The sequence below is a fragment of the Spirosoma sp. 209 genome (assembly GCF_002006735.1).
In the GTDB taxonomy this organism is placed as follows: Bacteria; Bacteroidota; Bacteroidia; order Cytophagales; family Spirosomataceae; genus Spirosoma; species Spirosoma sordidisoli.
Map to the genome: position 1 here is coordinate 1 of NZ_MVEC01000006.1, position 57,671 is coordinate 57,671.

The 57,671-nt window shown below is 56.5% G+C and carries 51 protein-coding genes (1 of these 51 running past the window's edge); 30 read left to right on the plus strand and 21 right to left on the minus strand.

All coding sequences use genetic code 11. From position 1 onward, the window contains the following. Positions 1-123: 123 nt before the first annotated feature. Positions 124-360: a hypothetical protein gene (locus B1C80_RS11115; protein ID WP_077921173.1), complete on the minus strand. Its 237-nt coding sequence runs from the start codon at positions 358-360 to the stop codon at positions 124-126. A 300-nt stretch (positions 361-660) separates the two neighbouring features. On the opposite strand from B1C80_RS11115, the gene B1C80_RS11120 reads away from it, so the two are divergent. From B1C80_RS11120 to B1C80_RS11140, 5 genes are all read left to right on the plus strand, one after another. Beyond that, positions 661-867: a hypothetical protein gene (locus B1C80_RS11120; protein WP_129603674.1), complete on the plus strand. Its 207-nt coding sequence runs from the start codon at positions 661-663 to the stop codon at positions 865-867. 326 nt (positions 868-1,193) lie between these two features. Continuing rightward, a complete protein-coding gene (locus B1C80_RS11125) occupies positions 1,194-1,541 on the plus strand; it encodes a hypothetical protein (protein WP_139361640.1) in 348 nt (115 codons plus the stop codon). A 283-nt stretch (positions 1,542-1,824) separates the two neighbouring features. Beyond that, complete coding sequence (locus B1C80_RS11130; protein ID WP_236648722.1) at positions 1,825-3,447, plus strand: capsule assembly Wzi family protein; 1,623 nt, start codon at positions 1,825-1,827, stop codon at positions 3,445-3,447. After that, positions 3,429-3,686: a hypothetical protein gene (locus B1C80_RS11135; RefSeq protein ID WP_139361641.1), complete on the plus strand. Its 258-nt coding sequence runs from the start codon at positions 3,429-3,431 to the stop codon at positions 3,684-3,686. Before B1C80_RS11130 ends, B1C80_RS11135 begins: the two co-directional genes overlap by 19 nt. Before the next feature lie 68 nt (positions 3,687-3,754). Then, entirely contained in the window at positions 3,755-4,105 is a 351-nt protein-coding gene (locus B1C80_RS11140; protein ID WP_077921178.1) for a LytTR family DNA-binding domain-containing protein, read from the plus strand. Between the two features lie 128 nt (positions 4,106-4,233). Here the strand turns inward: B1C80_RS11140 and B1C80_RS11145 are convergent, their stop codons facing one another. The 4 genes from B1C80_RS11145 to B1C80_RS11160 all read right to left on the minus strand — a co-directional run bounded on the left by B1C80_RS11145 (position 4,234) and on the right by B1C80_RS11160 (position 7,994). After that, complete coding sequence (locus tag B1C80_RS11145) at positions 4,234-4,845, minus strand: YceI family protein (protein ID WP_077921179.1); 612 nt, start codon at positions 4,843-4,845, stop codon at positions 4,234-4,236. 52 nt (positions 4,846-4,897) lie between these two features. Continuing rightward, positions 4,898-5,353 carry a MarR family winged helix-turn-helix transcriptional regulator gene (locus B1C80_RS11150; protein WP_077921180.1) on the minus strand — a complete coding sequence of 152 codons (456 nt, stop codon included), beginning with the start codon at positions 5,351-5,353 and terminating at the stop codon, positions 4,898-4,900. Between the two features lie 57 nt (positions 5,354-5,410). Continuing rightward, a complete protein-coding gene (locus B1C80_RS11155; RefSeq protein ID WP_236648770.1) occupies positions 5,411-7,219 on the minus strand; it encodes a hypothetical protein in 1,809 nt (602 codons plus the stop codon). 241 nt (positions 7,220-7,460) lie between these two features. After that, the gene (locus tag B1C80_RS11160; RefSeq protein WP_077921181.1) at positions 7,461-7,994 is read right to left on the minus strand and encodes a GNAT family N-acetyltransferase; all 534 of its coding nucleotides are present in this window, start codon (positions 7,992-7,994) and stop codon (positions 7,461-7,463) included. Positions 7,995-8,059: 65 nt separating this feature from the next. Between B1C80_RS11160 and B1C80_RS11165 the strand changes: the two genes are divergently transcribed. Further along, on the plus strand, positions 8,060-8,632 hold the full coding sequence (locus tag B1C80_RS11165; RefSeq protein ID WP_077921182.1) for a nucleoside triphosphate pyrophosphatase: 573 nt from the start codon (positions 8,060-8,062) through the stop codon (positions 8,630-8,632). A 3-nt stretch (positions 8,633-8,635) separates the two neighbouring features. Here the strand turns inward: B1C80_RS11165 and B1C80_RS11170 are convergent, their stop codons facing one another. After that, positions 8,636-9,982, minus strand: a complete 1,347-nt coding sequence (locus tag B1C80_RS11170; RefSeq protein WP_077921183.1) for a hypothetical protein — start codon at positions 9,980-9,982, stop codon at positions 8,636-8,638. A gap of 159 nt (positions 9,983-10,141) precedes the next feature. Between B1C80_RS11170 and B1C80_RS11175 the strand changes: the two genes are divergently transcribed. The 12 genes from B1C80_RS11175 (at position 10,142) to B1C80_RS11230 (ending at position 29,737) form a co-directional block, all read left to right on the plus strand. Then, positions 10,142-12,988 (plus strand): alpha-amylase family glycosyl hydrolase, encoded by a 2,847-nt coding sequence (locus B1C80_RS11175; protein ID WP_077921184.1) that lies wholly within the window; start codon positions 10,142-10,144, stop codon positions 12,986-12,988. 69 nt (positions 12,989-13,057) lie between these two features. Then, positions 13,058-15,016, plus strand: a complete 1,959-nt coding sequence (locus B1C80_RS11180; protein ID WP_077921727.1) for a helix-turn-helix domain-containing protein — start codon at positions 13,058-13,060, stop codon at positions 15,014-15,016. Between the two features lie 259 nt (positions 15,017-15,275). Further along, on the plus strand, positions 15,276-18,305 hold the full coding sequence (locus tag B1C80_RS11185) for a TonB-dependent receptor (RefSeq protein WP_077921185.1): 3,030 nt from the start codon (positions 15,276-15,278) through the stop codon (positions 18,303-18,305). A gap of 48 nt (positions 18,306-18,353) precedes the next feature. After that, entirely contained in the window at positions 18,354-19,955 is a 1,602-nt protein-coding gene (locus tag B1C80_RS11190) for a RagB/SusD family nutrient uptake outer membrane protein (RefSeq protein ID WP_077921186.1), read from the plus strand. A 79-nt stretch (positions 19,956-20,034) separates the two neighbouring features. Then, positions 20,035-21,339 carry a SusE domain-containing protein gene (locus tag B1C80_RS11195; RefSeq protein WP_077921187.1) on the plus strand — a complete coding sequence of 435 codons (1,305 nt, stop codon included), beginning with the start codon at positions 20,035-20,037 and terminating at the stop codon, positions 21,337-21,339. Positions 21,340-21,430: 91 nt separating this feature from the next. Beyond that, positions 21,431-22,963 (plus strand): alpha-amylase family glycosyl hydrolase, encoded by a 1,533-nt coding sequence (locus B1C80_RS11200; RefSeq protein WP_077921188.1) that lies wholly within the window; start codon positions 21,431-21,433, stop codon positions 22,961-22,963. Between the two features lie 52 nt (positions 22,964-23,015). Then, a complete protein-coding gene (locus B1C80_RS11205; RefSeq protein ID WP_077921189.1) occupies positions 23,016-23,624 on the plus strand; it encodes a Uma2 family endonuclease in 609 nt (202 codons plus the stop codon). Between the two features lie 119 nt (positions 23,625-23,743). Then, the gene (locus tag B1C80_RS11210) at positions 23,744-24,667 is read left to right on the plus strand and encodes an aspartate carbamoyltransferase catalytic subunit (protein ID WP_077921190.1); all 924 of its coding nucleotides are present in this window, start codon (positions 23,744-23,746) and stop codon (positions 24,665-24,667) included. A gap of 160 nt (positions 24,668-24,827) precedes the next feature. Next, positions 24,828-26,672, plus strand: coding sequence for a CocE/NonD family hydrolase (locus B1C80_RS11215; protein ID WP_236648723.1), 1,845 nt, complete (start codon positions 24,828-24,830; stop codon positions 26,670-26,672). Positions 26,673-26,955: 283 nt separating this feature from the next. Next, complete coding sequence (locus tag B1C80_RS11220; protein WP_077921192.1) at positions 26,956-28,059, plus strand: VWA domain-containing protein; 1,104 nt, start codon at positions 26,956-26,958, stop codon at positions 28,057-28,059. Between the two features lie 122 nt (positions 28,060-28,181). Next, positions 28,182-29,042, plus strand: a complete 861-nt coding sequence (locus tag B1C80_RS11225; protein WP_077921193.1) for a serine hydrolase — start codon at positions 28,182-28,184, stop codon at positions 29,040-29,042. Further along, complete coding sequence (locus B1C80_RS11230) at positions 29,039-29,737, plus strand: uracil-DNA glycosylase family protein (protein WP_077921194.1); 699 nt, start codon at positions 29,039-29,041, stop codon at positions 29,735-29,737. The genes B1C80_RS11225 and B1C80_RS11230 overlap by 4 nt, the downstream gene beginning before the upstream one ends. Positions 29,738-29,742: 5 nt before the next feature. On the opposite strand, the gene B1C80_RS11235 is transcribed toward B1C80_RS11230, so the two are convergent. Continuing rightward, complete coding sequence (locus B1C80_RS11235) at positions 29,743-30,264, minus strand: lipocalin family protein (protein WP_077921195.1); 522 nt, start codon at positions 30,262-30,264, stop codon at positions 29,743-29,745. Between the two features lie 179 nt (positions 30,265-30,443). On the opposite strand from B1C80_RS11235, the gene B1C80_RS11240 reads away from it, so the two are divergent. The 3 genes from B1C80_RS11240 to B1C80_RS28105 all read left to right on the plus strand — a co-directional run bounded on the left by B1C80_RS11240 (position 30,444) and on the right by B1C80_RS28105 (position 33,924). Continuing rightward, complete coding sequence (locus tag B1C80_RS11240) at positions 30,444-31,814, plus strand: alpha-L-fucosidase (RefSeq protein ID WP_236648725.1); 1,371 nt, start codon at positions 30,444-30,446, stop codon at positions 31,812-31,814. Positions 31,815-31,904: 90 nt separating this feature from the next. After that, entirely contained in the window at positions 31,905-32,219 is a 315-nt protein-coding gene (locus B1C80_RS11245; protein WP_077921196.1) for a YbjQ family protein, read from the plus strand. A gap of 100 nt (positions 32,220-32,319) precedes the next feature. Continuing rightward, positions 32,320-33,924, plus strand: a complete 1,605-nt coding sequence (locus B1C80_RS28105) for a choice-of-anchor Q domain-containing protein (RefSeq protein ID WP_139361642.1) — start codon at positions 32,320-32,322, stop codon at positions 33,922-33,924. A gap of 80 nt (positions 33,925-34,004) precedes the next feature. On the opposite strand, the gene B1C80_RS11255 is transcribed toward B1C80_RS28105, so the two are convergent. After that, positions 34,005-35,543 (minus strand): magnesium chelatase, encoded by a 1,539-nt coding sequence (locus tag B1C80_RS11255; protein WP_077921198.1) that lies wholly within the window; start codon positions 35,541-35,543, stop codon positions 34,005-34,007. A gap of 176 nt (positions 35,544-35,719) precedes the next feature. On the opposite strand from B1C80_RS11255, the gene B1C80_RS11260 reads away from it, so the two are divergent. Next, entirely contained in the window at positions 35,720-37,522 is a 1,803-nt protein-coding gene (locus tag B1C80_RS11260; protein WP_077921199.1) for an IPT/TIG domain-containing protein, read from the plus strand. A 13-nt stretch (positions 37,523-37,535) separates the two neighbouring features. Here B1C80_RS11260 and B1C80_RS11265 read toward each other — a convergent pair whose 3' ends face one another. Further along, complete coding sequence (locus tag B1C80_RS11265) at positions 37,536-38,480, minus strand: 2-hydroxyacid dehydrogenase (protein WP_077921200.1); 945 nt, start codon at positions 38,478-38,480, stop codon at positions 37,536-37,538. Positions 38,481-38,626: 146 nt separating this feature from the next. Here B1C80_RS11265 and pdxA point away from each other — a divergent pair, with 146 nt between their 5' ends. Continuing rightward, a complete protein-coding gene (pdxA, locus tag B1C80_RS11270; protein WP_077921201.1) occupies positions 38,627-40,153 on the plus strand; it encodes a 4-hydroxythreonine-4-phosphate dehydrogenase PdxA in 1,527 nt (508 codons plus the stop codon). 110 nt (positions 40,154-40,263) lie between these two features. Beyond that, positions 40,264-41,151, plus strand: coding sequence for a YicC/YloC family endoribonuclease (locus B1C80_RS11275; RefSeq protein WP_077921202.1), 888 nt, complete (start codon positions 40,264-40,266; stop codon positions 41,149-41,151). Here the strand turns inward: B1C80_RS11275 and B1C80_RS11280 are convergent. Continuing rightward, positions 41,148-41,600 carry a hypothetical protein gene (locus tag B1C80_RS11280; RefSeq protein WP_077921203.1) on the minus strand — a complete coding sequence of 151 codons (453 nt, stop codon included), beginning with the start codon at positions 41,598-41,600 and terminating at the stop codon, positions 41,148-41,150. The two genes, B1C80_RS11275 and B1C80_RS11280, sit on opposite strands and share 4 nt — an antisense overlap. Before the next feature lie 137 nt (positions 41,601-41,737). On the opposite strand from B1C80_RS11280, the gene B1C80_RS11285 reads away from it, so the two are divergent. Then, positions 41,738-42,373 carry a DNA-3-methyladenine glycosylase gene (locus B1C80_RS11285; protein WP_077921204.1) on the plus strand — a complete coding sequence of 212 codons (636 nt, stop codon included), beginning with the start codon at positions 41,738-41,740 and terminating at the stop codon, positions 42,371-42,373. A gap of 94 nt (positions 42,374-42,467) precedes the next feature. Further along, the gene (locus tag B1C80_RS11290; protein WP_077921205.1) at positions 42,468-43,901 is read left to right on the plus strand and encodes a S41 family peptidase; all 1,434 of its coding nucleotides are present in this window, start codon (positions 42,468-42,470) and stop codon (positions 43,899-43,901) included. A 242-nt stretch (positions 43,902-44,143) separates the two neighbouring features. On the opposite strand, the gene B1C80_RS11295 is transcribed toward B1C80_RS11290, so the two are convergent. After that, the gene (locus B1C80_RS11295) at positions 44,144-44,545 is read right to left on the minus strand and encodes a hypothetical protein (protein WP_077921206.1); all 402 of its coding nucleotides are present in this window, start codon (positions 44,543-44,545) and stop codon (positions 44,144-44,146) included. A gap of 46 nt (positions 44,546-44,591) precedes the next feature. Between B1C80_RS11295 and B1C80_RS11300 the strand changes: the two genes are divergently transcribed. Together B1C80_RS11300 and B1C80_RS11305 are read left to right on the plus strand one after the other, a co-directional pair. Further along, positions 44,592-45,506, plus strand: coding sequence for an alpha/beta hydrolase family protein (locus tag B1C80_RS11300; protein WP_077921207.1), 915 nt, complete (start codon positions 44,592-44,594; stop codon positions 45,504-45,506). Positions 45,507-45,514: 8 nt separating this feature from the next. Further along, positions 45,515-47,065 carry a carboxylesterase/lipase family protein gene (locus B1C80_RS11305; protein WP_077921208.1) on the plus strand — a complete coding sequence of 517 codons (1,551 nt, stop codon included), beginning with the start codon at positions 45,515-45,517 and terminating at the stop codon, positions 47,063-47,065. A gap of 18 nt (positions 47,066-47,083) precedes the next feature. Here B1C80_RS11305 and B1C80_RS11310 read toward each other — a convergent pair whose 3' ends face one another. The 4 genes from B1C80_RS11310 to B1C80_RS11325 form a co-directional block, all read right to left on the minus strand. Beyond that, positions 47,084-48,010 carry a hypothetical protein gene (locus tag B1C80_RS11310; protein ID WP_077921209.1) on the minus strand — a complete coding sequence of 309 codons (927 nt, stop codon included), beginning with the start codon at positions 48,008-48,010 and terminating at the stop codon, positions 47,084-47,086. A 266-nt stretch (positions 48,011-48,276) separates the two neighbouring features. After that, positions 48,277-49,827 (minus strand): ABC transporter permease/substrate-binding protein, encoded by a 1,551-nt coding sequence (locus tag B1C80_RS11315; RefSeq protein ID WP_077921210.1) that lies wholly within the window; start codon positions 49,825-49,827, stop codon positions 48,277-48,279. A 3-nt stretch (positions 49,828-49,830) separates the two neighbouring features. Beyond that, positions 49,831-50,544, minus strand: a complete 714-nt coding sequence (locus tag B1C80_RS11320) for an ABC transporter ATP-binding protein (protein WP_077921211.1) — start codon at positions 50,542-50,544, stop codon at positions 49,831-49,833. A gap of 231 nt (positions 50,545-50,775) precedes the next feature. Next, the gene (locus B1C80_RS11325) at positions 50,776-52,716 is read right to left on the minus strand and encodes a CocE/NonD family hydrolase (protein ID WP_077921729.1); all 1,941 of its coding nucleotides are present in this window, start codon (positions 52,714-52,716) and stop codon (positions 50,776-50,778) included. Between the two features lie 229 nt (positions 52,717-52,945). Here B1C80_RS11325 and B1C80_RS11330 point away from each other — a divergent pair, with 229 nt between their 5' ends. Both B1C80_RS11330 and B1C80_RS11335 read left to right on the plus strand, forming a co-directional pair. Continuing rightward, positions 52,946-53,374: a TerB family tellurite resistance protein gene (locus tag B1C80_RS11330; protein WP_236648727.1), complete on the plus strand. Its 429-nt coding sequence runs from the start codon at positions 52,946-52,948 to the stop codon at positions 53,372-53,374. 32 nt (positions 53,375-53,406) lie between these two features. Further along, positions 53,407-53,790, plus strand: a complete 384-nt coding sequence (locus tag B1C80_RS11335) for a hypothetical protein (protein ID WP_077921212.1) — start codon at positions 53,407-53,409, stop codon at positions 53,788-53,790. A 67-nt stretch (positions 53,791-53,857) separates the two neighbouring features. Here B1C80_RS11335 and B1C80_RS11340 read toward each other — a convergent pair whose 3' ends face one another. The 6 genes from B1C80_RS11340 to fucP form a co-directional block, all read right to left on the minus strand. Further along, a complete protein-coding gene (locus tag B1C80_RS11340; protein ID WP_077921213.1) occupies positions 53,858-55,222 on the minus strand; it encodes a lactate utilization protein B in 1,365 nt (454 codons plus the stop codon). A 179-nt stretch (positions 55,223-55,401) separates the two neighbouring features. Continuing rightward, positions 55,402-55,602, minus strand: coding sequence for a helix-turn-helix transcriptional regulator (locus tag B1C80_RS11345; RefSeq protein WP_077921214.1), 201 nt, complete (start codon positions 55,600-55,602; stop codon positions 55,402-55,404). Continuing rightward, on the minus strand, positions 55,599-56,030 hold the full coding sequence (locus B1C80_RS11350) for a hypothetical protein (RefSeq protein WP_077921215.1): 432 nt from the start codon (positions 56,028-56,030) through the stop codon (positions 55,599-55,601). Before B1C80_RS11350 ends, B1C80_RS11345 begins: the two co-directional genes overlap by 4 nt. Positions 56,031-56,442: 412 nt before the next feature. Then, positions 56,443-57,180, minus strand: coding sequence for a (Fe-S)-binding protein (locus tag B1C80_RS11355; RefSeq protein ID WP_077921216.1), 738 nt, complete (start codon positions 57,178-57,180; stop codon positions 56,443-56,445). A 66-nt stretch (positions 57,181-57,246) separates the two neighbouring features. Then, positions 57,247-57,573: an L-rhamnose mutarotase gene (locus B1C80_RS11360; RefSeq protein ID WP_077921217.1), complete on the minus strand. Its 327-nt coding sequence runs from the start codon at positions 57,571-57,573 to the stop codon at positions 57,247-57,249. 5 nt (positions 57,574-57,578) lie between these two features. Beyond that, positions 57,579-57,671: the 3' portion of an L-fucose:H+ symporter permease gene (fucP, locus tag B1C80_RS11365; protein WP_077921218.1), read on the minus strand. The gene runs 1,290 nt beyond the window's last position; the window shows 93 of its 1,383 coding nt (coding positions 1,291-1,383); its start codon lies off the right edge, out of view; the stop codon is at positions 57,579-57,581.

Below are 57,671 nucleotides of genomic sequence, written 5' to 3' on the forward strand. Positions count from 1 at the left end.
ACCCCCCAGCCCCCTAAAGGGGGAGAAAAAACGGCTGGGTTAACTCCCCCTTTAGGGGGCTGGGGGGCAAAGTCCGGTCTCTTTATGGCTTTACCTGCTTATCAACCCTTCCCCAAACAACCTCTATAGTGTCGTTGCCGGTTTGAGCAATTGCTTCCTGATTTTATCAGCCGCCGACAGGTCCGTCAGGGTAATATTCATCCGGTGGCGCATGGTGGGCGAAGCCGTTAAAATTTCCGTTGCCATCTGAATCAGCAGGGCTGCCGTTGCCGATCCGTTGGCTTTTCGGCGTGCGGGCCGTGCTGAGGTCGTAGCTGCACCGTGATGCAGTGGTTTGCTGGCCGTGTAAGTCGATTCCATAGGTATGTTCTCTAGCAGTTGTTGTCTACTTAAGAACAAAATCCAGCCGAAATTCGTCCCATTTTTACTCAGCTTTACCATCAGGTCATCTAACTGATTAACAGCAGCTTAAGTGTATACTTTCGAGTTTCAGCAACAGCAGGCGTAGCTGGTAAAACAATCAATTTCAAGGTGCAGGTAACCCACATAGCTACGAGGAAAAGTGTACATAATTATGGACTCGCCAAACCATTTTGTCCGTCGGCTGTTTGACTTTACCAAACGGATTGGTTTGAGGAAATACACTCAATACAGATAGACATGCGTCACACAGTGTGGATGTTTTTGCTGATTGCCACCGCGCTTCTGGGCTTTTGTGGCTACTGTACAGCCCTGCTGGATTGGGTGCAGGACGTTCGGACCGGCGCATACGGACTGAATTATCAGGAAGCGGTTCTGGAAACTTCGGCCCTGATTATGTATACGTATCTGTCGATTCGATTTTTTAGAAGCAAGCTATTCCCCTGATCGGTATAATAGATCCAAATTTTAGTGTCAGTTGCCGATAACCGGTTCAGGGCCAGTCAGTCAGTTTTCACCGGATAAGTAAATGAATTTGCTCATATTGCAGCCATCTTCTATCAAGCAACTTGACTAGATCGGCCACACTCAACGTCACCATCACTATGCGCAACACTACCAATTAGCTGAAACCCGATTCACCGGTTTCAACCAGGCAATTTTTCAGGTGGGGTACCGTGCTATCCGGCGCGACTCAGTGCGCCTTCCGGGTTAGCTTATCGACACAAAAAATCCGGCGGCCGGTTTCGGGCCATGGGCGTTTGGGTTCTTCTGTGCGCCTGTTTATTCATGATGTCTTTGCCTTTTATAGCCAGTTGTCCCGCTCATCGGCCTGGGTGCTCCTGATCGGTTTGTTCTATGCCATGGCGGTGCTGGAAGTAGATCCCGGCGACCTGGGCGATGACTTTGGCGACACCTACGACACACATCTGTCGGTCACCTCCGAAAAGTCCCTTGAGGTCTTACCGGCTTTTTTTCCTGCCCCGTCAGCGTCAGATCAGTCCTTTGGCTTTGTACGTCGACTGCCCCTCCGGCTAGTTCGGGTTGTCCATAATCCGTACCAGCAGCGTCTGGCGCCCGCCCGGCGCATTTATCTCCGTCATGCGGTCTGGCGTATATAACCAGCCTTCGACAATGACCCGGCCTCAGAACAGGTTCCTGTAACCAGTCCTCGATTACGATGATCGGCTGCGCGCCCTGCTGACCTGTACGATAACCTCTACAGTAGTAGGGACAATTTCGTTCGACTATACGCGAAACAACGTATATACCTACTCGTTCGTCTTTGAAACGTAAGTAACGACAGGTTACAAGTTTACGACATCAGCCGCTTAACGATACACTTACTCAACCATTCGTTAACTTAAATTTTCAGTATCAGCACTTCCTGGCACTGTCACTAGTATGATTACTCAACGACATAACCAGTACCCGCGCAGGCTCTGGACTACGCGCTTTATTGCATATGGCCTTTTCGGACTACTTATGCCTGCCGGTATGGCATCGGCTCACGGCCCCGATTCGTTACGACTTCCCCGGACGTTACCAACCTGGGTGCCCGTAATTCCCGTCGATTCGGCGGGGAAGCGGTCTACCCGGGCCAGCGTCGAAGCGGGCGGTTTTGCCTCATCGTCCGGCGTTACCCCTTTCTGGCTACAAACCAATCAGTTTGGCGTTGTTCCAGCCACGGCTCCGTCGGGCCTGCTGCGGGTCGGCATGCAGCAGACGTACCGGCAGGGAACCAGCCCGCGCAAAACCGACTGGGGTTACGGACTGGACATAGTGGGGCAGGCAGGATCGAGCCAGGGCGTTATTCTGGCCGAAGCTTACCTAAAAGCCCGACTTGGTGTGTTCGAACTGTTTGGCGGCCGGCGCAGGCAAATAGTGGGTCTGGTCGAAAGTCCGCTCTCTTCGGGGTCTTTTATCTGGTCGGGTAACGCCCTGCCCCTGCCCCGGGTGCAGATCGGTCTTCCTGATTACGCCCCTTTGGGCTTTACCCGAAACTGGCTGGCTGTAAAGGGCTTCTTTGCTCACGGCTGGTTTGGCGATGGGCGCTACGTACAGCGTTCATACCTGCATCAGAAGGCCATCTTCCTGCGGCTGGGCACCGACAGATCGCGGGTTCGGCTATACGGCGCCTTCAACCACCAGTCGCAGTGGGCCGGCTACGCCCCCTTCCTGGAGATGGATCCTGCCACCTCGTTCGGGGGTCAAATTGCCAATAGCCTCGACGCGTACCTCAACGTGGTTGTGCCGATGAAGACCGACGCCCTCAAAAACCTGTCGAAGTTTACCACCTACGATCAGAACCGGGTAGGCGACCATCGGGGCGCGGCCGAGCTGGCTCTGGACGTAAAGGCCGGCACGTGGTCCATACTGGTTTATCAGCAGCATTTCTACGAGCGGGGTCGTAAACTGCTCAACTTCCGCAACATTGAAGATGGCCTGTATGGGCTGCGGCTCCTGAATACCCGCAGGAAAGCTGCGGTTCAGGAGTTCATCGTTGAGTTATTCAACTCAGGAAATCAGGGCTACATGCAGTTCGGTCAGCATCTGGGCGGAGAACACGAAGAATATTTTCTCAACGGGCAATACCCCGACAGCTGGTCATACCGGGGCCGGACGCTGGGTACGGCCTTCATCAGCCAGGCCCGCGATACCAACCCTACCCTACCTCGCCCCACATTTGAGGGGATGACGGCCGATAACCAGCTTATTCAGGGTATTCACGGCATCAACAACAACCGCGTGTGGGCGCTGTATACGGGTATAGCCGGGAATCTGGGCGCGCGCTGGGGCTATGTCGCCAAAGCGTCGTTCAGCCGAAACTACGGCACGCTTCACCTACCCTTCCCGGCCGAAACGAACCAGCTCTCAACCATGGCTTCGCTTACCAAATCCCTGCGCTGGCTGAACGGGGCGACCATGCTGCTGTCGGTTGGCTACGATCAGGGCAAGCTTTTAGCGAATCCGATGCAGTACGGAGGTTACCTCGGCTTACGAAAAGAATGGAAAGTTCGCTCATGACCCCTACCAGCCGCACCCGCATCTACGCCTGGCTACTGCTCGGAATGGGCAGTTTACTGAGTCACTGGCTCTATTACGACCTGCTCACCAGCTGGCTCCAGACCCTCGCCAGGCTGGATAGCCGGTCGGTTGACGGGCGGCAATTCGGCTGGCTATCAGTTGGGCTAGCCCTGTGGCTATGGGGCGCGCTGTTCTTCTATAAGAAAAACGCCAGGCTCCTCAAGTCCGAATTTCGCTAATTAATTGTTTTTTCAACTAATTGACTTACAAGCAGTTAACTTTTTTTCACTCAACACCAGCTATTCACATGACATCTGCCTCAGCACCCAACGCCATCAAATTACCCAGTATCTCTGATCCGGTTGCTATCGACTTTATCACCTACCTGGAAGGGTACGGCAACTACACCCGGGTTTACCAGCAGGCCAAGTCGACGCCCCTCGTTATCAGCCAGACCCTCAAATGGTTCGAAGATCAGCTACCGGCCTTCATTCGTACGCATAAGTCAGTGATGGTTAACCCGAGTTACGTGGCCACCATCAGCCAGGGCGATGATGCCCGTACCATACGCCTGAAGCTGGTCGACGGCTCCTGGATATCGGTGTCGCGTCGGCGGGCCGATCTCGTACGCGGCAAACTGACAACCCTCCGGCGCTAACGGCAGCCGATTGAAACAAGGCGGCTGGTTCAGTAACCCGTCGGGTCTTCGTTTCGGTTATGCTCGAAACAAATATCCCCGGCACGGGTGGGTGCCGGGGATACTGGTATGCTACGAAACAGGGTTGCTTACTTGCTGGCTACCAGCTTCATTTCAACCGTAAAATCGTCGTATATGGCTTTGTCGCCAATGTTCTCGAAGAACGATTTCGATCCGTAACGGATGTCGTATTTCGTACGATCGAGGGTGGCTTTGCCGTTAGCTTCGATGGTGTTGCCGTTCATTTTAACCGTAGCCGGGAACGTTACCGCATTCGTGATGCCTTTGATGGTCATGTTACCGGTGATGTCGTAGACGTTGGCCCCCTTCGGCGTCACTTTCGTGATTTTAAAGGTAGAGGTCGGGAATTTCGCCGTGTTGAAGAAATCTTCCGACTTCATGTGGCCGATAAATTTGGCGTTGTAGCCGGGGTCGGTCAGGTCGGTACAGGTAATGCTGTTCATGTCGAAATTGAACGAACCGCCCGTGATTTTGCCGCCGTCGACGGTGAACGCACCGTTTTCCAGCTTAACCGCACCCGAGTGCTCACCGGTTACTTTCTTGCCATTCCAGTTCAAAACGCTTTTCTGGGTATCTACCTTAAACGTAGCAGGGGCTTTTTTAACAGGACCAACAAAGGCCGAGGTGGCAGCAATTACCGCAACGGCAACCATGCCTGTCAGAAATTGACGAGTTTTCATAGAGATTACTTGTGTTAACTTGGTTGTATACTTGAATTAAAGGAAATACGTGTCAGGACCGCATTCGGTCCAGGAGATCGCTCAGCAGAACCGCTTCGTCTTCGGTTAGCTTACACCGCTGGCTCTCGTCCCATTCGGTCAGATGCGCATCAATCCGTTTCAGCAGCGCCAGCCCCTGTTCGGTAATGACCACATCGACAGCCCGGCGGTCGCTCGGACATTCCGTCCGGAGAACGAGCCGCTTCAACACCAGTTTATCGACCAGGCGCGATGCATTCGACATTTTGTCGAGCATACGCTCCGTAATGTCGCTCACCTTGACCGGGTTGGGGTGCTGACCGCGCAGGATACGCAGCACGTTATATTGCTGCAACGTCAGACCAAACGGTTTTAATATACGGGTCTGGTTGTCAGCAATCCAGTTGCTGGTATAGATCAGGTTCACCATCACCCGGTGATAGGGTGTTTTGAACGGTGTCGTTTGTTTGATGTCGGTTTCAATTGACATGATGCAAATATAGTGCAATTACATTTAATGTAACAACATTAAATACAAAAAGTTTTTTTATCGATAAGGAACAAGCTGAGGAGCCGACAGGTCGAAGTCGCGGAACCGGAGGGCCGGCACCCCTTCAAAAGCCTGACGGAAAGGCTGCCGGTTGTTCGGAATGTTGGGATAGTACGACAGCCGGATCTGAAAACTAGTAAACGTCAGGTTCTCGTTTCGCAGTCGGAACCCCAGACCGTAGCCCTGGTACAAAGGGCCCCGCAGTAGCGAACGACCCGGGAAACTGACCAGACCCAGATTGGCAAACGTGATAAACGCCACCCGAAAGCCAATGACGCTGATGCGTGAGAAGAGAATGTTCTCGTAGTTGATCAGCATCCGTTTGGTACCGCGCAGCGCGTCGCTGTTGATCCCGATTCCGTCGGTGTTGATCCCGCTTCCCGAACTGCTCAGCGATATGTATTCGTTCTGAAACCGCCCGATACCGGTCGTGAACCGGGTGTTGAAAAAATGACGGGCGTTGCCCCAGCGGGTGGCCAGCAACGGACTGAAATAATTCGACTCCAGCGATACCACCCCCTGCTCAATACCCTGGCTCCGCGCGTAGCCGCCCAGGTTGACCAGCCCATAGAGGTAACCGAGTCGTTTGACGTACTGCCCGTGGGAGAAGTTGATGCCCGTATACAGGCGTTTGCCCAGTTCGGCATTATCATACCCGATTATACCGGCCAGGGTTCCCCCTACGGGTACGTCCTCCGTTCGGCCGAAGCCGTAGATCAGCACGTCGCGCACGTACTTCCGGCGCGACACACCCACGCTGAACAGGGTTGTTCGGCTGTTCTGGTAAATCTGGTTGGTATCGGCCGTTACGGTGGGGCGGTTGACGTACTCGTAGTTGGTATTGCGCAGGGCTACAATCAGTCGGGTACGGCCAACCTCGTCGGGGTTCTGCGGACCGTAAAACAGGCGGAACGACCGGCCAATCCAGACATCGGAATAATTATACCGCAGGGGAACCAGCAGGACGCTGTCGTTGCGGTCTACGATCCGGCTGTTGATCTGCGTATGGTTGAGTTCGATCGATCCCGCGTATTTGGTATCGGGCGTCAGAAAGGGTCTGAACAGCCGTACGGCCGCCTGCTTCAGATCACGCAGGTACAGAAATTCGGCCTGGGCGGTCAGAAACGTTTTTCCGATGAACGGTACCGTATAGCGCCCGCGGTACTCCAGTTTCTGGCGGGGGTCCCGGCCGGCATAGGCTACCTGCGCAAAAAACTGATGCCCCAGTCCCCTGAAATTACGCTGCTCAAAACCAACGTTGAAATTGTCGAGCCCCCCTACTCCACCCGTGGGCAGCAGCGACCAGACGTCCTGGGTGATCACATACACATCCACAAACTGACGGCTTCCCTCCCGGGGTAACACCAGAATCCGGGCATCGTGGAAAATACCCGAAGCGGTTGTCCGCAGCAGCCGTTCGTTATCGCGCAGCACGTTGGGATCAACGGCATCGCCTTCTTTAAACAACAGGTACGATCGGCGGATAACGTTCTCGCGGGTATTGGTATGCAGCCGGTTGGCGGTTCGTTCGAGCCAGTTGCCGGGCTGCCGCAGCGTATCGTAGACCGACTGCCCGAATACGCCCAGCCGCCGAATGTAAATGTCGCCAATAATCCGTCCCGCAAAGGGCAGGAACGGGTTTTCTTCGATCTGGTTGACCTCCCCGGTTCTTGACCGGCTGTTATACACATCCCGGAACACCGCATCGTAGAGCTGTCGGGTGAGCCGACGCTTGTACATGCCTGTTTTGAGCCGGGTGTAGAAAACGCTGTCCCGTTGCTGCAGGATACTGTCGGCCATGACCATGGAGCGGGTCGTTGCCAGCGAGTCGGCCGCCAGCACCCGTTTTGATTTCTGGCGGGTACTGTCGATCTGCGCCTGTACGCTCAGGATACATCCGCACCAAAACAGCCCTGCCAGCCAGTATCGGTAGACCCGGAGGTAACTGTTTGCAACGGTGTTTTTCATGATGTTGGGTTACGTACAGTCTTTGGATAAAACAGCTCAGCTCTGGTTTAACGATGCATTGATCAGTATAGTAACGATTTTACGCGTCAATGATCTTAACGAGCCAGTAATCCCGCTGCCGCTCGGGGCCAAACTGGAAGTAGTGAAACCCGAACCGCTCGAATCCCATCCGCTGGTAGAAGCCCAGGGCCCGTTCGTTGCGCTCCCAAACGCCCAGCCACACCGCTTTGTAACCCTGCTGCCGGGCCCAGTCCAGGCAGTAGTTCATCAGCAGGCGCCCCTGCCCCCGCCCCACCTGGCTGTTTAACAAATAGATCCGCTGTATTTCGATGGCCTGACCACGACCCCGGTACGGCAGCGGCATCCGGCGCGGAGGGGCATGCCGGCGGAGTTTGGCGAACCCCACCGCGGAGCCATCCTGATCTGCGATGAAAAAAGACGACCGCTTATCATCCAGTTCGGACGCCAGCCTTTCGGGCGTCAGGGCTGACTGAATATAGGCGTCAACGACCGGCGCCGGATTATGGGGTGGCCCGAAGGCTTCGCGCATGGTAACGGCCGACAGGTCAGCCAATAGAGCCGCATCGGCAGCTGTAGCGGGACGGATAAACACGTCAGATAGGGTTTAGTGCGTATGATTTACGAATTTTGTCGATAAAAATAGCCATAAACACCTTGATGCGTCTACGCTATCCGCTGGTGCTGGCGTCGGGTTCGCCCCGTCGAAAGCAACTTATGACCGATGCCGGTTTTTCCTTTACGATCGAGACCCGCCCTACCGATGAGGTCTTTCCCGACACGATGCCGGCCAACGAGGTCGCCGAATACCTGGCCCGCCAGAAAGCGGAGCAGTTTCTGCCGGACCTCGGCAACCGGCTCGTACTCTGCGCCGACACGGTCGTTATTTTGGACGGCCAGATTTTGAACAAACCCCAGAACGAAGCCGACGCCCGCCGTATGCTACGCGCGCTCTCCGGACAAACCCACCGCGTACGAACGGGCGTGGCCATCCTGAGTCCGGACGGGTTCGATTCATTTACGGACGAAACGACGGTTCAGTTTGCCACCCTCACCGATGCCGAAATCAGCTATTACATCGACGTTTGCCAGCCGTTCGACAAAGCAGGGGCCTACGGGGCGCAGGACTTCATCGGCCTGGTCGGTATCGAGCGGCTCGATGGGTCGTTTTATACGGTGATGGGGTTACCAACGCATCGCGTTTATCAGGCGCTGAAAGCGTTCATGATCTAGGCCCTACTCAACTACGACGTCGCGCTCCAGCGGCAGGGCATCGACCGGACCGGCGCCCTGAAGCTGCTGATAGACCAGCCGATACCGACCGGCGGGCAGGGTTGCCGGTACCGGAAACAGAACCGATGAGTCGGCCTGCGGCATCACCGTGTACTGCTCGGCCGGGTTGGTCAGCGAAATGAGCCGGAGCTGCGGCCTGACCGGGCTGCTGGCGGCTGCTGCCACCTCGGCCACGGAGGTCTGGATAGCGTATGTTTTGCCGCGCCGAACAACCAGCGGTGTCGTAAACGGAGCGCTGGGTGTCAGCAACTGACCGGCCGACGCAGCCGTTCCCGACTCAGCTATCCGCTGGATAAACAGCGTTCGGGCATCGCGGATGACAACGAGCCGGACCTGAGCCGCTGTCGGCTGCTCGTCCTGAAAAAGCTGTGCGTAGTAATAACCGGGTTTCAGCTGGGGTGGGGTTCTGAACGCAGCGGCCGTACGGCGAAAGCCACCTACAACCAGCGGAGCCTGAAAGGTCTCGCCCGCAGCGTTGGTAAGCCTCAGGCTCAGCCGACTGTCTTCGTACAGATTATAACCTGTCAGGACAAACGATGCGCTATCGACCAGCACGGGGCTGGCCTCGGCCGACAGCACCACCCGCCCCTTCCGCACCGTCAGGGTCTGGGGCAGCGTAGCCGTGCGGCCATTTTCTTTGCGCACCGACACCGTATACTCGCCCGGATCGACAACGTTATGCTCAACCAGCAGCGACAGCACCACAGCGCCATCGGTCTGGCGGGTCGACTGACAGGTGCTGCCGGGACACAGGAAGAATTCGCGTCGGCGGGCGGTTGCTACGTTGGTCAGCGTCAGGAAACCACAGGCGACACTATCCCTAAAATTATAGATCGGAAAGCACAGGCTCGACGGCTCGGCTTCCATGCTCACCTCGCGGGGGCCCGTATAGGGAGCAAAGGTCATATCGCCGGCGGCTCTGGTCACAAACTGATAAGTAGCTGCCTTTTTGGTATCACTCACGATCCGGAGCGTCTGCGTATCGAGTAGCCACTGATTTTTGTCGTTGCTGAACAGCGACGAGTTGCCGTAATCGACGGTGGTGTTGGGCGTGAGCTGCAGGATCGGCACCACTCCCGTAGCGCTCAGACTGGCGGGAATCGTGACCACCACCCGGCGCAGGTTCTGATCGATGCGGATATGGTCGGCCGGAATACCAGCCAGGGCCAGCCCGAGGAGCCGGGGCTCACCGTCTGGTCCGGACCCGGGGTTGGGAGCCACGGCATCGGGCCCACAACGGCTGAGCAGCAGCAGCAACAGCCCGGCCAGCAGGCCATGTGGCCAACGCAACGGTCGAGTCGGGTAGCCGGAAAACGTCCGTCCCATGGTATTTTCCTTTTTATGCAATAGGATGATTTTTTCGGATAAAACCAAGTTTTCCTGAACGCATAGTAGCATCAGGCCGCGTGGTATTTCCGTAAGTTTGCTTTACGTATTACCAGCTAACCCATGCGAACACTTCTTCACACGTTTATTTTTTCGATTTGTCTCTTCCTGACGGCACAGGCTCAGGTAGTTACCACCCAGCCCGCTTTTCCAACCGCCGACGCCGAGGTTACCCTGACCATCGATCTGAAATTAGCCACCGATAGCCGCGCCAAAGCCCTGCTTGGCAAAACGGACGACGTTTACCTCTGGTCAGGGGCAGGCACCTCCGAAACAGGCAATGCCTTTGAATTTCAGCCAGCGGGCCAGACCAACTTCAGCGCCCCCTTCGCGCCCGGCAAAATGACCGCCCTCGGCAATGACCGCTGGCAGATCAAACTCGTACCGCGTACGTACTTCGGTGTTCCTTCCGGCCGCCCCATCCGGAAACTGGGCCTGCTGCTCAAGAGTGGCAACGGCCAGGCGCAGACCGAAGACCTGCAGGTCATTATTTATGATGACAGCTTCAACCTGTCGCGGCTCTCGCCCAATCAGAAGAACTTCTACGTCGACGCCAACCTGGACCTGCTCGTTCGGTATAAAACGTCCCGGCAGGCTACCTTCTCCCTGACCCTCGACGGTCAGCCCACGCCCGCGCTCCCTACCGGCGACTCAGTACGGACCACGCTGAACACCGGCACCCAGGCCGGCGTTCGTCGGATGGCTATTCTGCGCGCCACCGCCACGGCTGCTTCGGCCGAGTCGGCGGCCGATACGTTCTATTTTACCGTAAAGCCCCAGCCGACCATTGCCGCACTCCCCTCGGGCCTGCAGGATGGCATCAATTATACAGCCGCCAACCGGGGCGAAACCAAAGTGACGCTGGTGCTGTACGCGCCGAAGAAAAGCTTTGTTTATCTGCTCGGCGAGTTCAACGACTGGACCGTCAGCCCGGCTTACCTGATGAACCGCACCCCCGACGGCAACCGCTACTGGCTCGAGGTGTCGAACCTGCCCACCGGCGAAACCGCCTTCCAGTACCTGGTCGACGGCACCATCCCCGTTGGCGATCCGTATGCCGATAAGGTGCTGGATCGGAACAACGACCGGTTCATCACCCCGGCTACCTACCCCAACCTGAAACTCTTTCCCGAAAAAGCGCAGGGCAACGTGGTATCGGTACTTCAGCCCGCCCAGGCTCCGTTTACCTTCACCACTAATTTTCAGCGGCCCGCCGTCAACACCCTGGTTGTTTACGAACTGCTCGTGCGGGACTTTTCGGCCAGTCAGACCTTCAAAGCCGTACAGGACAGCCTGCCTTACCTGAAGCGGCTGGGGATCAACACCATTGAACTGATGCCGGTCATGGAGTTCTCGGGCAACAACTCCTGGGGCTATAACCCCATTTATTACTTCGCCCCCGACAAAGCGTACGGCACCAAAAATGACCTGAAGCGGCTCATCGACGAAGCCCATAAACAGGGCATTGCGGTGGTACTGGATATGGTGCTGAACCAGGCCGACTACGAGTTTCCGTACGTAAAAATGTACTGGGATGGCAACCGCCCCTCGGCCGACAGCCCTTTTTTCAACCAGCAGGCCACCCACCCCTTCAGCGTTTTCTTCGACTTCAACCACGAAAGCGCCGATACCAAAGCGTTCGTAGACCGGGTGTGCCGGTACTGGCTGCAGGACTACCGGTTCGATGGCTTCCGGTTCGACCTCTCCAAAGGATTCACGCAGAAAAACACGGGCGACAACGTCGGTGCCTGGGGGGCGTATGATGCCAGCCGGGTGGCCATCTGGAAACGGATCTATGATCAGATTCGCGCTGTTGACCCAACGGCCTACGTCATTCTCGAACACTTTGCCGAAAACACCGAAGAGCGCGAACTGGCCGATTATGGCATGCTCTTCTGGGGCAACCACAACGGCGACTACCGGAGTGCGGCCCGCTCGGGGCAGGGCAACCTGTCGGGGATATCGTACCAGCAGCGCAACTTCCGGTCGCCGAACCTGATTGGCTATGCCGAAAGCCACGACGAAGAACGACTCGTGTACGACCTGCGCCAGAACGGCCAGACCCAGGGCAGCTACTCCATCAAAAACCTGCCCACCGCCCTCGACCGCGCCAAGCTGGCGGCAGCCTTCCTGCTAACCGTACCCGGCCCGAAAATGCTGTGGCAGTTTGGCGAGCTGGGCTACGATGCCTCCATCAACACCTGTCCCAACGGCTCCATCAGCGACGGGTGCCGCACCGATCCCAAACCCGTTCGGTGGAACTATTACCAGGAAGCCGACCGGCGGAAACTGTACAATGTCTACGCCGAGCTGATCAAACTCAAAACCACCGTGCCGGCCTTTGCCAGCACCGATTTCTCCACCGATTTTGCCAACCCGGTTAAACGGCTGACCCTGCGCAGCTCGTCGGGAACGGTTTTTCTGCTCGGCAATTTCGATGCGCGCGCGCAGACGGTCAACGCCGGTTTCCCTTCGGCAGGCACCTGGTACCACTACTTTACCGGCCAACCGGTAACGATTACCGACGCGGAGCAATCCGTTACGCTGGAACCCGGCGCGTTTCATCTGTACACGACCAGCCGCCTGCCTACCCCGCCGGCCGGGCTCGTCCCGTTCGCGCTGGTTCCCAGTCCCGTAACGGCCAGCGAACCCGACGCATCGGGACAGATTACGGTCTCGCCGAACCCGGTCGATAACCAGATGGTTATTGACGTGACGAGTTCGTACAGAGGTTTGGTAGAATTTAACCTCCTCAATGCGGGTGGCCGGTCAATCCAGACCGTGCGAAGCCAGAAGTCTGCCAGCCAGCTTCGGCAGCCGCTGGATCTGCACACCCTCCCCACCGGCTCTTACCTGCTCCGTGTACAGCAGGGCGACCGGCAACGAACCGTTACGGTATTGAAACGGTAAAAGATCGTCCTGTCCCGGGATATGCCCGTCATCGGGTGGCCCGGGCAGGACGGTATAACAGTCTATTACATGACCCGATTTGGTCTTTTTCTGGCGTTCTTCTGGATGCTGGCTCTTACGGCGTCGGCTCAGGTTCGGGTAGAGGTGTCGGAGTACCCGGCGCTGTCGCCAACGGCATCGGGCCTGTTTATTGCCGGCGAGTTCAACAACTGGAACCCCGGCGACCCCCGATTTGCGCTCCGTCGGCAGAACAACGGTACCTACGCCATCACCTTACCCGATACGCTGCGCCGGTTCGAGTACAAGTTTACCCAGGGCAACTGGTCGCTGACCGAGGGCGACAGCGACGGCCGGGCCGTGGCCAACCGGGTTTTTGAACGAACGCAGGCGGGCCCGGCTTTTGTCCGGGTACGTATCGAAGGCTGGGAACAGAAACCCATGTACCGCTTTGTGGTGACGGAGGTACCGGCCAACACCCCGGAAGACGCCACGCTCTACATTACCGGCTCGTTTAACCGCTGGAATCCGCATGATGCGCGCTACAAACTCCAGCGGCAGGCCGACGGTACCTTCCGCGTCACGGTCTATAGCGACGCGCCCCTGCTCGAGTACAAGTTTACCCGGGGTAGCTGGGATGCCGTAGAAGGCCGCGAATCGGGTAAATCACGCCCAAACCGGACAGTAACCCGCACCGAAACCGGCAACCAGGACATCGAGGTTACGATTCAGAGCTGGGAAGACCTCACCAGTACCTTCCAGTTTTACTCGGTATACGACCTGCTGATGCTGTTTTCGTGCTTTCAGGGGCTGCTGCTGCTCATTGCCATTCCGAGTATTCAGAACTACAACCGCGTTGCCAACCGCTGGCTGGTGGTCCTGATCGGCAGTTCATCGCTGTTCATTCTGCTGAAGGTTATCAGTGGCTACCGCGATGTGGCGCAGGCCTATACCAAACTCCTGCTGGTGCCGGACTTTATCTGGTTTCTGTACGCTCCGCTGTTCTATTTCTACATCCGTCGGCTCCTGTTCTATGCGGGGTTACCCAACCGGCGCTGGGCCTATCACTTTATTCCGGTGGCCATTCAGTTTCTGGCGTACCTGCCCTACTTCCTGATGGAGAGTAAAACGTTCCAGCTCCGGATTGTCAACCAGGACCCGGTGCTGCGGGGGCTGTTTCTGGTTACGGGTTTTCTCGCGCTGGTTTTCAACGCGGTTTACTGGCTGAGCTGCCGCCGAACCATCCGGGCCTACAAAACCCATTACCAGACCAGCGTATCGTACGAGCAGAACCTCGAATACCTCAACACGGTACTTATCATCCAGGCCGTTTGCCTGACGCTCTGGACCTTCCTGTACGGGTTGGTACTGGTCAGCCGGCTGATGCCGTTCGATGTGCTGGTGCTGGCCGAAGGGAGCGTAGACACCATCTGGCTGGCCTTCTCGACCATCATCTATTTTCTGGGCTACGTGGCCGTTCACCAGCCGGAGATCTTCAAGATGCCCCAACCCCGGCTGGCCGACGCGCCCCCCGTCAGCTTTTTCGAGGATGTGGTACACCCCCTGAACGAGCCCGCTCCCGAGCCAGCCTTCGAGCAGGATAGCCTGCCGATACCGGTAGCCGCCGTCGATGCAGACCAGCGGCCCGGCACCCACAAGCCCACGCTGGCGTTCGACCTCCCGAAATATCGCGACAGCCTGGAAGCCTACATGCGCGACCACAAACCTTACACGAACCCGAACCTGACCATCCATGAGCTGGCCAGCGGCCTGAAAATCCCCCCGCATGTGCTGTCGAAAGTCATCAATGAAGGCTTCGGCAAGAACTTCTTCGACTATGTCAATCAGTACCGGGTAGAGGAGTTCAAGCAACGCATGGACGACCCCCGCAGCCGTCAGCACACCCTGCTCAGCCTGGCGTTCGACGTAGGGTTCAACTCCAAATCGGCTTTCAACCGGGCGTTCAAAAAGCTAACCCATCAAACGCCGAAGGACTATTTCCAGATGGCCAGCGAAGAGCAGCCTTTGTAATACGGATCAGATCGATATTGCCCAATTTTATCGGCTGACTGTTCTATCAACGTGCCATTTTTGTAAAATGGCACGTTCTTTTTTTCATATATAATCTACTGGTTTACAGTTTATTATAAATAATTTTAAAGTTTCTTAACACATTCCGAAAGTGGAACGACAGCGGGGAGAGGCAATGGTACTTTTGTCAGATAAAGTTGACTGAAACAGCTGCTTCGGTCAATAAATCAAGTGTATTAAACCATTGTAAATCAACCCAATGATGAAACTCTTTTCACAAAGGTTTCGACGGGATGCTCGATCGGCTTCGCTCTGGCGGCTGGTCGTCATCGCGCTGTTATCCGTCGGCATTCACGCATCAGTACTCGCGCAGGGGGTAACCCTGACGGGGGTCGTTAAGGAGGCCGACGGCGTCCCGCTCCCCGGGGTTACGGTACAGGTAAAAGGTACCAACCGGGGTACGCAGACCAATGCCGATGGCTCCTATCAACTGACCAACGTACCGGCAGGGTCGGCGCTGATCTTTAGCTTTATCGGAAAAACCCCGCAGGAGGTGCTGGTCGGTAACCGCACCGCCGTCGACGTGGTCCTGGCCGACGATTCCAAATCGTTGCAGGAAGTCGTCGTGGTGGGGTACGGTACCCAGCGCCGGAAAGACCTGACCGGCGCCATTACCTCTATCTCGGCCGAAGAATTTCAGAAAGGGAACATTGTCAACCCTGAACAACTCGTGGCAGGTAAACTGGCCGGGGTCAGCATTACGCCCCCCAGCGGTCAGCCGGGCGGGGGGAGTACCATCCGCATCCGGGGCGGTTCGTCGCTGAACGCAAGCAACGACCCGCTCGTAGTTATTGACGGCGTACCGGTCGATAACACCAACATCAGTGGAGCATCGAACGCCCTGAGCCTGATCAACCCGCAGGATATCGAAACCTTTACGGTTCTGAAAGATGCATCGGCAGCGGCTATCTACGGCGCCCGCGCAGCCAACGGGGTTATTCTGATTACGACCAAAAAAGGACGGCAGGGCGATCAGCTTCGGGTGAGCGTGAGCGCGCTCGGCTCCGTATCGCAGCTGGTCAAGCAGGTGCCGGTGCTGTCGGCCGACCAGTTCCGCGATGTCATCGGGCAGACCGGTAATGCGGCTCAGCAGGCCCTGCTCGGCACCGCCAATACCAACTGGCAGGATCAGATCTACCAGACCGCCCTCAGTGGCGACTATAACGCATCGGTTACCGGCTCGGTGAAGAACATGCCGTTCCGGGCTTCGTTTGGCTACCTGAACCAGAACGGGATTCTGAAAACCTCCAATTTCGAGCGTTTTTCGGGATCGCTGGGTCTCTCGCCCCGCTTCTTCAACAACCACCTGCGCGTAGACGTCAACCTGAAAGGGTCGATCATCAACAACGTATTTGCCGATCAGGGCGCCATTGGTGCGGCCGTGGCGTTCGACCCCACGCAGCCCGTTTATAGCGGTCAGGACACCTACGGCGGTTTCTTCGAGTGGCTCGACCCGGCTACGGGCCGCCCCAACACCCAGGCCACGCGTAACCCGCTGGGCCTGCTGATGCAGAAACAGGACCTGACCACGGTAAAACGGAGCATCGGTAACGTTCAGTTCGACTATAAATTCCACTTCCTGCCCGAGCTGCGCGCCAACCTGAACCTGGGCTACGACCTCTCCTCGTCGACGGGAACGATTTTCGTACCGGCCGATGCAGCCCTGCAGTTTAACCGCGGTGGTCAGAGCAGCCAGTCGGCGCAGACCCGCGATAACAAAACCCTGGAGTTTTACCTGAACTACGTCAAAGACCTGCGCAGCGTGTCGAGCCGGGTCGATGTCACGGCCGGGTACTCGTACCAGGATTTCATCCGGAAGAGCCCGAGCTTTCCGGAGCTGACGGCCAACGGTACGGAGTTTACGCCCGCCGGCGTTCCGTTCGAGACCCAGTATACGCTGCTGGCCTTTTTCGGACGGGCCAACTATACCTTCAAGGATCGCTATACGCTGACGGCCACCCTACGCCGGGATGCAACCTCGCGGTTCAGCCCCGAAACGCGCTGGGGCTGGTTCCCATCGGCGGGTTTTGCCTGGAACATCAAAGAAGAGTCGTTCCTGCAGGGTGCCAAAGCCCTGTCGGCCCTGAAACTGCGCATCGGTTACGGGGTTACGGGTCAGCAAGATCTGCCTTCGGGCCTGAGCGACTACCCGTACCTGCCGCGCTATACCCTCAGCGACCTGACGGCTCAGTATCAGTTCGGCAATTCGTTTTACCGGACGCTGCGGGCCGAAGGGTATGACGCCAACCTGAAGTGGGAAGAAACCCAGGCGCTCAACGCAGCCATCGACTACGCCTTCTTCGACGGCCGGATCTCGGGTAGCATTGACGTGTATCAGAAGAAAACTAAAGACCTGCTGGCTACCATTCCCGTACCGGCCGGATCGAACCTGACCAACCAGATCCTGACCAACGTGGGTAATCTGGAAAACAAGGGGGTAGAATTCACGATCAACACCAACCCCGTTCGGAACGAGCGCCACAACCTCGACGTAGGCTTCAACATCACCTACAACCAGAACAAGATCACCAACCTGAGCAAAGTACCAAGCCCGAATGATCCGGGGGTGCTGGTGGGTGGCATCACGGGCGGAACCGGCAACACGGTACAGATCCAGACCGTAGGCTTCCCGACCAACTCGTTCTTCGTGTATCAGCAGGTGTATGATGCGTCGGGCAAACCGCTGGAAGGAGTTTATGTAGACCGCGGCCGTAACGGCGAAACCACCGGCGACGGCAAGATCACCATCGACGACCGCTACCGCTATCAGTCGGCCAACCCGAAGATATTCCTTGGGTTTACGAGCCAGTACACCTACGGCAAGTTCAGCGCGGGTTTTGTGCTGCGGGGCAACATCGGCAACTACGTGTACAACAACGTCCGCTCGAACTACGGCGCCTACCGCAACTTCACCAACGCGCTAGGCTTCAACGCCAACGGCTCACCGAACGTGCTCGAAACCGGTTTCGTCAACAATCAGTACTTCTCGGACTACTACGTAGAGAACGGCTCGTTCCTGCGGATGGACAACCTCAACTTGGGTTACAACTTCGGGAAGGTGAGCAACCGCCCCGGCAAAGGCATGAACCTGCGGCTGTCGGCTACGGCGCAGAACGTCTTCGTGATCACCAACTACACAGGTCTCGATCCGGAAGTGTCGGGTGGTATCGACAACAACCTGTACCCCCGCCCCCGCATCATCTCGGCCGGTCTAAATCTCGATTTCTAATCCACAGCCGACGGCTTGCAGTCAATCCGTCGGCTGTACTACAGAACTATGAACGTACTTACATCCATCACAAAAACCGGTGTTCTGGCCGCTTTGCTGCTCACGGCAGCCTCCTGCCTACAGGACCTCGACCGGCAACCGGTCTACGACGTCACGTCGGCGTCGGTGTATAAAGACCCGGCCAACTACAAACAGGTACTGGCCAAACTCTACGCCGTTCTGGCCGTGAGCGGACAGCAGGGCCCGGCGGGCAAACCCGATATCGCCGGCATTGACGAAGGCTTCTCCAACTACCTGCGTCAGTACTGGAAAGCCCAGGAGCTGACGACCGACGAAGCCGTTATCGGCTGGAACGACGGGTCGCTCCCCGACTACCACAACATGAACTGGTCGTCGAGCAATGAGTTCATCACGGCCATGTACAACCGGATTTTCTACATGGTCACCGCTACCAATGAGTTCATCCGCGAAACCACCGACGCCAAACTGGCCGAACGCGGTATTACGGGCCAGGCCGCTACCGACGCCAGAACGTTCCGGGCCGAAGCTCGTTTTCTGCGCGCCCTGGCCTATACGCACGCCATCGACCTGTTCGGCAGCGTACCCTTCGTGACCGAAACCGATGCGGTGGGGTCGTTCCAGCCGCGCCAGATCAGCCGGGCCGAGCTGTTCACCTACGTTGAAACCGAGCTGAAAGCCATCGAAGAAGAGATGGCCGCGCCCCGCGCTGCGGAATACGGCCGGGCCGACCGGGCAGCGGCCTGGACCCTGCTGGCCAAACTGTACCTGAACGCGCAGGTCTACACCGGCACCGCCCGCTATACCGACGCCGTGACGTATGCCAACAAGGTGATCCAATCGAACGCCTACGCCCTCGACGCCGACTACAGCAAGCTCTTCCTGGCCGATAATGGCAGCTCGCGCGAGATTATCCTGCCCGTCACCTTCGACGGTACCCGGACCAAAACCTACGGAGGCATGACATTCCTAGTTCACGCGGCTGTGGGCGGCAAGATGAGTCCGACCAGCTTCGGGATTAACAGCGGCTGGGCCGGTCTGCGTACTACCAAAGGACTGGTTGACTCGTTTGCCGACCCCTCGGGCCGGACCGACACGCGGGCACTGTTCTTCACCGATGGCCAGAATCTGGAAATCAACGAGGTGCTGAACAAGTTTGAAGACGGCTATGCCATTACCAAATTCAAGAACGTAACCTCGGCTGGCCAGCCCGGCTCTGACGTTGAAGGGAACTTCCCCGATACGGACTTCCCGCTCTTCCGGCTGGCCGATGTCTATCTGATGTACGCCGAAGCGGTACTGCGGGGCGGTACGGGGGGCGACGCAGCTACGGCGCTGACCTACGTGAACCTGCTTCGTCAGCGGGCCTACAAGGGCACGACGGGCAACATCACAGCCACGGCCCTGACCCTCGACTTCATTCTGTCGGAGCGCGCCCGTGAACTGTATTGGGAAGGCCACCGCCGAACCGACCTCATCCGCTACGGCCGCTTCACCGAAGCTACGTACCTCTGGCCATTCAAAGGGGGCGTAAAAGCCGGACGGGCCGTCGAGTCGTTCCGTACTGTTTTCCCGCTGCCCGCGGCCGACCTTATTGCCAATCCAAATCTGAAACAGAATACAGGCTACTAAACCAGTTTCTGGTCATCGATTCGGTCTATACACACAAAAACCCGAATCGATGACCAGAAACTGATAATCAGTCATTTTTATGAAAACACGGTTTTACAATCTGCTCGTCATGGGCATGGCGTTACTGACGCTGGGAGCGTGCGAGAAAGAAGACGTACGGGCCGTTCTGAACCCCGGTTCAGCTCCCGTAGTGACACTCTCCTCGCCAACGGTCGTGCTGACCAAAGAGAATGCCGACCAGGACGCGCTGACCGTATCGTGGGCGAAACCCGACTACGGCTTCAATGCCCCGGCGGCCTACACTATCCTGATGGATAAAAAAGGGGGCGACTTCACCAACGCCATTACGGTATCGACGGGTAGCGAGCTTCGAAAAACGTTTAAAGCGTCGGAGCTGAATCCTATGTTGCTGAAGCTGGGGCTGGTAGCCGGTACGGCCGCTGATATCGATCTGAAAGTACAGTCGGACCTGGGTCCCGGCGCGGTACTGATGTCGGCCGTGAGCAGCGTAAAAGCAACGCCTTACCTGGACAAGCTGGACCTGAGCAGCACCTGGGGACTGGTCGGCAGCGCTACCGCCAACAGCTGGGATGGCCCCGATCAGCCCTTCTACAAAACCGACCAGAACAACGTGTTCGTGGCCTATGTAACCCTGACCGATGGCGAGATCAAGATACGCCAGGATAACAAATGGGACGTAAACTACGGCGGCACCGGCGGCACGCTGAAAGCCGGGGGCGATAACATCGTGGTGAAAGCAGGTAACTACCGCGTTACCATCAACATGACCGCGCTGACCTATGCCGTTGAGCCATTCTCGTGGGGTATTGTGGGCAGTGCCGCTCCCAACGGCTGGGACGGTCCCGACGCGCCTTTTGTCTACGATCCCTCTACCGACCAGTGGCGGGCGGTGGTAACGCTCAAGGATGGCGACATCAAGTTCCGGCAGAACAACGCCTGGACCGTCAACTACGGGGGTGCGGCCGGTACGCTGAAAGAAGGGGGCGATAACATTGCCGTGAAGGCAGGCACCTACCTCGTCACGGCTGATTTCAAACCGACGGGTCTCAAATACACCATCGAACCCTTTAACGCCTGGGGGCTGGTCGGCAGCGCGGCTCCCAAAGGCTGGGACGGTCCGGATGCTCAGTTTCAGCCCAGCTTTGTGGAAGAAGGTATCTGGACGCTTAGTAAGGTAACGCTGAAAGATGGCGAGATCAAATTCCGTCAGAACAACAAATGGGACGAAAACCTGGGCGACAGTAATGCCGACGGCGTCCTGGAAAAAGGAGGTGGTAACATCACGGTGAAAGCCGGTATCTACGACATCCAGCTCGACCTGACCAATGCCAGCCGACAGACCTACAAGCTGACAAAAAAATAACCCCACGCAGCGGTTTACCGTTATACTATCGCCTTTGTTCGTGATGTTCCCAGTGGTACGGACCGGATAAGGGCGATACTTTTGTTTGCATATGACCGAAGCGTTACTCCACCATCGTTTGCCCCACGCCCGCCCCATCGGACATACCGGCGTCCATTACGAAATCTTTGTCCGTTCCTTTGCCGACTCCAACGGCGACGGCATCGGCGATCTCAACGGCGTTACCAACAATCTCGATTATTTACAGGATCTGGGCGTATCGGCCATCTGGCTCATGCCCATCAGCCCCTCGCCCAGCTACCACAAATACGACGTTACGGACTATTACGGCATCGATCCGGAATACGGCACGATGGATGATTTCCGGCGGCTGATTGCCGAAGCCCACAAACGAAACATTGCCGTACTGATCGATCTGGTCCTGCACCACACCAGCACCCAGCACCACTGGTTTCAGGAAGCCCGCAAAGGACCTGACAATCCCTACTGGCCCTACTACAAATGGCTCACGCCGGCCGAGATCAAAGCCCGCAACCTGGCCACCCGCGACATTACGGCCGACTCGGGCGAACGCAACCCCTGGCATGCGGTACCGGGCGCTGCCTACCCCGAACGGTATTATGGCATGTTCTGGCAGGGTATGCCCGATCTGAATTTTGAGCACCGGCCCCTGCGCGAGGAGGTATTCCGCATTGGCCGCTACTGGCTTACCGAGGTGGGCGTCGACGGGTTCCGGCTCGACGCGGCCCGCCACCTGTACCGCGAGTTCGAAGAGCCGAAAAATCATCAGTTCTGGGAAGAGTTTCGTCAGGAGATGGCCGCGGTGAAGCCAGACATGCACCTGATCGGCGAAGTATGGACCCGCCCCGAACGGGTAGCGCCTTACTACCGCGGTCTGCACGCCACGTTCAACTTCGATTTTGCGCTCTCACTGGCCGAAGTCATCCGGCAGGAAGACGATACCGAAGACCTGATCGAATTTCTGGACCACGTACAGGGTGCTTACGAACACGTCAGCCCCGACTTCATCGACGCGCTGATCCTGTCGAACCATGATCAGGAACGCATCGGCAGCACCCTGCGGACCAATACGAACCATCTGAAAGTGGCCGCTAATCTGCTGCTCACCCTGCCCGGTAATCCGTATCTGTACTACGGCGAAGAAATTGGGATGCTGGGCCGCAAACCCGACGAGTTCATCCGCGAGCCATTCCTGTGGAACACCCGCGACCTCGACAAACAACGCACCTATTGGCAACGGGGCCGCTACAGCACCAGCAAAGCCATAAAGCCCCTGGCCCGTCAGCAAACCGACGCCGACTCGCTGTTCTGCCACTATAAACGGCTGATTCAGTATCGGAACGCCCACGCCGTACTGAACGACAACCTGAGCCGGCTGGAGCAGACCGGAATCCGGCAACGGGGCGTCGTGGCGTTTATCCGCAAGTCGGCTACGGGCGGGCGGGTGTTGCTGGTGCATAACCTGACGGCGAACCCCATCGAAGTGGTTTTCTCGCCCGACGAGGAATGGTGCCGCTGCCTTGTTTTTGCAACCCGCGAGGGTGCCTCCTTCAACGACGACCGGGTGCGGGTGCCGGGGTATAGCTGTGTGGTGGTGGAATAAGTTAAAAAACATATATTTACCTTATTCCTGTTCTACCAGGTACCTTTCTGTTATGCAGATAACCAAACCATCTCGCAGGCCAGGGGCCATTTCTCAACGTCGCCGTAAAGCAACACCAGAGCAGTACTTCGCGTTTGAAGCACGATCTGGGCGCAAACACGAGTACATCGACGGAGAAATTCGCCTTATGCCTTACACGTCCGAAAATCACGGTCTGATTGTGGCCAACCTGATTGCTTTATTGCACAGTGCGCTCAAGGGAAGTGGTTGCCGCGTATATCCCAGCGACCGAATGCTGTACGTACCCCCAACGGGTAATTATTATTATCCCGACGTGATGGTGGTTTGTGGCGAATCCCTCTTCCACCAATTTAAACCCCGCATGGTCGCCACGCTAAATCCAACCGTGCTGATTGAAGTGCTTTCGGAAAGTACCGGCGAATATGACGAGACGATGAAATGGTACAACTACAAGCAGATCGATACGCTACAACAGTACGTTCGCGTATCGCAGGACCAAGTCCGGCTTGACCTCTACACCCGTGTCGGCACTACCCATGACTGGCTCAACACATTTGCGGAACAGCTCGATCAAACAGTGACGATTGGCAGCTGCGAAATCAGGGTGAGCGAGGTGTACGAACACATTATCACAAACTAGTTGTAGCTCCTGGTTACTACGAAGTCAGACTACGGATTGGCTCCCCTAGCGCTGGCTACATATGTTTAGAACGGCTTTGCGCTTATCTTTGCCCAATTTTAGCCGCTTCATTACCCCTCATGGCCCAATCCCTCAGCGTCCGCCATCTGGTGGGCATCAAAGATCTGACCGAGTCCGACATCAACCTGATCCTCGAAACGGCCGGCCAGTTCAAGGAAGTCATTAACCGTCCGATCAAGAAAGTCCCGTCCCTGCGCGACGTGACGATCGCCAACGTTTTTTTCGAAAACTCGACCCGAACCCGGCTGTCGTTCGAACTGGCCGAAAAGCGGCTCTCGGCCGATGTCGTCAACTTTTCGGCCTCGGGTAGTTCGGTCAAGAAAGGCGAAACCCTGCTCGATACGGTCAACAACATTCTGGCCATGAAAGTCGATATGGTCGTGATGCGCCATAGCAGTCCCGGAGCGCCCCATTACCTGACCAAACACATCAAAGCCAACGTGGTCAACGCCGGCGACGGTACCCACGAACACCCCACCCAGGCCCTGCTCGACTCGTTCTCGATCCGCGAGAAACTCGGCGACGTAGCCGGCAAACGCATCGCCATCATCGGCGACATTACCCACTCGCGGGTTGCCCTGTCGAACATCTTCTGTTTGCAGAAGCAGGGCGCCGACGTTATGGTATGCGGCCCTAAAACGCTGATCCCTAAATACATCGAAAGCCTGGGCGTACGCGTTGGGCATGACGTACGGGCCGCCCTGGCCTGGTGCGACGTGGCCAACGTATTGCGGATTCAGCTGGAGCGGCAGCAGATCAAGTATTTCCCATCCCTGCGCGAGTATTCGCTGTACTACGGAATCTCCAGGCAGATGCTCGACGAACTGGACCGACCCATCGTACTGATGCACCCGGGCCCTATAAACCGGGGGGTCGAACTTACGTCCGACGCAGCCGACTCGCCCCATTCCATTATTCTCGATCAGGTCGAAAATGGCGTAGCGGTACGGATGGCGGTGCTGTATTTACTGGCTCAGTTGTAGGTCTGGCGGTATTTCTTCCTACTTTGTAGCAGCAACCGCGCGACCAGTCAGGTTGCGCGGTTGCTGCTACCCCTCTTTCTACCGTTTCATTCGCCCCCTGCCTATGCGCCCCCCACAACTACCCACTGGCCTACCAACCGTATTATACGTCGTCCTGTTGATGCTGACTTCTCTGGCCGCCCGGGCGCAGGAAGACGTCTACAAACAGTTGCAGGCGGTGGCCATCATCGAACCTAAAGTCATGATGCCCATGCGCGACGGGGTTCGGCTGGCTACGGACATTTACCGCCCCAAAACCGATAAGCCCGTCCCGATTATTTTCTCCAAAACCCCTTACAACTTTAACGGCTGGGGCGACGGCGAGCAGCGGCCGAACTCATACCAGGCCGCTCTCGATGCCGTAAAACATGGCTATGCCTATGTAGTACAGAACGAGCGGGGCAAGTTCTTCTCCGAAGGCGACTGGGATATTCTGGGGCCACCCACCACCGACGGCTACGATGCCTTCGCCTGGATGAGTAAGCAACCCTGGTCGAACGGAAAGATCGGCACGCTGGGCTGCTCGTCAACGGCCGAGTGGCAGATGGCCGTTGCGGCACTGGCCCACCCCGCCCACGCGGCTATGGTGCCGATGGGGTTTGGCGCCGGTGTAGGTCGCGTCGGCCCGTTCATGGAACAGGGCAACTGGTACCGGGGCGGGGCGCAGCAGATGCTGTTCACTACCTGGCTCTACGGCACTCAGACCGATGCGGCCCGGCCAACCTTTCCTAAAACAGCCAGCAGCGATGACCTGGCCCGAGTGTCGCGGTTTTACGACATGGCCCCCGAAATGCCGAAAGTAGACTGGGCACAGGGTCTGAAGCACCTGCCGGTACAGAACATCATCAGCAACGCCAATGGTCAGAAAGGCATCTACGAGAAGATGATTGTTCGGAAACCGAACGACCCGGCCTGGTACACGGGTGGCTTGTACCACGACAACATGCCGTTCAACGTACCGAGCTACTGGTTTGCTTCCTGGTACGATGTCTCGACGGGCCCCAACCTGGCGCTGTTCAACCACGTCCGGAAAAACGCCGTAGACCCTAAAGTCCGCGACGCCCAGTACCTTGTCATTGCCCCTACCCTGCACTGCGCCTATAAACGTGCCACCGCCAACACCATCGTGGGCGAACGAAGCGTAGGCGACGCCCGGCTCGATTACGACGCCCTTACCTACGGCTGGTTCGACTACTGGCTCAAAGGCGAAGCGAACGACGTGCTCAAAACCACCCCCCGCGTCCGGTATTATACCATGGGCTCGAATAAATGGCAGACGTCCGACAGCTGGCCACCCGCCAACGCCACCCCAACGACCTATTACCTGACCAGTGGCGGACGGGCCAATAGTCTATACGGTGATGGCAAACTGACCACGACGCCCCCCGGCAAAAGCGACAAGCCCGACCTCTTCGCCTACGATCCGGCTTATCCGGTGCCCTCGTACGGCGGTAACGTCTGCTGTACCGGCAATGCCGTGCAGGGCGGTGCCTTCGACCAGCACCAGATGGAAACGCGACAGGATATTCTGGTCTATACCACCGAGCCCTTCGCCGACGGTGTCGAGTTGAGCGGCTCCATCGAAACAACGCTCTATGTGGCCTCCGACGCGAAAGACACTGACTTTACTGTAAAACTGATCGACGTATACCCCGATGGGAAAGCGTACAACCTGGACGAAACGATCCTGCGCGCCCGGTACCGCGAGGGTTTCGACAAGGAGGTCATGATGGAGAAAGGAAACGTGTATAAACTCACCCTTAGCCCCATGGCCACGAGTAACTTCTTTGCTCCCGGCCACCGGATACGGGTCGAAGTGTCGAGCAGTAATTTCCCGCGTTTCGATCGCAACATGAACACGGGAGGCAACAACTACGATGAGACCAAAGGAGTTGTGGCCCATAATCAGGTATTCCACTCCGCCCAGTACCCATCGCAGATAAAGCTACCTCTGGTAAAGAAGTAGAGACGCAACCCATTGCGTCTCCTGTCCGGATGGTTTTCGCTGACGCGCGAGTGGTCCGACTACGCGTCCCGGACTACGCGTCCCGGACTACGCGTCCCGGACTACGCGTCCCGGTGCGGACGCGGACGCGGTGACGGAACCCTGTCATATTTATATACCGACGGGCTCGCGGATGCCGAACAAATCGCAGAACCACGCTGTTCTTGGAACATACCCTTTACCGGGACAGAACATGAAAACCAGGACGCCGGTATGGCCGCGTCGCTACATAAACAACAGACGAATGAAAGGCTTTCAGTTTTCCGACTACATACCCCCCGAGCAGAAAGAAGGCTCTAAATTCGATCAGCTCCTCAACATATTCCAGCAACTGCTGCTGTTGACCTCCGGCGACGTTGAGCAGGCTATGTCGTGGATGAGCCAGCTCGACCGCCAATACGGCCTGACCGACGATAAATACGGCATCGGCAATTTCTTCGACGACCTCAAGGAAAAGGGATACCTGACCGAAGAGAACCAGGAAGGCCGGATTGTGATGACGCCCAAAAGTGAGCAAACCATCCGGCGATCGGCGCTCGAAGAAATTTTTGGCAAGCTGAAACGGTCCAAGTCGGGAGGCAATCACAAAACCCCGTTTACCGGCACCGGCGACGAGCTGAGTAGCGACCTGCGGACCTACCAGTTTGGCGACACGCTCGAACAGATCTCGATGACCGAGTCGATCAAAAACGCGCAGATCAACAGTGGCGTTGAGGAGTTTACGCTCATGGAACGCGATCTGGAGGTCACCGAGAAAGAGCAGAAGACCCAGACCTCTACCGTGCTGATGATCGACATTAGCCACTCGATGATTCTGTACGGTGAAGACCGCATCACGCCCGCCAAGAAAGTAGCACTGGCCCTGGTCGAACTGATCAAGATGAAGTATCCGAAAGACACCCTCGACATTGTGGTGTTCGGCAACGACGCCTGGCAGATTCAGGCCAAAGACCTGCCCTACCTGGAGGTTGGTCCCTACCACACCAACACCGTGGCCGGTCTCGAACTATCAATGGACCTGCTGCGTCGGCGGAAGAACAAGAACAAGCAGATTTTTATGATTACCGATGGCAAACCGACCTGTTTGAAGGAAGGCATCAAATATTATAAAAACTCGTTTGGGCTGGATCGGAAGGTGGTGAGCAAAACCCTGACCCTGGCCGCGCAATGCCGTCGGCTGGAGATCCCGATCACCACGTTCATGATTGCCAGCGATCCCTACCTGAAGCAGTTCGTGCAGGAGTTTACGAAAGTGAACAACGGCCGGGCCTACTACAGCGGATTACAGGGGCTGGGCAACATGATGTTCGAAGATTTTCAGCGCAACCGCCGGAAAAACATCAAATAACGGGGATTCGGGATGACCCGTCGGGAGCTTCGCTACGTAGCGTCGGTACGATTTACGATAGCTGCGGGTGCTGATCTGACAACCGTTGACCGCGAATCCGAAACCAGCATCCGTTTAATCGCATGACTAGTTCACCTAAAGTCGGGACGTCCATCCCGACTTTGTTTTTGTTCCTGAGCATGACACTGACGGCTTCGGGTCAGCCGTTACCCGACCGGCTGACGGCCTATCTGCAACAACTACCTGCGTCGGCGCGGGTGAGCGTGGCGGTCGAATCGCTGGCCGACAGTTCGGTTTCGTTTGCGCACCGGGCCGACGAGCGGGTTCCGTCGGCGAGCGTGATTAAGCTACCGATCCTGCTCGAAGCGATGGAGCGCGTCAAAGCGGGTACACTCGATCTGGACGAGATTCACATTTTGACTGACACCGAAAAAGTGGGGGGCGATGGTGTGCTTAAAACCTATTCGCATCGCAGTCGCATTGCCTACCGCGACCTGCTCCGGCTCATGATGGTGTATAGCGACAATACAGCCACCAATATTTTCATTAACGAACTGGGTATGGACGCCATCAACGCCCGCATCCGCGCGGTCGGTCTCCCCAGGAGCCAGCTGAACCGGGTCATGATGGATACCCTGGCCGCCCGGCAGGGGCGCGATAACTACGTAACCTGCCTGGAGATGAACAGGCTGTTGAAGAAAATCTACCACCGGCAGGTAGCCACGCCCGAGCTGTGCGAGCAGATGCTAACCCTGCTGAAGCAGAACGAAGATACCCTTACCATACCCCGGCTGCTGCCACCGGATGTCGTAGTTGCCCATAAAACCGGTACTCTGTCCTACATCCGGGCCGATGTTGGCATCGTATACGCCCATCAGCCGTTTTTGTTATCGATCTTTGTAGAAGGGCTGCCAACGGCCGAAGCCGAGCGGACTATTGCCGAAACGGCCCGGATTTGTTTCACTTACTTCGCCAGGCCATGACGACCTTTGCCGATCGAGCTATTCCGTATTACCACACACTGACTGCCCCGACCAACTTACCTCCTGGCCTCGGGGTTATGAATCCATATCAGGAGCCGGCCGTGCAGGCCATCGTAAGCGAGTTCTACGGCAAATTCTACAACGACACGACCCCGCGGGTGTTTGTGCTCGGCATCAACCCCGGTCGGTTTGGCGCGGGCGTAACGGGTATATCCTTCACCACCCCCCAGAACCTGGATCGGTACTGCGGCATTGCCAACAGCCTGCTCGATACCGGTCCGTCGCGCCGGCCGGAACTATCGAGTCGGTTCATCTATCAGGTTGTCGATGCGTTCGGGGGGGCGGGCGACTTCTACGGCCGGTTTTTCCTGACGTCGCTCTTCCCGCTGGCCCTCACCAAAGACGGGAAAAACTACAATTTCTACGACGACCGCCTGACCACCGATGCCTTGTGGCCCGCCATTACCGAAGCGGTACGAACCCAGACAGGCTTCGGCTACGATCGGCGCGTGGCGGTCTGTCTGGGGCGTAAGAACGAAACCTACCTCCACCGACTCAATGACCAGCAGGGCTTTTTCGACCGGATCGTCACCCTCGACCACCCGCGCTATATTCTTCAATACAAGGCCAAAAGCGTGGCAACGTACCTCGATCGATACATTACCACGCTTCACGATTGTCTGGACGCACAATAACCCGTCTACTTCTTCATTTTGATGGTTGTGGTGTATGTTTTCAGCCCATTCCCATAGTCTTCTTCGGCCGACCTCACTAGGGTAAGCGTACTGTCGGTTCGGGCAACATCATATACTCTGGACTGGAGATTACTGGACAGAGTCAGTTTATTTCCTTCCAGTTTCCAGGTGGAATTTTCTGCAATTCCGATCAGGTCGTATGCATACAATGTACAGGTCGGAGCTTCTTTGATAATAACTCTCTTATTACTGTTAAAAGTAACGGTGGTAGAGGTCAGGCAGGTGATTATATCAGTGCCTGACCCGTCAGACAAAGTATCCAGATAAGCGATCAGGTCAGTTATTTCCTCTCCCGTGTACAGCAGATCAGCGCCGGGCTCGCTCCTTAAGCCAGCGATACGCCAGGTTCCTTCAAGCAGGCTGGGGGTTACCGCGCTATCGGCCTCTTTCCTACAGCTGCCAAACCAGAGCGGCATTGCCAGTAAGAGTGCCCAGGGCAATACCCTGGCTCCAGTCATATTCGTCATATGAGTTGTTTGATAAATGTATGATTCTGACTCAAGTTGAACTCAAGTTGACTATCAGATACCGTTCGACGGGTAGTATACAGTAGAAGTAACGGCCCCAAATCGGTAGTAAGCGGTCATCCCTACCCGAAAAGTATAAACCCCTTTATTGTCTCTTTCTGACTAAAAACCTGTTTCTCATGATCCGTATCCTGCTCGTTTTTCTGCTCGTCAGTTTATCCATCGTTGTGGCCCCAGCCCAGTCTGTCTACCAGCCGTCGGCCGAGAACCTGGCCGCCCGAAAAGCCTTTCAGGACGACAAATTCGGCCTTTTCATTCACTGGGGGGTCTACAGCCTCCTGGCCGATGGCGAATGGATCATGAACCAGCGGCAGATTCCGGCTAAAGACTACGAAAAGCTGCCGACCTTCTTCAACCCGGTCGATTTCAACGCGAAAGAATGGGTCAGCATGGCCAAAAATGCGGGTATGAAGTACATCACCATCACCAGCAAACACCACGATGGTTTTGCGATGTACGACTCAAAGGTGTCAGATTATGATATCGTGGATCGGACGCCCTACAAAAAAGACGTGCTGAAAATGCTGGCCGACGAGTGTCAGGCGCAGGGCATCAAACTCTTCTTTTACCACTCGCACCTCGACTGGCACCACCCCGACTACTACCCACGCGGTCGCACCGGCCAAAAAACCGGCCGACCCGAAAGCGGTGATTTTGAGAAGTACCTCACCTACATGGACACCCAGCTGACCGAACTGCTGACGAATTACGGACCCATCGCCGGCATCTGGTTCGACGGCTGGTGGGATCAGTCGGCCGACGATGCGGGCCACGTAGGAAAAACCGCTCCCGCCAACAAAAACGGCATCGACTGGAAACTGGACCGCACGTATTCGCTTATCCATAAACTCCAGCCGGCCGCCCTGATCGGCAACAACCACCACGTAGCGCCTTTCCCCGGCGAAGATTTTCAGATGTTCGAGAAAGATCTGCCGGGTAGCAAATCGACCGGGTTCAACGAAGCGCAGACCATCGGACAACTCCCGCTCGAAACCTGCGAGACCATGAACGGCTCGTGGGGCTTCAACATCAAAGACAATCGGTACAAGAGTACCAAAGACCTGGTTCATTACCTGGTAAAAGCCGCTGGTCATAACGCCAACTTTTTGCTGAACGTAGGGCCGATGCCCAACGGTAAGGTGCAGCCTGAATTTGTCAAATCGCTGGCCGAAATAGGTCAGTGGATGCAGAAAAACGGCGAAACGATCTACGGCACGCGGGGCGGACCGGTTGAGGCCCGTAACTGGGGCGTTACGACGGCGAAAGGCAACAAAGTCTATGTCCACATCCTCGACTGGGCCGACCGGCAACTAACGCTGCCCGCCCTGCCGGGTAAGGTAAGCGCAGCCCGGCTGTTTGCCGACAAAAGCCCCGTCAAAATCACCCAGTCGGCCGAGGGTGTGGTGCTGACCATGGCGGCTCCGCCAGCGGCCGATATGCTGGATACGATCATTGAACTGGATATGGCGCCGGCTACCGCTAAGAAGTAAGATTTTGGCAGATGCCAAAACTCTGCGTTCTTTGCGTAGCGCTGCACTGGTTGCCTCAGGTTGGTGACCCGCTCGGCTTACTCTGCTCCTATGCTCATCACGACTACGTCAAACATCGAAGGTAAGCACATTACCAAGTACATCGGCCTGGTTAATGGGGAAGCCATTATCGGTGCCAACATTGTCAAAGACTTTTTCGCCAGCATCCGCGATGTGGTTGGCGGTCGGTCAGGCGCCTACGAACAGGGCCTGCGTGAAGCCAAAAGTATTGCCATCAAAGAGATGGTCGACCAGGCTACCCGGCTCGGCGCCACCGCCATCATCGGTGTCGACCTGGACTACGAGACCATCGACGGCTCGATGCTTATGGTCAGCGCCAACGGCACGGCGGTCGTAACGGACTGAGCCCCTCGCCTTGTCCGTATGTATTAATTACTGGCATGATTTTGTTGACAAGGTTGTTCACTCATACGCTATATGAGCCTGTCAAACTTGTCTGTCCTCCATGAAGCACATCTGCACCGCACTTTTTTTCTTTCTGTTCCTTTCTGCCCACTGTCAGCCTGTCATTTATGTCACTGTAGGTGGAGCGGGAGACAAATCTGGCTCTTCGTGGTCAAATGCGTTACCAGATAATCAGCTAAGCACATACCTGGCTACAGCTACAGATCGCAGCGTATTCTGGTTATCTGCTGGCTTGTATAAACCTGGTATATTAACAAACAATACGTTCCTGATTCCATCGGGTGTGCGGGTTTATGGTGGCTTTACCGGTACGGAGGTTAACTTATCGGACCGGGTTCTGACGGTTCCATCCAGCACAACCTTATCCGGCGAAGAAGGCGATCCAAATACATCTGGCGATAACAACCAATACGTTGTCACGTTGGTAACTGCCGATACGACAACCCTGCTGAATGGCTTAACTATCACCAGAGGAAGTTCGGCCGGAATTATCAATCGCCTGAATAGAGATATCGTTAAAAATAGCCAGCCGCGCATTAGTCATTGCTCTATCATTGCCAACCGGGTTGGCATGGTCAACGAAGGACTTAGCCGTTCAGAATGTAGCCCAAATCTGACGGATTGCGTTGTTGAGAACAACCAGGAAGGAGGCTTACAAAACTCCGCTGCCAACCTGGGGGTTTGCCATGTCATACTAGCCAATTGCTCATTTAACGCCAACTCATCTGACTATGGTGGAGCAATTAGTAGTGACGGCTATCAATTTGGTTCCGCTAAAATTACGGCAACAAACTGTCGGTTTACGAATAACTGGAGCCGTTACGGTGGCGGGGCTATCTACGTACGTGGCAACTCGTCTTCAAGCTTGGCCCTGTCAGCCTGTTTATTCACCAGCAATCAATCGACGGGCGACGGAGGTGGTGTGTCATATGCCTTAGATGGATTCGGATCAGGTACAGCTACGATGCTCAATTGCCTGTTTGCCAACAATTCGGCTCGTTACGGCGGCTCGCTATATTATACATCAGGGTCTCGTTCTATAACTCCGTTACTTACGAATTGTACAGTTGCATCTAATCTGGCTACTCTCGAAGGTGGAGCTATCTATGCGCAAAACAATAACAATCCTACGTTAACCAGTTGCATCGTGTGGAATAATTCAGCAGCAGCCTTCCCGGCTATTCGGAGTGAGAACGCTTCTGTACTTGTTAATTACTCAAACATCCAAGGCGGTTTTACAGGAACGGGAAACATTAGTACCGACCCACTCTTCGCCGACACCCCCAGCGGTAATTACCACCTGCTCCAAAATAGTCCATCGATCAATACTGGCGATCCGAACAGTACTACGGCCACCGTTTCAGTCACCGATATAGCTGGGAATCCACGCATAGGCGACAGTCTGATCGACATGGGTGCTTATGAGTTTAAAGGACTCGAAGAATTGTATACGCTCGCGGATGGCAACTGGAATGATCCCTCCGTGTGGTCGCGGAATCGTCTACCAGCGATAGGTGAGCGCGTTCAGCTCCGGCACCACATCACCTTACCTACCGCCTATCAGGCGTGGGCCGGGCAACTGATCTACAACGCCAGAGGTCTGTTAGTTTATTCAAACGGGGCCACTATACGATTAATGCCCTGAAGTCTAATCATTGGTTGAAAAACGTAAAAAAGCGAGGCAGCCTCATGAGGCTGCCTCGCTTTTTTACGTTTGACTTTCGGTTAATACCGGTCGTCGTCATCTTCTTCCTCTTCGTCGTCTTCGCCGAACTTGCTACCGGGGCTGAACATCGACCCGAGCAGGTCTTTGAACGATTGGCCCGTATCCATCGCTTTTTTGCCGACGAGCGAATGCTCGGCGAGTCCGTGCAGGGCAAACTCCATCATGAACAGTTTTTCGGGCTTGCTCAGTCGCGACTGAAACTGATCGACTACATCGTCGAGGCCGTCGATGGTGCGGAGCCGGGCTTCGTAATCGCGGTTGGTCAGGTCGTTGAGGATGTCCATCGTATTGCCATCGCCAAACCAGTCGGTGATCTTTTTGTACGGGTTGCCGCGTTTGTCTTTCTTGGCTTTTTCCGGATTGGGGAAGTACTGCAGAAACTGGTTCCGGATGGCTTTCCCGATCAGGTTCTGGGCCACAATGACGGGACCCTCTACTTCGCCTTCGTAAACGAGTTCGACTTTACCGCAGATAGCTGGCACAACGCCGTACAGATCGGCAATGCGCACGTAGGTATCTTTCTCCCCGTTCAGCAACGCCCGGCGTTCGGCCGCCGACAGCAGGTTTTCGTAGGCCGAGATGGTCATCCGGGCCGACACTCCGCTTTTGGCATCGACATATTCGCTTTCCCGGGCTTCGAGCGCAATCTGCTCGATGAGGTCGGCAATGATGTCGTTGGTTTTGACCATGCCTTTCTGCTCGGTCTTGACCACGGCTTCCTGCATCGTAATTTTCTTCCCGATCTCGATCGATTTCGGATAGTGGGTCACGATCTGGCTGTCGATCCGGTCTTTCAGCGGGGTTACGATGCTGCCCCGGTTCGTATAATCCTCAGGGTTAGCCGTGAAGACGAACTGAATATCGAGGGGCAACCGAAGTTTGAAACCCCGAATCTGGATGTCGCCTTCCTGAAGAATGTTGAAGAGCGAAACCTGAATACGGGCCTGCAGATCGGGTAGTTCGTTGATGACGAATATGCACCGGTGCGACCGCGGAATCAGGCCAAAGTGAATAGTTCGCTCGTCGGAATACGGTAGTTTCAGCGTGGCGGCTTTGATCGGGTCGACATCGCCGATCAGGTCGGCTACCGACACATCGGGCGTAGCCAGTTTTTCCGTGTAGCGATCGTTGCGGTGAAGCCAGGCTATGGGCGTGTCATCCCCCTTCTCCGCAATCAGATCAAGCGCGTAGCGCGACAGTGGCTCGAGCGGATCGTCGTTCAGCTCAGAACCGGCCACGAACGGAATATACTCGTCGAGCAGGTTCACCATCAGGCGGGCAATCCGGGTTTTGGCCTGTCCGCGTAACCCGAGCAGGTTGATGTGGTGCATCGACAGAATAGCCCGTTCAACGTCGGGAATGACGGTGTCTTCGTACCCCCATATTCCTGGAAACACCACTTCTTTATCCTTGATGCGTTGAATCAGGTTATCGCGCAGTTCCTGCTTGATGGATCGGGATTCGTAGCCGGCGGCTTTCAGCTCGCCCAGGGTCGTAATTTTGGTTAAATTAGATGATTTCAGGCTGCGATAGTTCATCGGGAGTTAATGATAATGTAGAATGAATAATGGGAATGTACAGGCCAGATGCGGGAGTCACTCTACATCATTCACTATCTACTAATCCTAACAGGCATTCGAATGAAATGGTTTTTAGACGTCAAAAATGGCTAATTTTACAGACCTTGTGCCAGGCAGGAGCCGCTTTATCGTCTATGAAATCAGCTTTATCCTACGTTATCCTTTCCTGTTTTACCCTCGCGATGGTAGCGGGCTGTCGCGTCCAGAGCAATCCACCGGAGCTTACCGGCCTGACGCCACGCCAGGCTTTTGTAGGCGAAGAAGCGGTGTTGAAGGGATACCAGTTCGGTACTGATCCGGCGGTATTGTTCAGCAACAGCGAAACCTCGCTGGCCGCGTCCATACTCAGCCATGACGACAATACCATTCGGGTCCGGATTCCATTGATCGCGCCAGGCCCCGCCCGGGTGCAGGTACGCACCGACGAAGGAACATCGGACCCGTTGCCTTTCATTGTACAGCAACCATCGCCGAGCGTAGCCACGATAACCCCCGGCAATGGCCTGCCCGGCACCGCCGTTGTCATTGCCGGCAATTACCTGAACCAGCTGATTCGGGTGCGTTTCAACGAAGCGGGGGCTGTCATCAAAGACAGCTCGGCCCAGAAACTGACCGTTACGGTTCCCACCAACGCACCCCGAGGGCCCCTGTCGATCATCATCGAAACCGCCGGTGGGCAAACTACCTTTCCGTTTATCGTAGCGGGCACACCCACCATCACGGCCGTCAGCCCAGTCTCGGTGCGGGCCGGGGGCGACCTGCTTATTCAGGGAACGAACCTGACCGACGGCGTCGTACGGGTGAACGGACTGGCTATTTTCCGGGAACAGACGACCGTTAAAGACACGGAAATACGGGCCAGAATCCCTGACAACGCCACGTCCGGCCCCGTTACGGTTACGGTATTTGACAAGCTTGTAGCGACCAGCCCGCAGCCGGTTCAGGTCGTTCGGCAACCGGTGCTGGCTAACCTGAACAGCCGCGAGGGTATTCAGGGCGATAAGGTCTTGCTCAACGGGTTCAACCTGAGTACCGTGTCGGGCGTGCTGTTCAACACGACCGCGGCCCCCTTCCGGGTAATCAGCGATACGCAGCTTGAGGCAACGGTCCCCGGCCTGCCTGCTCCTACATCGGTAACGGTTACGCTCAGCGGTGTGGGGGGCAATTTTGCCGAAAATAACGCTTTCTTTTTCTATACGATTCCGGGGGCTATTACCGTCAACCCGGCCCGCCAGCTCCGCGAACGGGCCATTACGATTACCGGCCCTAATCTGCATCGTATTCAGGAGGTTCGCGTCAGCGGGCAGCCGGTTCCGATTACAGGCCGGGTAGAAGGATCCGAACTAACGGTCAACGTGCCCAGCAATGCGGTTAGCGGCCCGGTTACCGTAACCAACCGCGCCGGTACCGCCACCACAACCCGGCCACTGGTTGTCGTGCAAAAACCGGTTATAACCGACATTATTCCGAAGGTTGCCCGACCCGGCGAGCGCGTTGTACTGCGGGGCGACTTCCTGCTGAATGCGCAGATTGTCTTTACCGGCACCACCGCCCCGGCCGCCGATGGAGGTCGGAACGAGGACACAGAACGCTGGGTGCTGGTACCGACCGATGCGCAGACCGGCCCACTCCGGATCACCAACGTTACCAACGATCCAACCACGACGGAGTTGTTCACCGTGCTTCGGGTCGTTACCAACGTCGATTTTTCGCCCAAGACGGCTAAAGTTGGCGATGAGCTGGTCATCACGGGTACCAATCTGGCCTCTGTACAGGACGTTCGGTTCAACAACGGAGCGCTGGCGGCCACCCGGTTCACGCTGAGCAACAACACGATCCGGGTAACGGTACCCACCGGTGCCATTACCGGCCAGATCTGCCTCATCAACGGAGCCGGCACCACCTGTACCAGCGCCAACGTTACGATCAGCCGGTAGGTTTTGGGGAGGCTTACACCTTCATCTGCCTAATCTGCCGTACCAGCACCTCGTTGATACGCACGTAGCTTTCGTGGGTCCAGCCCGCTACGTGGGGGGTCAGTACGACCCGCTCCGACTGACAGAGATAATCGAAGGCGGTTTGCTGATCGGGCGTAAGCCGGGCCAGCTTTTCATTTTCGAGTACGTCGAGGCAGGCTCCGCGAACTTTACCCTGTTCCAGCCCCCGAACCAGTGCCGACAGGGAGGTAATCTCGCCCCGGGCAATGTTGATCAGGTAGAACGGCCTGCTCATCTGGCTGATGAAGGAGTCGTTGACCAGCTGGCGCGTATCGGGCGTGAGCGGGATGTGCAGACTCAGCACGTCGGCATCGGTCATGATCTGTTCCAGCGAGGCTTCCCGGGCGTAGGCATCGCCGTAGCTGGTGCGGTATTTATCATAGGCCAGCACCCGGCAGCCGAACCCACTCAGCCGCCGGGCCGTGGCGCTGCCGTTGTTCCCATATCCGATAATGCCGACGGTCAGACTTCCCAGTTCGTAACCCCGGTTTCCTTCCCGGTCCCAGATCCCCTGCCGAACTTCGCGGTCGGCCTTCAGAATATTCGCCAGCAAACCAAGCAGCATCCCAACGGCATGTTCGGCCACGGCGTCGCGGTTACCTTCGCCCGCGTGAAACACCTGAATGCCCCGACGATCGGTTTCGTCGAGATCAATCAGGTCCAGGCCAGCGCCGGCCCGGCCAATGAACCGCAGCCGGGGGGACTGGCTCAGCAGATCGGCATCGACCGTGGTTTTACTGCGGATGATTAACCCGTCGAAAGGGGTGAGGGCGCTGATCAGTTCGGCGCGGGTGATGGTGGGCTGGTAGTCGAACGCAAACCCTGCATCGGTAAGCATCGTAAACAGCGACGGGTGCATCTCGTCGGCAATCAGAATGGAAGGCGTGTTCTGGGACATCCGTAGGCTTTTCGTAACTTGCGAATCAATTTCCTCACGACCCCTGTTTCTTCGGAGATGGCAACGGCTGAAACCGGCTACCTATTCTCGCTCCGCAGCGGACTGAAGAAGGTGATGAGGAATTTTGGCGAAACTAACGAAAGTGCATGGAACAACGCCAATCCGACGAACTGAATGACGGTCGCCCCGAGCCAACGCCCGGCACGCAACCTGTACATACGCCCCAGGATCAGACCGAGTCAGCTACCGCAGCCCGGCAGATTACCATCAGCCAGCCGAACAAAGAAGACCGGCGCGAAAACCGGCCACCCAACCGGGGCAACCGACCCGAGCGCGAAGGTAACCCCAACCAACCCGCAGCGCGGCAGCAGTCTCCCAACGGCCCGCGCCAGAACGGCACCGGTCAGCCCGGCAACCGGCCAGCCAACCGACCCGAGCGCGACCCCGCTTCGGCCGAAGCGACACCCGGTCCGAAACAGGGTGGGCAACCCAACAATCGGCAGGGCGGCCGCGACAACCGCAACGAACCGCGTAACGACCGCGACCGGAACAACGGCGGACGCGAGCGGGAGGCCCCCCTCCGCGAAGCCGACGACCAGGCCGACCGCGATACGGGGCTGGGCGAAGGCGCCGGTCGCTCCCGCGAGGAACGGCTCGTGATCGGTATCAGCCTGGGCGATTATAACGGGATAGGCCCCGAGGTCATTCTGAAGGCACTCCAGTACAACCGGCTCCAGAAGCTCTGCACACCCGTTATCTACGGGTCTATGCGGGTGCTGAATCGCTACCGAAACCTGATCGACCTGAAAGACTGGAATCTCAACGGGACCCAGACCATCGGTCAGATCAGCCACAAACTGACCAACGTGATTACCTGCTGGCCCGACCAGAACCAGGACATTCAGCCCGGGCAGGTAACTCCGGAAGCCGGTCAGGCTGCGCTGGCCTGCCTGCAACGCGCCGTCGATGATCTGAAAGCCGGTAAACTCGACGCCCTGGTTACGGCACCGATCAATAAGTACAATATCCAGTCGGAGGAGTTCAAATTTCCGGGTCATACCGAGTACCTCGCCGAGCAGTTCGGCGTGCAGGACAACCTGATGTTCATGGTCAGTCCAACGCTCCGCGTGGGTGTAGTAACAGGCCATGTGCCGCTGGGCCGGGTTCGGCAAAACGTTACCCGCGATCGTATTGCCCAGAAGTTAACCCTGATGATGCGATCGCTGAAACAGGACTTTGGCATCGACAAACCCAAAATTGCGGTGCTGGGCCTCAATCCCCACGCGGGCGAAGAAGGGCTGCTGGGTAACGAAGAGCAGGATATCATCAAACCCCTGCTGGCCGAATGGCGCAACAAAGGCCAGCTGGTATTTGGCCCCTACCCGGCCGATGGCTTCTTCGGCACCCGTAGCTACACCAAATTTGACGCCGTGCTGGCCATGTACCACGATCAGGGGCTGATTCCGTTCAAAGCCATTGCGTTCGAGGAAGGGGTCAACTTTACGGCGGGTATGCCCGTTGTTCGTACCTCACCCGACCACGGCACCGCTTATGATATTGCCGGCAAGAACCTGGCCGACGAAACCTCCATGCTCCAGGCGATCTATACCGCCATTGACGTAGCCCGCCAACGGAAAGAGTTTCTGGAACTGGAAGCCGGGGCACTCAAATAGCGACACTCATCAGGAACGATATTCGGTCTGCGGTTTTCAGTTTTCGGGAGCCAACACCGGGGTTACACCGTACCGACAATAAACTGACAACCGAATAAACGATACATAGTATGCTTAAATCAATGACCGGCTTCGGCAACGCAACCGTAGAAGCCGGTGGCCTGTCGGTAACGGCAGAAGTCAAGACCCTCAACTCCAAGTTTCTGGACATCTACTGCCGCATACCCCGGCAGTTTTCCGACAAGGAGATCGAACTGCGCGCCCTGCTTACCCAGCAGCTGGAGCGCGGCAAAGTAGAGCTGTCGGTCAACCTGGCCCGTACGAGCGCGGTGCGGCCGGGCGTCACCATCAACCGCCCCCTGGTCCTGGCTTATGTGAGCGATATCAAGGAAACGGCCAACAGTATGCTGATGAGCGTATCGGACAGCGATGTGCTGCAACTGGCGCTGCAACAACCGAACGCCTACCTGACCGAGTCGGCCGACCCCGGCGCCGACGCGTCAGAATATGCCACCGTTCGGGCGGCCGTCGAAGAAGCCGTTCGGCGCTGCAACGAATTCCGGCAGCAGGACGGGGCCGTACTCGAAGGCAAATTTCAGGAGTATATCCAGACCATCAGCGACCGGCTGGCCGACATCGAAGAGCAGGACGTTCGCCGGATTCCGGCCGTGCGCGATCGTATGCGTAACAGTGTCAGCGAGCTGCTCAACAGCGACACCTTCGACCAGAACCGGTTTGAGCAGGAACTGGTCTATTACGTGGAGAAGTTCGACATATCGGAAGAGAAAGTCCGGCTCAAGAACCACCTTGGCTATTTTCTGGAAGTGCTGGCTACGGAAGAAGCCAACGGCAAAAAACTAAACTTCATCTCGCAGGAAATCGGCCGCGAAATCAATACCATCGGCTCCAAAGCCAACGATGCATCCATTCAGCGATTCGTTGTTCAGATGAAAGACGAGCTGGAGAAGATCAAGGAGCAGACCATGAACGTCATCTAGGGCGCTACGATCAGCGTATACCCCGGTTTCATAGCCTCGAACGGAATAATAAGCCCATTGTAGCGAAGCTCGCTGGCGCGGGTCCAGCCGTTGCAGGGGGTGTTATCGACGTATGTCTTCAGCTGTATGACCCCCAGACGACTGGCCCCGCTGTCCAGCCAGAAACGGGTGGTGTCGCCCGTTTCCCGGCTGATGGTCAGCGCATCGTAACTGCTTATGGCATTGGTGGCTGGGTTTACCCGGGCATCGGGCAGGCTCACCCATTGCCCGTTGCGGTAATACCCAATCCCTACATCGGCCGCCGTGGCGGCTGTAATCAGGGGTGCTCCGGCCGCATCGGTCAGAAAAACCTGTACCGGCTGGGGTGAACTCTGGCAGTCGACACTATCGGAACAGGCCGCCAGCAGGGTAGCCCCGCCCAGCAACAGTATTCGGACGAAAAAGGTCATACACGAAAAAGAGGGTACAATCGCAAACAAGATACTTGTTCTGTCGATTAAAATCTACCCGGGCGACATCAAAGAGCCTGGTAATACCAATCACGCCAGCCTGTTGTACCAAACCAGCTGGACTACGAATCGACTTTATGGCTGCTTTATCCCTCCCGTTCTACGAAAACCACGATACATTGACCCTGGCTCAGCGCCTGCTTGGCTGCGAACTGGTCCACGATTCTCCAGCGGGCCGAACAGCGGGTATCATCGTCGAAACGGAAGGCTACCTCACCGGCGATCCGGCCTGTCATGCCTACCGGCGCGCGACCAAACGCAACGCGGCTATGTTCGGCCCGGCCGGTACGCTGTATGTTTATCAGATTTATAACCATTACCACTGCATCAACGTCGTAACCGGGCCCGAAGGGGTGGGCGAAGCCGTACTGATCCGTGCGCTGCAACCCACCGATGGTCTGGCGCTGATGGAAGCCCGCCGGAACGAAGCGTTTACGACCGGGTTTGAACGCTACCGCAACAACACCATCGACGCCAGCACCCCCGAGGGGTTCCGCAACCTCTGCAACGGTCCCGGCAAACTGGTCATTGCCATGGGCATCAGTCGGGCCGATCATAATTTCTCGTCGCTGGTTTCGGGGCCGGTGTCCATACAGGAGCCTGTTCTGACCGATTTCGAGATGATTACAACCACCCGGATCGGCATCAAATTCGGAGCCGACCTACCCTACAGGTATTATATAAAAGGTAACCGCTTTGTAAGCAAAAAATAGGCGTTGTTACGTACATTCGGGAATCGATCACACTTGCTATGTACCACCGACCCGACTTGGCCGGGGTGTAGCTTATCCGTAGTCCCTTCCTGTTATGAACCGTTTATCGATCGCTCTTTTTATCCTGCTGGTAATCGGGAGCAGCCGACCTCTGGTTGCCCAAAACCGAAACGCCAACCTCACAGACGCCGACAAGATTGCCGGCCTTTCGCTGTTCTGGTCAGAAGCCCGGTACAACTTTGCGTACTTCGATAAAACGAAGGTCAACTGGGACAGTGCCTACCGGGCTTTTATTCCGCAGGTGCTATCGACACGAACGACTTATGACTACTACCGAACCCTCGAGCGGTTCTGCGCCTTACTGAACGATGGTCATACCAACGTCTACGCGCCCTGGTCGGTACTAGGCTACTCTACCTACGTTCCGCTGCAGCTGCTTGCCATCGATCAGAAAATATACGTATCGCAGGTGCTGAAAGGTCTGTCAGACAGCGTCCCCATCGGTTCCGAGCTGTTGACCGTGAACGATCAGCCCATACGACAATACCTCGACCAGAAGGTGTTTCCGTATGTCTCCGCATCGACCGAACACCATAAGTGGAACAATGCGCTGTTCAGACTATGGAGCGCGACCAGCGATACGACCACCGTATACCCGATGACGTTCCGAACCCCTGACGGCAAGACCATCCGGTTCGACTCGCGGCTTTTTTCACAGCGGGAGCGCAATCAGTCGCAATGGCTTCGCGGCAATGGCACAAGTCCGGCAAAATCCCAGCTTTCGCGGCTCACCATGCAACCGGGCAACATTGCCCATGTTGAGCTGAACAGCTTTGGCGATAAAAAAGTGATTGACCAGTTTAAAGACATGCTCCCGCAGCTCCGAAGCGCCAAAGGAATCATTCTCGACATACGGCAGAACGGCGGGGGCAATTCGGACATAGGGGCCGAAATTCTGAAGTATTTCACGGCCGAGAAGCGGCTGGTTGGCTCGGCCTGGCGTACCCGCGAGCACCGGGCCGCTTATAAAGCCTGGGGAACCTGGCAGGCAAAATCCCCTTATGATTCGACAAAAGCCAAAACCGATCCATGGTACCGCCGGTCGTATCAGACCTTTACCGGGGATTTCTGGTATGCCGGTGATACCATGACCTACGATAACGACCTCAACGAGCCGAGGTTATCCATGCCCGTTGTGGTACTGGCCGGTAATCAGACGGCGTCGGCCGCTGAAGACCTGCTGGTTATTATCCGTCAGCTGAAGACCACCCGTATCCCCATCCTGGGCGAACCGTCTATGGGCACCACCGGCCAGCCGCTACCGTTCGACCTGCCGGGCGGTGGCAGTGCCCGAATCTGCACCAAACGCGATACCTACGTTAACGGAACCGACTTTGTAGGCGTTGGCGTAAAGCCGGACATCCTGGTGAAGCCAACTGTGCAGAGCCTCATCAGCGGCCGTGATGTGGTACTGGAACGGGCGCTGGCCGTACTGACCTCTTCGCCATCGGCTATCGGAAAGAAATGACGTCGGCAGCTGACGTTGCAGGTGGTGACAGGAACCTATTCGCCCAGGGCCGGCATTTGCTCTTTGTCCAGATGCCGGGCAAACGTATAGCCGGTAATCGAACACTCATGGAAAGCAATAGCCTGGGCCGCTGCTATCTTTAGCGGTTCCATACCATGAGGAAGTATAACAAACAAAGCGGGACAGGAAACGAATCTAACCCGTTTTCTGTCCCGCCCGTCTGGTTGGTTTATGGTCGCAACTTACCGTCTGGTTGTCAACACCGTCTGGCCGCCCGGATAAAGCACATCGGCGTTGTCTTCAGCCGTGATAAATACGTTATCAGGCTTTGTCGTTTCGGTGGTGGTCAGCCGGGCTTTGAGGTTCCTGGAGGCTGGTCGTATCTGGCCCAGCTTTTTGGCGGCATCCCGACCCGATTCCATCCAGACGACGTAGGTATCCCGGGGCGGGTCGAGCCGCTTTGGCTCGGCCAGGTTTCGCACGTTTACGTCGACGACGAAGTTCTTGTTTTTATCTTTCTTCACCCTGACCTCTCCGGTAGCCGCCGGCACAATCTGGGATGGTACAAAGTTCATTTTCGGCGTGCACGAACTGATCGCGACAAGCAGGAAAAGTACGGAGGCAATAACGTTGATCGTTTTCATAACGGAATACTGGTTAACTAGAAATCTAACCAATAGTATTGTAGAGATGTTTTCCGTCCTGTCCTATACCCGCCGGCTACGCGGCACCCTGCTGGCTGGCTTTTGTCTGCTGAGTCTGCAGAACACGGGTTTCGGCGCCCGCGTCGACACGATCGATGTGCCCAGCGCCCGCATGAACCGTACGCTACGGGCCGCCGTCGTTTTACCCGACCGCTACGTGAGGGCAAAACGACGCGACAGGCAACCCTTTCCGGTCCTGTATCTGCTCCACGGCGGCACCGGTAGTTTTCGCGACTGGCTCACCAAAACGCCCGACCCAACCCTGCTGCACCGCTTGGCGGATCAGTATAACCTCATCATAGTTACGCCCGACGGCGACCCAACCAGCTATTATTTTGATAGTCCGCTGGTTAAATCCAGCCAGTTCGAGACGTTTATTTCGGCCGAGCTGATCGAAAAAATCGATGCTACCTACCGCACCATCCGTGACCGGAAAGGCCGGGTTATTGCGGGTCTGTCGATGGGAGGGCACGGTGCTATGTTCATCGCCAGCCGTCATCCCGACCTGTATGCCGCTGCGGGCAGCATGAGTGGTGTCATGGATATCAACACCGCCACCTGGAAGGTGGCGCCCGACTTTGCCAAATCCCGCGCGGCTAATTTTGCTACGCTGCTGGGCCCGCCAGCGGCCGGTAACTCGCCGTACCCGGGCTATACGATGGTTACGCTGGCCGACCGGCTTAAGGCCAATAACCTTCCACTGATCTTCGATATTGGCGTCGATGATTTCCTGATCGAAACAAATCGGGAACTTCACCGGCTGCTGCTGGCCAATCAGACGCCCCACGAGTATATCGAGCGCCCGGGGGCCCACACCTGGCCGTACTGGCAGTACGCACTCCCCTATCAGGTTCTGTTTTTCAGCCAGATTCTCAAGGCCAATCAGGCCGCTACTCCTTAACCAAACCTATGAAAATCAGCTCTTTGTTTCTCTGCCTGGCGGCCCTAACCCTATTGACCAAACCCGGAGCAGGCCAGTCGTCTGTCGTCCCCATAACAGGTGGCCGGATTAGCGGAACCACGAACGCCAAAGGCGATGTGCGTATCTACAGAGGCATTCCTTTTGCGGCCCCGCCCGTTGGAAACCTCCGCTGGAAAGCTCCTCAGCCGGTTGTCCCCTGGTCGGGTGTTCGAGCCTGCAACGCCTTCGGACCAAGTCCCATGCAGGGCTCTCCGGCCCCGTTCAGCATGTGGAGCGCTGAATTTCTGATTCCGAAAGAACCCATCAGCGAGGACTGCCTGTATCTGAACATCTGGACAGCGGCCCGATCGGCCACCGAAAAACGGCCGGTCCTGGTCTGGATCTATGGCGGGGGCTTCAACAGCGGAGGGAGTGCCGTACCCATCTACGACGGGGAATCAACGGCTCAGAAAGGGATCGTGTTGGTTAGCATCAACTACCGCGTTGGGGCATTCGGGTTCATGGCTCACCCCGAACTGACCCGCGAGTCGGGAACAAACGCTTCGGGTAACTACGGCCTGCTCGACCAGATTGCGGCTTTGCAGTGGGTCAGACAGAACATTGCCGCGTTTGGCGGAGACCCGGCCAACGTGACCATTGCCGGCCAGTCGGCCGGGTCGATGAGCGTCAGCTGCCTGGTGGCGTCGCCCCTGGCCAAAAACCTCTTCAATAAAGCCATTGCCCAGAGCGGAGCCGGTGTCGGACGGCCCTATGCTTCCCTGAAAACGGCGGAAGAAACGGGGGTGAAAATTATGCAGACGCTGGGCGCTGCGTCGCTGGCGGAGCTGCGGGCTACCCCGGCGGACGAGATTCAGCAAAAGGCGCAGGGGGTACGCGGCCCTATCATCGACGGCTACGTACTGCCCGCATCGGTCACCGAGCTCGTTACAGCCGGCCGTCAGGCCAACATAAGCCTGCTGACGGGCTGGAACGAAGACGAAGGCCTGCTCCCCGGCCCCATCAAACCCGCCGTCGAGTTCCGTAAACAAACCGAACAACGGTACGGCCCCGACGCCACAACGCTCCTCCAGTACTACCCCGCCGGCACCGATGCCGAAGCCGATCAGTCGCAGCGAAACCTGGGGCGTGATCTGACCTTCGGAATTCAGAACTACAGCTGGGCCATGCTGGAGGGCGGGCAGGGCAAAACCGTATACGTATACCGGTTTCGGCGGAAACTGCCGGCTACGGGCCAGTATGCCAGTTACGGTGCGTTTCATACCGGCGAGGTGGCCTATGCCTACGACAACCTCCGGTTCATCGATCACCAGCTGCGACCGCTGAACGCTACCGATGCCGACCTGGCCCGCATTATGGCTACCTACTGGGCCAACTTCATCAAGACCGGCAATCCCAACGGTCAGGGCTTACCCCAGTGGCCGGCTTTCTCGCCGACCGGCAAACAGACCATGATTCTGGACATGCCGGCAAAAGCCCAGCCGCTACCCGATGCCGCTGCCCTCGACTTTCTGTCCGGGCTGGTCGGCCGGCAACCTTAAGTCTCAATTGCCAGCCGGTCAGGAGACCGTCTTGCCGTACGCCAGCGCTGGGGTACCCAGGCCGTATTCATTCTGTAATACCTGATAGGCACGCTCTTCTTCGGCATCGTACATGCTTTTGTCGAAGAGCGACTGGTGGCCCGAACTGACGGCGCTGGCCCATCCGTGCTGAGCATACGGATCGTACTCGAAGTTGGTGGCCCGCAGCCCCATCTCGCTGATCTGCCGAAACCATTTGGTGCCCGTATCGACCCCGTCGGTTATGCCCAGCGGATAGGCCGGTCCGTACGGCATCGTAACCCGGCGCGCCAGGGGCATATTGATCAGCGCCGTAAATTCGTTGAGCCGGCATTCGGGCAGGGGCCAGGAATGATCGGCGCAGATGATCTTCTGAAAGGGCGTTTTGCGGACGTTGCCGTAGGTCTGGTAGAGCTGCTCGATTTCGGCGTAGTCGGGCTGGTACTGGTCGTACATTCCGCCCCAGCATTTCTGCGCTTTGTAGGCCGGGCAGTTCCAGCACTGACCCACTTTCCCGATACCTACCGCATCGCCTATACGCTCGAGGTACGCGCCCACAATATCGTCCCGGTAGAGAACGTCGTTGTGAGTCAGCAACAGGTACGACTTATCGGTTTTCTCCCAGGCATACTGATACCGAACGGCATGTCGGAAAGCCGGTAAAGACAACAGATGGCGTTTGTAGCTCTTCGTAATGTCTTCGTACCACAGGAAAAACCGGGGTGTAAAGTACACCGTGTTGTAGTCCCGAAGCAGTTGGTGCAGTAACGTAAGGTCGCTTCCGTTGGGTTGTTTACGTTCTTCAGTGATGTATATTTTATCGATCCACTGACCGGAATACCGCATCAGCGATAGCAACGTGACGGCGGTCTGATATGGTTTTCCATACACGCTGACGGCAACGTCGACAAGAGGGCGGGCTTGCATTAAGAGTAGTTGAGGAGTTGGACATCTGTTTTATGGGGTTCATCTGGAGTTTCATAACGCGTTGAGCCACACCAAATTCTTCAACTTTCCCTCTGGAATATGTATACCAACTACCCAAAAAAAGAGGAGGACCAGATACCGTATAGTAGAGATAAAGCTGTATGCTACTTATAAATTTATCATGTAACTTTTGGGGAAATAAAGATAAAAACAGTTTTCATAATTTATTTATTCAAGTACAAATATTTTTACTAAACGGCTAATTCCTACTCCCTGTTCAGGTAGTCGACCAACTCATCGATTGAGCGTAAACCCAGTTGCTGCGTTTGTTCCCGACGCATCATCAGGCAGTAACTGTTGTTGAATCCGAGCGGGCGCTGCCAAACCAGGCCATACTGCCGCGCAAAGGCATTTTTCACGTATCGGTACACCGTGTCAGCCTGCATCGGTAAGGTCCGGAGGGTAGCAGCGGGCGGTTGCAGAATAACCAGCAGCCCCGTTCCGGTATATTCAGGGTAAAAATCGATAGCCCCTGTCCGCAGGGCGTCGAAGCAGATCTGGGTGCCGCCCAGGCCCGTACGCGTGGCAACCCGCAGGCGCGTATGCCCCTCGATCAGCTGCCGGTAAATCTCCGACAGGATATACTGCTCGGTAAAGAGTTTCGAGCCCATCACCACGGTTTCGGTGCGGTTGCCGGGGGGGCTTGCTTTGTAGAGTCCCGTCTGCTTCAGAAAACGGGTAGCGATTTGTTTGGGCGACTGGTGTAGAAAATCGGCCTGGTAGTTCAGTGCGGTCATCACCGAATCGGTCAGTTTACCCGCCAGCCGGTCGAGGGTCGGGCCCAGTTCGGGGTGGCGGTCGAGGGCGGCCTGCCGAACAACGGGAGCCGCATCGTAGGGCGGAAACGCATGTCGGTTATCGGCCAGCACTACCAGATCGAAAGCCCGGATACGGCCATCGGTCGAGTACCCGCTGATGATGTCGACCTGTCGGTTACGAATGGCTTCATACATCAGATTCTGGTCGATCAGTCGCGGGTGCAATCGGAGGCCGTACGTTTTCTGAAGGCCGGGATACCCATCGGCGCGTCCGTAGAACTCGTGTGCAAAGCCAGCCGTCAGTTTATCGCCCCGCATCGGCAGCAGGTAAAACCCCGACAGAACCGGCACCAGCACCACGAAGGCAAGCGCCCCGACACGCAGTTTCCGGCCACTAAGCCGCTGCAGCGCGGCCAGCCCCAGGTCGAACCCGATGGCCAGCAATGCCGCCGGTATGGCCCCGGCCAGGATCATATTGGTGTTACTCAGCGCAATACCGCTGAAGATAAACTCACCCAGCCCGCCAGCGGCTACGTAAGCCGCCAGGGTAGCAACGCCTACGTTGATGACCGTAGCCGTACGCACGCCCGCAAAGATGACCGGCAGCGCCAGCGGCAATTCAACCTTGGTCAGGATCTGCCGACTGGTCATACCAACGCCCCGGGCTGCTTCGCGAACCGTAGGGTTAACCTCCGTAATGCCTACGTAGGTATTACGGATAAGGGGAAGCAGCGCATACAGAAACAGCGCCACCAGCGCAGGGCCAACGCCGATCCCCAGCAGCGGAATCAGGAACCCCAGCAAAGCCACACTCGGTACGGTTTGCAGCACCCCCGCCACGCCCAGTATACCACTGGCCAGCCGCGGCCGACGGGCAATCAGAATACCGAGCGGAATACCCACCACCAGCGCCAGCAGCAGCGATACGAAGGTCAGTCCAATGTGGGTCAGGGTTTGTTCGAGGAGCTTGTCGGCGTTCTGGCGTAAAAAATCGAGCATGGATCAAACGTCTAGGAAATCGCGGACAAAATCGTTGGCAGGCTGGTTCGTCAGGTCGCCGGGCAGACCGATCTGCACGATACGGCCCTGGTGCATGAGCGCGATGCGATCAGCCAGTTCAAGAGCCTCGGCCACGTCGTGAGTCACGAGCACCACCGTTGTTTCCTGCAACTCACTGAGGCCAAACAGTTCACGCCGGACGTGACGACGGGTGAACGGGTCCAGCGCCCCGAATGGCTCGTCCATCAGGACCACCGGGGGCCGGGTCGCCAGCGCCCGCGCGAGTCCGACCCGCTGACGCTGGCCCCCGCTCAGGTCGGCCGGGTAACGGTTCAGGACGGCTTCGGGTAGCTGTAGTTTACGGATCAGTTCGTCCGTACGCTCCCGGATGCGGTCGGGTTCCCAGCCCAGCAGGTTCGGCACGGTAGCGATAGCCTCGGCTACAGTATAGTGCGGGAACAAACCCCCATCCTGGATAACGTAGCCGATGCGTCGGCGCAGCGTGGGCGCATCCTGTTGCCGCACGTCGGTTCCGTCCAGCCGGATCTGGCCGCTGTCGGGTTCGATGAGCCGGTTCAGCATTTTCAGGGTCGTGGTCTTGCCGGAACCACTGGTTCCCAGCAGCACCAGCGTCTCGCCCGGTGCTACGCTGAACGAGACGTTATCTACCACCGCCGTGGGGCCGTAGCGTTTGCTGAGGTTCTCGACCCGAATCATAAATGCCTGTCGGTTTATCAAGAGGTAAAGTTACAGGGAAGGGCCAGCGCCCAGCATATCGTCGTCACAAATTTGTCGCCTTGCCCGATGGACGGCGTTATTCCTGACGCGCACCGATTGTCGCTGCACGTAACGACGGTCTTTCCGGTCAAATCCCCAAAAAAACGCCGTTTACCCCCGGCCTAACCAGAGCGGGAGCAAACGGCGCCACAACTGCCGACCCGAATCGGCTTATTTCAGAATCTGCACGCTGATGACGGAGTTATCGTAAACCCGGTGGGTGGCTTTTTTGAAGTCCTTCTCCTCAGCTTTGAAGATATTATCGACGTAGGTCTGCGGATTGCGGTCAATGAGCGGGAACCACGTACTCTGCACCTGGATCATCATCCGATGGCCTTTTTTAAACGTGTGCAGAACGTCCTGCAACCGGAATGTCACGTCGGTTATCTCGCCGGGCTTAAACGGTTCGGGCTTCTCGAAGCTATTCCGGAAACGCCCGCGCATGGCTTCTGACCGAACCATCTGCTGGTAGTTGCCCAGGGTAATATTCTTGTTCGGCATGTACGGGTGGTTGGGTTCATTGGGCGGGTACACGTCAATCAGTTTCACGACCCAGTCGGCATCGGTGCCGGTGGTGCTCACTTTCAGCTTAGCCGTAATTTCGCCCCCCAGCGTCAGATCTTCGGTCAGCACATCGGTCTGAAAGGTTAACACATCGGGCCGCCGACCCGCAAACCGCTGATCTTCCGACATGTAGTTGAACGGCGTAAAGCCCTGCGTTGTGGTAATGTCTTCGGTATAGGGAACCGGTTTCATAGGGTCCGATACGAACTCGGTAAAGCCATTGCCGCTCGGATCGGCCGAGCCCATGATCTTGTTCGAGGCCAGCATACCGTCAGAATTCAGGAAATACTCTTTGGTTTGGGCGTCGGCAGCGGGCCATTTGTCGAAGGTGCGCCACTCGTTACGGCCGGTGTTGAAGAGGTACGCTTCGGGCAAACCGGTTTTGCCGTCGCCCGCTCCTTTCAGGAAATGACCGAAGAATTTTGCCTCGATATTGCGCTGGTAGAAGGTAGCGATGCTATCGCCGAAATACACGTTCGAATGCAGCGTATGCCCCGTCTCGCGCGACCACCGGCCGTGCCCAAACGGGCCCATAACCAGGGTGTTGTAGGCGCCGGGTGTATTTTTCTCGATGGTTTTGTAGATGTTCAGCGGGCCGTAGAGGTCTTCGGCATCGAACCAGCCACCTACCGTCATCACGGCCGGCCGGGTATTTTTCAGATGCGGCAGGATACTGCGCTTCTGCCAGAACGCATCGTAGTTGGGGTGTTCAACGGTTTCCTGCCAGAAGAAGTTGTCCTTGTAGTATTTCTGTACATTTTTCAGCGGACCCAGATCGTACTGAAACTGAAAGCCGTCGCTGCTGCCGGTCTTGATAAACGAGTCGTTATACCAGGCCGTGGTAGTTGGTGCCGGATGCTGCACGCCGAATACCGGGTAGGTAAACAGATATGCCTGAATGAACGCGCCGTTATGGTGGAAATCATCGAAGAAAAAGTCCGACACGGGGGCCTGGGGCGAAGCCGCTTTCAGGGCCGGGTGCGCATCGGGTAATGACGCTGCCGTGTAGAAGCCGGGGTAGCTGATGCCCCACTGGCCCACCCGACCGTTGTTGTTCGGCACGTTCTTCAGCAACCACTCGATGGTGTCGTAGGTATCGGAGCTTTCGTCGGGTGCTCCGGCGGTAGTGGCCGCGGGCTGTGCTTTCTTACGCCCTTTCGTAGCGGCCGGTGCCGGATCGGGCAGGTTGGGGGTCATATTGGTCCAGGTTCCTTCCGAAGCCCAGCGCCCCCGCACATCCTGATAAACGAAAATGTACTTGTCGCGCATCAGCGTACCCGATGGACCTACGGCCGCCGGGTACGCATCAGGCCCATAGGGCGCCACGCTGTAGCAGGTACGCTGCATTAGAAACGGGTACTTGTTGATAGCCGACGCATCTTTCGGCACATACACGTTGGTGTGCAGTTTGGTGCCATCGCGCATGGGAATCTTGTACTCGAACTTCTGGTAATTGTCGCGGACAAAATTACCGGTTGCGGTTGTCTGGGCAGACGTGGCGGCACAGGAACCGATGAGCGCCAGCAGGCTGTAAAGCCATTTTTTCATGGGGTTGACGGGGTTAACGATGAACAACCGTAAAGATACAGATTCGGCCGGCATCGCGGCTTCATGACCGCACCCGTTACGCGTCGGCCCGGCCGCACCCGATCTCTAATCGGTTTCTAACATGGGGTTAATCCGGCTCTAAACCGGAGCCTGCACCTTTGTATCACACAAAACAACAAGGCTAACACGAGCCGGCTGTCTGTTCTGTTTCATTTTACCAACAATCGACATGCAATCCCTTCCGACACTACCCGCCGATGGATCGGCCCCTATCCAGGAAATCACCGAGACCATTACCTATAACGACCGGCTGGCCACCTTGTATCTGGGTCTGGGCAATGCCGTCTATGCGCTCACCAAAGTAGATGGCCGTATCCAGCGTGAAGAGTCCGATACGGTAGAGCGGATTCTGGTTAGTCTGCCCCAGGGGCATCTGGCGCTGCAGGCCTTCTCGGTGCTGGACAGCTGCGACGTGCCGGTCGAAGCCGCCTACGCCTTTGCCATGCGCCGATTCTCCGACAATCGGAAGGCGCTGAGCGAGGCCTTAAAAAAGCAGTTTGTTGCCCTGCTCCTGCAAGTTGCTGAAGCGCATGATAGCATGTCGACCAAAGAGCAGGAGTTCATCAAGCGGTTTCGGCGCGACCTCCGACGGTTTTGACCGGCCGCTTTCCAATCAATTGTGTATCAACCATGAAAACCATAAAATTTCTCTTGCTGCTGGTATTCCTGACCAGCCCCATTTTCATATTCTCCAACTTCCGTCCGTCGGCCAATGGGTCGTTCGGAGCCACTGTAGAAACGGAACCCGAGCGGATACGGGTGCTGATCGACAAACCCGCCAACAGCCTGCTGACGGTTCAGGTAACGGATCAGGACGGTTGGCCACTGTACGCCAGCACGCTCGACAAACAGCAGACTTCCAGCCCGTTTACGTTTAATCTGAACGGATTACCCGACGGGCAGTACCAACTCCGGCTATCGAACGGCAAACGAACGAAGATCAGCCAGATTCAACTGGTATCGACCGGCAATCCCGCCAACCAACGGCAGGTGCTGATCCAGCCCATTAACTAAGCCGCATCCGCGCCAACCGGTCTGTCATGGACTGGTTGGCGCGTTGTATCCGGGGTAATGGAGCTTCTTATTTCTGATTGGCCGCGTACCACTCGCGGAAACTCTGCTTCGGTGGCTCGGGCATTTCGCGGGCAATGGCCCAGGGGTTGATGGTACCGTTATGCGTCAGCGCGGAGGGCGTGCTGGCCAGCATCCGGCGCGCCACCCGTCCCAGCCGGGCATAGAGCCGGGGGCGGGCCAGCACTTTGGCCAGGAGCTGCATGCCGACCCGTTTACCAGCGGGCATGGCTTTCTGGCTGCCAATGATCTGCCGCCATTTATAGAGCTGAACGTGAATATCGATTTTGACCGGACACACATCGGAGCATGAGCCGCAGAGCGTACTGGCAAACGGAAGGGTACTGTGCTTTTTCAGGTCGACATTCGGCGACAGAATCGACCCGATCGGGCCCGGTACTGTATAGTCGTAACTATGGCCGCCACTCCGCCGGTAAACCGGACAGGTGTTCATACAGGCACCGCACCGGATACACTTCAGCGACGCCCTAAAATCCGGCCGGCCCAGCTGCTCTACCCGCCCGTTATCTACGATGATGACGTGCAGTTCCTGGCCGGGGCGGGGCCGGTGAAAATGGCTGGTGTAGGTCGTTGACAGTTGCCCCGTGGCCGAGCGGGCCAGCAGGCGCGTGTATACGCCGAGGTGGTCGAGCCGGGGAATCATCTTCTCGATGCCCATGCTGGCAATATGAACCGGAGCCAGCGTAACGCCCAGGTCGGCATTACCCTCGTTGGTACATACGACAAACCCGCCCGTTTCGGCAATGGCGAAGTTAACCCCCGACAGCGCTACGTCAGCCGCCACAAAATGCCCGCGCAGGTGCTGACGGGCGGTTTCGGTCAGAAATTGCGGATCGCTGGCGCCCTCGGGCGTGCCGAGGTGCTTGTGAAAAATCTGACCCACATCTTCCTTCTTGAGATGGATAGCAGGCAGTACGATATGGCTCGGTGGCTCGTCGTTGAACTGAATAATTCGTTCGCCCAGATCGGTGTCGACTACCTCTATTCCTTCTTTGATCAGAAACGGGTTCAGATGACACTCTTCGGTCAGCATGGATTTGCTCTTGACCAGGCGCTTTCCGTTATGCTGGCGAATGATCTGCAACACGATCTCATTGTGCTCCTGTGCATTGGCCGCCCAATGGACCCGAATCCCGTTAGCCGTCGCATTCCGCTCAAACTCCTCCAGGTACTCGTCTAACCGGCTGAGCGTATGATTCTTGATCTGCGAAGCCAGCTCACGCAACTCCTCCCATTCGGGCAACGAATAGGCCATACGGTCGCGTTTCTGGCGTACAAACCAGAGCGCGCCATCATGCCAGGTGGTGCGGTCAACGTCGGCCGTAAATCGTTTGGCTGCCTGAGCGTGCGTCATGTGAGTAGGGTTCTGCAAAAAGATAGTTTCGCTGGTTCGCTGCCGGTCTGCGCTCCAGTCGCCTGGGCCGGGCTTACCCAAAATTACGGCAAAGCAACCGCATTTCCCGGCCCGATTGTCAGTTAAACAGGCTCGTCGAGTAACAGCTTTGCTGCGCGGTTCAGGACCCAGGCACCTGCTTAATCGGTTTCGTCTAATTCAAATAACGCTTCTACCGGCTTTTGGAATACGTGAGCCAGCTTCAACGCCAGAATGGTGGATGGCACGTACCGGCTCGTTTCAATCGAGTTTATAGTTTGACGGCTCACCCCAATTCGATCAGCCAGGTCGGCCTGAGAGAGATTATTTTCAGCGCGGCATACTTTCAGACGGTTCTTCATGCGGTCAACTGCTGGGTATCGCGATGGGTAAGCCAGCGAAAACGACCGATGAATACCAGCAATACGGTAAACATGTTATAGATCATCATGCTAAAAAATACCCCGTCGTACGTGACTATAATGGCGACAACCAAAATGAGATAGTTTATATACACACTCCATTGCAAGGCTTCGAGCCGTAGCCTGCCAGTTCGCTCGTCCTCAATTTTCTCCCGAGAAAAAGCAATCAGCAATAAGCCCACAATACTTCCTAGACTGGCTATTTCATCCGTAAAGTTACCAGGTAATAAGGCAGTAGGCGAACCTATGGATAACCAGTCGATAGTATACTCACCATATAAAACAAAAAGTCCCAATATAACTGATGGAACCACGATCAGCCAGCCAGCTAACCGGTATTGATGCGGAAAAAGCCATTTTGTATTCATATAAATGTAAAGTTTGTTTGACCATGCAATGGTAAAGTAAATTTTACATATAGTCAAATAAACTAGTCTTTTTTATGGCAAATTTTGCAGGAGTTTGTTCGGAAGCCGGTAAAGAGGCATTGCCCCGCCAAGGATAAAGGTGGTGAACCAATGCAGGTGAGTTTATAGACAGACGCACCGCCGGGGCTACAGAGAAGGATTAGGCAGGACAGGGCTATCGACATGGCGCCCCTGGGGCTACGAAAGCGGATTGGCTTAGGTGGGGCCAGCGATATGACGCACCGCCCAGACTCGATGAAACAATGTGTTAATAACCTCACCCCTCTACCGCCGTAGGTGCGGTATGTCAGTAGCTTCCAGGACAGAAATCCGACACAAAGTCCCAGCGGGGCGACACGGTATCAACCATCAATTATGTAGTGGCCGTTAATATCTCGGCGACATGCATCACCCGCAGAGGAAGCTTCTGACGCCGGACAATTCCTTCCAGATGCATCAGGCAGGACACATCGCCACCGGTAATCACCTGGGCTCCGTTTTTGACATGATCCGACACACGATCCTGCCCCATCCGGGCCGACACAGCGGCCTCTGACACGCAGAACGCTCCCCCAAAACCACAGCACTCATCATACCGATCCAGCTCGACCAGCTCCAACCCCCGAACCTGCTTCAACAAGCGGCTCAGATGACCATCGCGACTCGGCGACATCTCCGAATCACTGGCCAGGCGCAGGCCCCGCTGACCGTGGCAACTCTGGTGCAGACCCACCCGGTACGGAAATTCAGCGTTGATACTCGTGATACCGAGCACCTCGGTCAGGAACTGCACCAGTTCATACGTGCGCTCCCGAACGTGCTTTACGGCGGGCGTCTGCTCAATGATGTTGAAATGCTTTCGGACGTGGTAAACGCAGCTACCCGATGGCGCAACGATGTAATCGAAATCGGCAAAGGTCCGTACGTAGTTGTGGTAGACCGGAATCGAATCGGCTTCGCAACCTGCGTTGGCCATGGGTTGTCCACAGCAGGTCTGCTCCATGGGGAAGACAGCCTGCACCCCCAGCCGCTCCAGAAGCTGCAGCGTAGCGATGCCTACCTGCGGGTAGAACTGGTCAACGTAGCAGGGAATGAATAGAGCAACGTTCATACCGTAGTGCCGAACCTCCGGGCCCGGAAGAAATCGTTTGTTGCGACCGAACCCGGCAGGCCAGCCTTACAGACTAAAAATTTTGTTCATCAACAGCCACTTCTCACCGGGCTGCGCCATGGGCAGCGCCTGCTGGTAGGTCCACATGAGGTCTTCCCACTTCTGTACGATGGGGTTAGCCGCATCGGCTGCGGCTTTGGCATCGAAGGAGAACGAATCATTGGTTTCCATCAGCATGAACAGCCGGTTCCCGACCCGGTAGATCTCCATGGCCGTTATGCCCGACTCGCGGATACTGGCTTCGATATCGGGCCAGATTTGCTCGTGGTAGCGTTCGTATTCGGCAATCAGCGCCGGGTCATCTTTCAGGTCTAGAGCAAGAGCGTATCGCATGGCCACTAAACGATGGGGGCGTGTTCAACCTCCGATGCCCGCGCCTGATACCCCTGCAGAGCGTAGAAGACGATGTACGAAAAACAAACCAGCGGCAC

Bases quoted from the DNA above. Each gene is read 5' to 3' on its own strand.
- B1C80_RS11115 (WP_077921173.1), bottom strand. From the start codon at position 360: ATGGAATCGACTTACACGGCCAGCAAACCACTGCATCACGGTGCAGCT.
- B1C80_RS11120 (WP_129603674.1), top strand. From the start codon at position 661: ATGCGTCACACAGTGTGGATGTTTTTGCTGATTGCCACCGCGCTTCTG.
- B1C80_RS11130 (WP_236648722.1), top strand. From the start codon at position 1,825: ATGATTACTCAACGACATAACCAGTACCCGCGCAGGCTCTGGACTACG.
- B1C80_RS11135 (WP_139361641.1), top strand. From the start codon at position 3,429: ATGGAAAGTTCGCTCATGACCCCTACCAGCCGCACCCGCATCTACGCC.
- B1C80_RS11140 (WP_077921178.1), top strand. From the start codon at position 3,755: ATGACATCTGCCTCAGCACCCAACGCCATCAAATTACCCAGTATCTCT.
- B1C80_RS11145 (WP_077921179.1), bottom strand. From the start codon at position 4,845: ATGAAAACTCGTCAATTTCTGACAGGCATGGTTGCCGTTGCGGTAATT.
- B1C80_RS11150 (WP_077921180.1), bottom strand. From the start codon at position 5,353: ATGTCAATTGAAACCGACATCAAACAAACGACACCGTTCAAAACACCC.
- B1C80_RS11155 (WP_236648770.1), bottom strand. From the start codon at position 7,219: ATGGTCATGGCCGACAGTATCCTGCAGCAACGGGACAGCGTTTTCTAC.
- B1C80_RS11165 (WP_077921182.1), top strand. From the start codon at position 8,060: ATGCGTCTACGCTATCCGCTGGTGCTGGCGTCGGGTTCGCCCCGTCGA.
- B1C80_RS11175 (WP_077921184.1), top strand. From the start codon at position 10,142: ATGCGAACACTTCTTCACACGTTTATTTTTTCGATTTGTCTCTTCCTG.
- B1C80_RS11180 (WP_077921727.1), top strand. From the start codon at position 13,058: ATGACCCGATTTGGTCTTTTTCTGGCGTTCTTCTGGATGCTGGCTCTT.
- B1C80_RS11185 (WP_077921185.1), top strand. From the start codon at position 15,276: ATGATGAAACTCTTTTCACAAAGGTTTCGACGGGATGCTCGATCGGCT.
- B1C80_RS11190 (WP_077921186.1), top strand. From the start codon at position 18,354: ATGAACGTACTTACATCCATCACAAAAACCGGTGTTCTGGCCGCTTTG.
- B1C80_RS11195 (WP_077921187.1), top strand. From the start codon at position 20,035: ATGAAAACACGGTTTTACAATCTGCTCGTCATGGGCATGGCGTTACTG.
- B1C80_RS11200 (WP_077921188.1), top strand. From the start codon at position 21,431: ATGACCGAAGCGTTACTCCACCATCGTTTGCCCCACGCCCGCCCCATC.
- B1C80_RS11205 (WP_077921189.1), top strand. From the start codon at position 23,016: ATGCAGATAACCAAACCATCTCGCAGGCCAGGGGCCATTTCTCAACGT.
- B1C80_RS11210 (WP_077921190.1), top strand. From the start codon at position 23,744: ATGGCCCAATCCCTCAGCGTCCGCCATCTGGTGGGCATCAAAGATCTG.
- B1C80_RS11215 (WP_236648723.1), top strand. From the start codon at position 24,828: ATGCTGACTTCTCTGGCCGCCCGGGCGCAGGAAGACGTCTACAAACAG.
- B1C80_RS11220 (WP_077921192.1), top strand. From the start codon at position 26,956: ATGAAAGGCTTTCAGTTTTCCGACTACATACCCCCCGAGCAGAAAGAA.
- B1C80_RS11225 (WP_077921193.1), top strand. From the start codon at position 28,182: ATGACTAGTTCACCTAAAGTCGGGACGTCCATCCCGACTTTGTTTTTG.
- B1C80_RS11230 (WP_077921194.1), top strand. From the start codon at position 29,039: ATGACGACCTTTGCCGATCGAGCTATTCCGTATTACCACACACTGACT.
- B1C80_RS11235 (WP_077921195.1), bottom strand. From the start codon at position 30,264: ATGACGAATATGACTGGAGCCAGGGTATTGCCCTGGGCACTCTTACTG.
- B1C80_RS11240 (WP_236648725.1), top strand. From the start codon at position 30,444: ATGATCCGTATCCTGCTCGTTTTTCTGCTCGTCAGTTTATCCATCGTT.
- B1C80_RS11245 (WP_077921196.1), top strand. From the start codon at position 31,905: ATGCTCATCACGACTACGTCAAACATCGAAGGTAAGCACATTACCAAG.
- B1C80_RS28105 (WP_139361642.1), top strand. From the start codon at position 32,320: ATGAAGCACATCTGCACCGCACTTTTTTTCTTTCTGTTCCTTTCTGCC.
- B1C80_RS11255 (WP_077921198.1), bottom strand. From the start codon at position 35,543: ATGAACTATCGCAGCCTGAAATCATCTAATTTAACCAAAATTACGACC.
- B1C80_RS11260 (WP_077921199.1), top strand. From the start codon at position 35,720: ATGAAATCAGCTTTATCCTACGTTATCCTTTCCTGTTTTACCCTCGCG.
- B1C80_RS11265 (WP_077921200.1), bottom strand. From the start codon at position 38,480: ATGTCCCAGAACACGCCTTCCATTCTGATTGCCGACGAGATGCACCCG.
- pdxA (WP_077921201.1), top strand. From the start codon at position 38,627: ATGGAACAACGCCAATCCGACGAACTGAATGACGGTCGCCCCGAGCCA.
- B1C80_RS11275 (WP_077921202.1), top strand. From the start codon at position 40,264: ATGCTTAAATCAATGACCGGCTTCGGCAACGCAACCGTAGAAGCCGGT.
- B1C80_RS11280 (WP_077921203.1), bottom strand. From the start codon at position 41,600: ATGACCTTTTTCGTCCGAATACTGTTGCTGGGCGGGGCTACCCTGCTG.
- B1C80_RS11285 (WP_077921204.1), top strand. From the start codon at position 41,738: ATGGCTGCTTTATCCCTCCCGTTCTACGAAAACCACGATACATTGACC.
- B1C80_RS11290 (WP_077921205.1), top strand. From the start codon at position 42,468: ATGAACCGTTTATCGATCGCTCTTTTTATCCTGCTGGTAATCGGGAGC.
- B1C80_RS11295 (WP_077921206.1), bottom strand. From the start codon at position 44,545: ATGAAAACGATCAACGTTATTGCCTCCGTACTTTTCCTGCTTGTCGCG.
- B1C80_RS11300 (WP_077921207.1), top strand. From the start codon at position 44,592: ATGTTTTCCGTCCTGTCCTATACCCGCCGGCTACGCGGCACCCTGCTG.
- B1C80_RS11305 (WP_077921208.1), top strand. From the start codon at position 45,515: ATGAAAATCAGCTCTTTGTTTCTCTGCCTGGCGGCCCTAACCCTATTG.
- B1C80_RS11310 (WP_077921209.1), bottom strand. From the start codon at position 48,010: ATGCAAGCCCGCCCTCTTGTCGACGTTGCCGTCAGCGTGTATGGAAAA.
- B1C80_RS11315 (WP_077921210.1), bottom strand. From the start codon at position 49,827: ATGCTCGATTTTTTACGCCAGAACGCCGACAAGCTCCTCGAACAAACC.
- B1C80_RS11320 (WP_077921211.1), bottom strand. From the start codon at position 50,544: ATGATTCGGGTCGAGAACCTCAGCAAACGCTACGGCCCCACGGCGGTG.
- B1C80_RS11325 (WP_077921729.1), bottom strand. From the start codon at position 52,716: ATGAAAAAATGGCTTTACAGCCTGCTGGCGCTCATCGGTTCCTGTGCC.
- B1C80_RS11330 (WP_236648727.1), top strand. From the start codon at position 52,946: ATGCAATCCCTTCCGACACTACCCGCCGATGGATCGGCCCCTATCCAG.
- B1C80_RS11335 (WP_077921212.1), top strand. From the start codon at position 53,407: ATGAAAACCATAAAATTTCTCTTGCTGCTGGTATTCCTGACCAGCCCC.
- B1C80_RS11340 (WP_077921213.1), bottom strand. From the start codon at position 55,222: ATGACGCACGCTCAGGCAGCCAAACGATTTACGGCCGACGTTGACCGC.
- B1C80_RS11345 (WP_077921214.1), bottom strand. From the start codon at position 55,602: ATGAAGAACCGTCTGAAAGTATGCCGCGCTGAAAATAATCTCTCTCAG.
- B1C80_RS11350 (WP_077921215.1), bottom strand. From the start codon at position 56,030: ATGAATACAAAATGGCTTTTTCCGCATCAATACCGGTTAGCTGGCTGG.
- B1C80_RS11355 (WP_077921216.1), bottom strand. From the start codon at position 57,180: ATGAACGTTGCTCTATTCATTCCCTGCTACGTTGACCAGTTCTACCCG.
- B1C80_RS11360 (WP_077921217.1), bottom strand. From the start codon at position 57,573: ATGCGATACGCTCTTGCTCTAGACCTGAAAGATGACCCGGCGCTGATT.